We start from the raw sequence: 57,671 nt of genomic DNA, 5'->3' as shown, positions 1-57,671 counted from the left end.
GTGGTTCTGGGAGGAACCGCGGGTGGGGCCGTCCCAGCGTTCGGTCAGCGCGGTCGCGCCGTGAGCGAGCTGGTAGCCGTAGCTGGGGCTGTCGGTGCGGCTCAGCAGGTCCGCGACGACGTCGTCGCGTTCGTGCGCGGACAGGACGCGCAGCAGTGCGGGCAGGGCGATCTCGCCGACGGTGACGTGGCCGTCCGCTGCCCGGACCGAGTCGACCAGGTGGTCCAGCACGGCCGGGGTCTCCTCGACCGGGACGGCGCCCATCTCCAGGGCGAGTGCGTCGCAGGCCTGGCTGCCGCTGCCGTAGGTGTGGCGGGCCGGGTGGAAGAACTCCGTGTGGAAGGCCCGGGCGACGCGGTCCGCGAGCCGGCGGTGGTCGGCGGCGTCGTCGGGCCTGCCGATCGCCTCGGCGATGTCGCCCAGTGCGGCGGCGATGCGCTGGTGGGCGTAGGTCGCGGTGACGGCTTTGGGGGTGGAGTTGTCGAACGCGATCCAGTCGGCCAGTCCGTGGTGCAGCAGCAGGCCGTCGTCCGAGCGGGAGTGCAGGTGGCCGAGGTAGCGCAGCATGTCCGGGTAGTGGGTGCGCAGTGTCGTGGTGTCGCCGTAGGTGCGGTACAGGTGCCAGGGGGCGAGGACCAGGGCGCCGCCCCAGTTGGGATCGTCGCGGAACTTGTCCTCGAACACGGTGTACTCGGGGGCGATGCCCGGCACGAGGCCTTCGGCGGTCTGCGCGTCGGCCATGTCGCGCACCAGCTTGCGGTAGTACGCGGCGACGTCGTAGCCGCCGGCCACGGCGGGGAAGACGAGGTGGGCCTGCTCCAGCCAGCCCAGCTTTTCGCGGTGCGGGCAGTCGGTGAGGACGCTGAACATGTTGCCCTGGACGGCCCGGTCGATGATGCGGTGGATGCCGTTCAGCAGGTCCGACGAGCAGCTGAAGCCACCGGCAGGCGCGTTGGCGGTCCGCATGACCTCGCCCCGTACGGTGTCCGGCGTGGGGTCGCCGGGCAGTCCCTCCACCTGGAGGTAGCGGAATCCGTGGTACACCGTCGCCGGGGTCCAGACCTCACCTTCCGGGTCCCCGCGCAGGGTGTAGCTGTCGTAGCAGGGCGTGCCGGTGAAGCGCTGGTTCACGGTGCCGTCGTCGGCGAGGAGTTCGGCGGGGCGGATCACGACGGACGCGCCGGCGGGTCCGGTGACCGCGAGGCGCGGGCGGCCCGCAATGTTGACGCCGAGGTCGAAGACATGGACGCCGGGCCGCGGTTCGGCGACCGATACCGGCGCGAGGGTGTCGACCGCCTCGACGGGCGGGTGGGTACGGGCGTTCAGCGTCACGCCCTCCAGCGGGGCCTCGACGGCGGCCCGCCACCCCGCGCGGTCGTGTCCGGGGCGGTCCCATCCGTGCCGTTCGAGGCGGGCGTCGTGCTCCTCGCCGCCGAACCAGGCCGACAGGGTCACGGGGCCCCCGGCGGCATGCCAGGACCCGTCGGTGACCAGCGTGGTGGATGTGCCGTCGGCGAGGACGGCGTGGAGTACGGCGATGGCCCGGGGGCGGCCGTGGTCGATGCGGAGTTTGGCGTAGCGCCCCGGGACCTTCGGTGCGTGCGCGATGCCGTTGCCGAGGCTCAGGCCCACGGTGTTGGCGCCCGGGCGCAGTGCGTCGGTGATGTCGTAGGTGGCATAGATCAGACGCGTTCTGTAGTCGGTGTAGCCGGGTTCGAGGAGGGCGCGGCCTGCGCGGACGCCGTTGACGGAGGCCTCGTAGGAGCCGAGGGCGGTGGCGTGGAGACGGGCCGTGACCGGGGCGGACGGCAGGTGGAAGTCCACGGCGAGGAGCGGGAGCCGGGCGGGCCCGCCGGTGTCCGGGGCGGTGATCCACCGGGCGCCGGACCAGTCGGCCGCGGTGGGCAGCCCGGTCTCCCACGTGGCGGCGGAGCTCCAGGGCGAGAGTCCGTCGTCGTACCGGACCCGGACCCGCCACCAGACGCGCCGGCGGGCGCCGGGAGGTTTGCCGTCGTAGCGGACGCAGGTGCTGCGAGGATCCTCCACCGGTCCGCTGTCCCAGAGGTCGCAGGCGCCGGAGGTCAGCAGGCGGGGGTCGGTGGCGGCCTGGATCCGGTAGCCGCGCTGCCGGCCGGCGGGCCGCCATGAAAGATCCGGGTGCTGCTCGTCGATGCCGAGCGGGTCGGCGAGATGGGCCGTACGCAGAGTGTGCGGTGCGGTCGTCACGTCCCGGGCTCCCTGGGTGGGTCGGTGGTCGGATCGGTGGAGCGGATGCGTCCCGCCACCCGGTCGAAGAGGTCGACCGGGCCGGCCTGGCCGCCCTTGAGGACGGCCGACACGCCGTCGAGGCGCGGGGCTTCGAACGTCAGCCGGCACAGGGCGGCGCCGGGGGCGAGCAGGGTGTCGATCTCGGCGGTACGGGTGCCCAGTCGGGCGGCGACCCGTCCGGCCGTGTCACCGCCGGCCACCACGACGCGGCGCACCCCTGCGTCGACGGCGGCCCGTACGGCGTGGACGAGGATGCCGCCGAGTCGGTCCGCGGGGTCCCCGCCCGGAGCGTCGCGGCGGCCGGCCGGCACGGCGTGCACGATGACACCGGGCGCGCGGCCGCCGAGGGCCTGCAGCACCGCCTCGCGGAGCCGGGCCAGGGCGACGGCCGAGGTGTCGCAGCCGTGCTCCGGGTCCACCGGCACCGGCACGTCCGCCCAGCCGTGGTCCGTGGCGTGGCGGATCTGGGCGGCGGTACGCAGGGCCCGGCTGCCCGAGACGACGATCGCACGGGCGGGTTCCGGCGAGCCGTAGGGGTGTGTCCGCCCGCTGCCGGCGAGGATCTGGCCGACCGCGAGGCTGAGGCCGCCCGATCCGAGTGCGAAGACGGGGGGAGGGCCGCCCAGGAGCGCCAGCCGGGCCGCGCGCCGGGCGTGCGCGGGCGTCAGCGCGTCGAGCACGACGAGTCCGGGGTGGCCGGCGGCCGCCGCCTCGTAGGCGAGCCGGGCCTCGGCGAGGGGCAGTTCGTACGCCGTCAGGTCGAGGCCGGCGACGGGGAGTCCGGTCTGCCGTGCGAGGTGCTTGCGCAGGTCGGACTCGCCCATGGGGGTGACGGGGTGACGGGACATGGTGGGCTGGCGGTCGAGACGGTGCACCCGGCCGTCGTCGTCCCGCGCGAAGTGGTGGCCGAAGGCGGTGTAGCGCCCGAAGTCGGGCTGCGCGGCCAGGACGGGCACGGGCGCCCGGCCGAACACCTGGTGGCCGGTCTCGGCGGCACGGCCCAGGCTCCCCGTCAGGGGCGAGGAGTCGGCGGTGGAGCAGATCTTGTACTGGACGAATCCGGCCCCGGTGGCGCGCAGTTCCTCCAGGACGGGCCGGATCACGTCGGCCATCTCTTCGGTGGGCAGCGCGCGGGCGGCGCCCGCCACCCCGATCACATCGAACCCGCCCGTGGCGGCGGCCTTCCGCACCGCGCCCGGGTCGAAGAGCAGGACACCGCGCAGGCCTGCCCGGTGGAACTGGGCGAGTGCGTCGGTGGACCCGGTGACGTCGTCGCCGTAGAAAGCCGCCAGGGGCGGGGTCACGCCGACGGGTGAGGCCGTCATCCGCGGATCCCGCCGAACCGCTCCAGGGCGAGGGCCAGTGTACGGTCCCGGGCGGCCGCCTCGGCCAGTGGTTCGCCCTCCGCCGCCGCCCGCCACGCCGAGCGCATGGCCGCGACGCCGGCGCCGGGTCCCTGCGGGTGGGCGTGGATGCCGCCGCCGGCCAGGACCAGCAGGTCGGACGTGCCGGTGAGTTCCAGGGCGCGGTGTGCCAGGCCGGGCCACTGGCCGGAGGAGAGCACGGGCAGGGCCTCGTAGCCGCCGAGGAACGGGGTGCGCATCGCGTGGACGGAGGCGACCACGTCCTCGTCGGTCTCGTAGAACTTGCTGCCGATGCCGCCGACGTGGAGCTGGTCGACGCCGGAGAGCCGGGCGAGTTTCTGGAAGACCAGAGGGCTGATGCCGATCTGCGGGCTGCGCAGCAGTGCCCCGCTCATGGCGCGGTGCCCGTGGATCGGCAACGTCGCGTGTGCGCGCAGATGGGCGACGCCCGCCAGGCCCACGGTCTGCACGCACACCATCACGCAGGTGCCGCCGGCCTCGCGCACCAGATCGTGGTTGGCTTCGAGGCGTCCGATGTCGTCGGTGATGTTGAAGGCGTACATGGTGCGGCGGCCGGTGAGGTCGGCGGCCCGGTCGAGTTCCTCGTTGACGACCTTGATCCGCTCGCGCAGGGGGGCGTGCGGCGGGTTCCCGTTGAGTTCGTCGTCCTTGACGAAGTCGATCCCGGCCATGGCCAGTTCACGGACGAGGGCGCGCAGCGCATCGAGCCGGAGGCCGACCCCTGGCTTGACGATCGTGCCGATCAGGGTGCCGTCGGGGGCGCCCATGAGGCGCCGGGTGCCGGCCGTGCCGAAGGCCGGGCCGGGGTAGCGTCCGGCGAACGGGGCCGGCAGGTCGAGGTCGGCCAGGCGCACGGCGGCCATCTCGCGGAGTTCGAAGAGGTTGCCCGCGACCGCCGCCAGCAGGTTCGGGACGGACGGGCCGAAGTTGTGGAGCGGGAAGGCGATCCGGACGCGGGCGCGGTGGGGGCGCGGGCCGGCCTCCGGGGGTCTGGCCGCCCCGGGCAGCGGGGTGTTCCCTGAGTCGGGGAGGGGGGTCACCTCGACGACGGTCGCCCCGAACCGGGTGCGCAGTGCGTCGCTCTCGCCCGGGACGCGTACGAAGGTGCCGGTGGACTGCTCGTTCGCCAGTACCTCGGCCGCAGCCCGGGGCGGCAGCCAGCTTTCGACGTCATACACCGCGACGACCTGTTGGTCCGCCATGCCTGCCTCTCTTCTGTACGGGCTCTTCGGGGTCAGCGCGCCGGGTCCAGCAGCACTTTCATCACGTCGGCCCCCCGGTCGAGCTCCTCGAAGGCGTCCTGGGCCGCAGCCAGCGGCGCCGGTTCGGCCGTGATCAGGGGGCGTACGTCGAGCGCGCCGCCGGCCACGGCACCAGCCGCGGCGCGGAAGTCACCGGGGGTGTACAGGGAGGAGCCCTTGACTCGGATCTCCTTGAGCACCAGCGGGTTCAGCCCGGCGCGCACCGTGTCCCCGAACATCGGCAGCACGACGACGGTGCCGCGCGGGCGGCAGAGGGCAAGCGCCTCGTCCATGCAGCCCGGGTGCCCGGAGGCGACGACGACGGCGTCGAAGGCGCCGGCCCGTCCTTCTCCCGCCACCGCTCCGTGGCGGGCGTCCAGGGTGCGGCAGCCGGTGGCGTGGGCGGCCAGGCCGAGTGCCCGGGGCCGCACGTCGGTGACGAGGACGTCCTCGGCGCCGTGCAGGCGGGCGACCGCCGCGGTCAGGTGGCCGATGGTGCCCGCGCCCAGCACCGCGAGGCGGGTCCCGAACCGCACGCCCGCCGTCCCCGCCGTGTGCCAGGCGACCGCGGCGGGCTCGATCAGCGCACCCTGTGCGTACGACAGCGCACCGGGCAGCGGCACGAGTGCGCGTCGCGGCAGCACGACGTACTGGGCGAGCAGCCCGGGGAGGCCCGCGCCGGGCAGCCGCCGGTACGCGCACAGGTGCGACAGCCCTCGCTCGCAGTGTCCGCACCGCCCGCAGGACGCCAGTGGCAGCACAGCGACCTTGGTGCCCTGCGCGATCGTGCCGTCAGCGGCCTCCGCCACCCGGCCCGCGCCTTCGTGGCCCAGAACCACCGGTGGCTCCCGGAACGGATGGCGGCCGCGGAAGGCCGCGGTGTCGCTGCCGCACAGGCCCACCGCCCGCATCTCGACCAGGGCCTCCCCCTCACCGAATGCCGGAACCTCGGACTCCACGATCTCGATCCCGCCGGCCCGCTTCAGCACGGCACTGCGCATCAGCCCTCCGCCCACTCCCTCACCCCTTCCTCTCCGTTGCTGGCATGCCACCTTGAGAGGGGCGAACGTCCGGAACCGTAGAACCCCTGAAAGGCGGCGTCAACACCCTCAACTTCCCCAACATCGGCTCATGTGCAGCACTTTCGCGACTCTTGACGCCCTTCACTGGCGCGCTTAGCGTCTTTTCCCGACGCGCGCACCACTGATTCATCGGACTCAGAGACGGCGTGAAAACGATGACTGGCATACCAGCAACCCTGCTCTTGGAAGAACGGGCCGAGCTGGCCATGAACGCCGTGGTGGGGCTGGCCGACCCCGATCTCGGCGGCATCCCCTTCTTCGGGGCCGACCTGACCGCCGAGCCGGCCGCGCTGCGGCACGGCGACTGGGACTACGGCTCCAGCCATGGCCGGCTCACCGACGCCTGCGTGCTCGCCCGGCAGATGAGCGGCGTCTCTTCGTGGAGCGACGTCGAGGCGGTGTACAGGAAGACACTGCTCGCCCTGATCGGCGACGACGGGCTCACCCGGCGGCGCAGCCATCCGCGCGGCCACTGGGAGCCGAACGCGAACATGATCGACCAGCGCGCCACCCTGCTCGCGCTCACCACCTGGTACCAGGAGAGCGGCGACGAGGAGGCCGCGGTCGCGGCCGACCGGCTGGTGGCGGCACTGCACCGGATCGCGGTCAAGGAACGCGACGTCTGGTATTACCCGGCGTCCGAGTACACCGACCGCGGCTGGCCATCGGCCAACGCGGTACAACTCCATCTGGCCCCGGATCCGGCCTCGTTCTGCGGGCGGCTCATCATGCCGCTGCTGCGCTGGCACAGGCTGACCGGCAACGAGCAGGCCTGGGAACTGTGCGGGTGGTTCGCCCGGCTGATCACCGAGCACAGCGGGGTGTTCCTTGCCGACGGCTCGTTCAACTCGGCACTCGCCTACCGCAGCGGGCACTTCCACACCCGGCTCGGCACCCTGGACGGCCTGGCGCGGTACGCGGTGGACTCGGGCGACCACGCCCTGACCGAGTTCGTGCGTCGCTCCTTCGACTGGGCGCTCGGCCGGTGCACCGCCTTCGGGTGGACACCGGGCGACCTGGCCGGCCAGCGCTACGAGCACGAGACCTGCTCGCTGGTGGACCTGATCGCCATCGCGGGCACCCTGGCCGGCGCGGGCCACCACCACTACTGGGGCGTGCTGGAGCGTTTCCTGCGAGGCCATCTGACCTCCGCTCAGCTCCTGGACGTCTCCTGGGTCCGCTCGGCGCCCGACCGTACGCTGGACGAGCCGGGGTGGGTCACTCACCACCGGGTCGGCGAGCGGCTGCGCGGCGCGTTCGCCGGGTACGGCGCACCCAACGACTACGTCAGCGACAGCGTCCTGGGCCGGGGCCACACCGCGGACGTACAGGCCTGCTGCGTCGGATCCGGCGTCCGCGGCCTGTTCACCGGCTGGTCGCTCGCCGTCACCGGCGACGAGCGGCTGTTCCGCGTCAACCTGCTGCTCAACCGAGGCAGCCGGTTCGTCCATGTGCTCAGCCACCTCCCGCACACCGGGAGGGTGGACCTCGACGTCCGCGAGGACTGCCGCGAACTGCGGCTGCGGGTCCCCGCCTGGGCGGGCTACGCGCAGGTGCGGGTGGTGCGCACCGCTCCCGGCGGGAGCGAGCGCACCCTGCACGGGCACGAACCCGGTCTGTGGGCCTGTGACGGATCGCTCTCCGTGCGCGAGCCCCGCGCGGGCGAGCGTGTCACCGTCACCTTTCCCCTGCCCGAGAACGTCACCGACGAGACCGCCGCCGGACGTGTCTACCGCACGCGCTGGCGCGGCGACGACGTCATCGGCATCACCCCGGAAGGAATCACCCGACCCATGTATCCGAACCGCACCCCCTCGCCGCAGGCCCCGCTGCGCGAGCACACGCTGCACGTTCCCGCGAAGGAGTGGTCCTGGTGAAGACTCCCGACCGCAGGACCTTCCTCGCCACGGCGGGTCTCGCCGCCGCCGGGATGGCGGCCGGCACCTCCGCCGCGCACGCGGACGGGTCCACAGTGCCTGGGGCGCAGCGCCGGGCCGCCCGCATTCTCGCCAAGATCCACGACCCGCGCTTCCCGGAGCGGCGGGTGTCGATCGCCGACCACGGAGCCGTCGGGGACGGCGTGCACGACTGCACGGACGCCATCCGGGACGCCATCGAGACATGTGCGCGGGCCGGCGGCGGCCACGTCGTGGTGCCGCCCGGCGAGTGGCTGACAGGGGCGATCCACCTCCGGGACCGGATCGACCTCCACGTGGAGGAGGGGGCCACCCTGCGGTTCCAGCAGGAGCCGGAGGCGTATCTCCCGGCCGTCTACACGCGGTACGAGGGCGTCGAGTGCTTCAACTACTCGCCGCTGGTGTACGCCTTCGAGTGCCGCACGGTGGCGGTCACCGGGCGGGGCACCCTCGACGGGCAGGCCGACTGGACGCACTGGTGGGACTGGACCAAGGGGGTGGGCGGGGGCCCTTCGCCGCAGAACCCCGACATCAAGCAGTTGCTGGCGATGGGCGACGCGGGCACCCCCGTCACGGAACGCGTCTTCGGCGCGGGGCACTTCCTGCGGCCCAACATGATCCAGTTCTACCGCTGCCAGGACGTGCTCGTCGAAGGCGTCACGGTGAGCAACTCGCCGATGTGGAACATCCACCCGGTGCTGTCCACCAACGTCACTGTGCGCGGTGTCACCGTGGACAGCCCGGTCGGGCCGAACAACGACGGGGTGGACCCCGAGTCCTGCTCTTACGTCCTCATCCAGGACTGCCTCTTCGACACCGGTGACGACTGCATCGCCTTCAAGGCCGGCAAGAACGCCGACGGGCGGCGGGTGGGTGTGCCGATGGAGCACGCCCTGGTCGAGCGCTGCGAGATGCGCGACGGGCACGGCGGCGTCACCCTGGGCAGCGAGAACTCCGGCGGCATCTCCGACATCGTCGCCCGGCACTGCGTGATGGACAGCCCGCGCCTGGACCGGGCGATCCGCCTCAAGTCGAACCCGCTGCGCGGCGGTTACCTGCGCGACGTGCTGTGCCACGACATCACCGTAGGCGAGGTCGGGGACGCGGTCGTGGAAATCGCGCTGGACTACGAACGGGTGGAGACCGGTGATTTCTACCCGGACGTGCGGCGGATCGAGATCCACCGGGTCACCACCACCGCGGGGCCGCGCGCCTGGACCTTCATCGGCAACGACGCCAACCCGATCCACGACGTCCTGCTGAGCGAATGCGCCTTCAACGGCATGACCGGTCCGAACGAGCAGCGCAACATCGAGGGCCTCGTGCTCCGCGACGTCACCATCAACGGCCAGGAGGCGTCGCCTTGACCGGCCGGCAGATGAGAAAGCCGGCAGACCCTCCGGTCGCGGACCCGTGGGCGGAGGCGGACGCGGTGGCGGCCCGGGTGGTGCCGCCACGGTTCCCCGGCCGCGAGTTCCCGGTGACCGCGTACGGCGCTGCCGGCGACGGGAGGACCGACTGCACCCACGCGATCAGGCAGGCCGTCACGGCCTGCCACTCGGCGGGGGGCGGCCGGGTCACCGTCCCGCCCGGGGTCTTCCTCACGGGTCCGGTGAGACTGCGCAGCCAGGTGGAGCTGCACCTGGAGGAGGGCGCCACGCTGCGCTTCGTCCAGGAACCGGCCCGGTACCTGCCGCCCGTGCTCACCCGGTTCCAGGGCGTCGAGTGCTACGGCTACGCCCCGTTCATCCATGCCCATGACGAGCGTGACATCGCGGTCACCGGTTCCGGGGTGCTGGACGGCCAGGCCGACGAGGAGCACTGGTGGCCCTGGGCCGGGCAGGAGGAGTTCGGCTGGCGGCCGGGCATGCCGCACCAGGAGCAGGACTGGCCCGAGCTGTGGCGGCAGGCCGAGGACAACGACCCGGTCGAACAGCGCGTGTACGCCGACGGACGGTACTTCCGCCCCGACTTCATCGAGTTCCGGCGGTGTCACGGCGTGCTGATCGAGGGGGTGACGATCATCCGCTCCCCCATGTGGGAGATCCACCCGGTGCTGTGCACCAACGTCACCGTCCAGGATGTGGTGATCGACAGCATCGGCCCCAACAACGACGGGATCGACCCCGAGTCGTGCCGGGACGTGGTGATCCGGCGCTGCGACATCACGGCCGGCGACGACTGCATCGCCATCAAGTCGGGGCGCGAGGCCGACGGCCGCCGGGTCGCCACGCCGAGCGAGAACATCGTGATCGAGGACTGCGTGCTGCGTCACCGCTACGGAGCGATCACCCTGGGCAGTGACATGACCGGGGGCATCCGCAACGTGTACGTACGGCGTTGCCGCATCGGCGGACCGGGCCTGTACTTCGGCCTGTACATCAAGACCAACTCGGTGCGCGGCGGCTTCGCGGAGAACGTCCACCTGACGGACCTGACGGTCACCCACCTGACCAAGGAGTTCATCACCTGCGACTTCGACCGGGGCGAGGGTGACACGGGTGCCTACCCGCCCCGGGTGGAGAACGTCAGCGTCAGCCGGGCGACGGTCGGCCGGGCCCGCCGGGGCGTGCTCGCCCGGGGTTACGCCCACGCGCCGATCCGGAAACTGCTCCTGCATGATGTGAAGTTCCAGGAACTGGCGGAGGAGGACATCGTCACGCACGTGTCCGGATACGCGAGGGAGAAGGTGACCGGTGGCCGTGACGGACGGTGAGGCACGCCCAGGGCGGTTCGATCACTGCCCTTGGGAGTTCTGGAGCAGGAGCGACGACGAGGAGCGTGCCGCGCAGCTCGCCCACCAGGAGGCGCTCGCGGAGCGCCTGCGCGCGGACGGCGGGACGGCCGAGTTCGGCGACCGGGTGTTCGTGTCTCCATGGGCGGGGATCCACACCGATTCCCTGCGGATGGGCGACCGGTCGTACGTCGGCGCGCACGCGGTCGTCACCGACGAGGTGTCGATGGGCCGCAACTGCACGCTCAACCCGTTCACCACGGCCCGGGGCAGGGTGCTGATGGGGGACGGGGTGCGGGTGGGCGCGCACACCTCGCTGCTGGGGTTCAACCACGGCTTCGCCCCGGGCGCGCCGGTCCACAAGCAGCCCTTGACCTCGAAGGGGATCGTCCTGGGAGACGACGTGTGGATCGGTTCCCACGTGGTGGTCGTGGACGGGGTGACCATCGGCGACCACTGCGTCGTCGGGGCCGGGGCGGTGGTCACCAAGGACCTGCCGGCCTGGTCGGTGGCGGCGGGCAGCCCCGCACGGAGGCTGCGGGACCGGCGGGACACCGCGCCGGGTCCGGTCCCTTCCTCTCTCCGTCCGTCGGCGGGCGCTCTCGACGGACGGCTCGAGGCGTTCGCGCGGCGGGCCCGGGAACAGGCGGCCGAGGTGCTGGGCCGCTGCCGTACGGAGGGTGTGCCGGCCGACCGGCCGGGGGCCACGCCCACAGTGCGCGCCGGCTGCGACGCGGTGGAGATCGCGGACCTGCTGCTGGGCGGCCCGCCGCCCGGTGAGGACCGCGACGCACTGGTGGAGCGGTTGCGGGCGCTGCAGGACCCTGTGACGGGACTGGTGCCGGAGGTCGGTGGCTCCGCCCCGACGCTGGACGACCACGCGGCGATGTATCACATCCTCTGTGTCGGCTACGCGCTCGGCCTGCTCGGCTCGCGCTTCGCGCACCCGGTGCGGGCCGTCACCGAACTGCCGGCCGAGCGGCTGGTGGAGCGCCTGGACGCGCTGCCGTGGCGGACCGAGGCGTGGCGCAGCGGGAACTGGGTCGACGGGGTGGGGACGGCGCTGCACTTCGCCTCCCCCGGCGCGTCGCCGCAGGCGGAGGCGTTGTTCGGCTGGCTGCTGACGCGGGCCGACCCACGGCACGGCCTGTGGGGCGAACCGGATGCCAGGGAGGGCTGGCGACAGCCGGTCAACGGCTTCTACCGGGTCTCGCGCGGGTCGTTCGCGCAGTTCGGGCTGCCGGTTCCGTATCCGGAGCGGGTGGTGGACACGGTGCTGGCGCACAGCCTCGATCCGGCGTGGTTCGGTCCGTACCGGGGTACGGCGTGCGACGTCCTGGACGTGGTCCATCCGCTGTGGCTCTGTGCCCGGAGCACCGGGCACCGGGCCGGTGAGGGCCGGGACTGGGCGCGGGGGCAGTTGGAGCGGGTGCTGACCAGGTGGCAGGACGGCGCCGGGTTCTCCTTCGCCCTGGAGCCCGGGGAGAGCAAGGACCGTGTCCCCGGACTTCAGGGAACCGAGATGTGGCTCGCGGTGACCTGGCTGCTCGCCGACCTGCTCGGGGTCGGCGAGGCGCTCGGCTACCGCCCGCGGGGCGTCCACCGGCCGGAGCCGGCGCCCGTCGGCGCCGGCTGAGGGGACCGGCCGGACCGCATGCGCAGCACCTGGGACAACACCTGGGCCGTCACCCAGGAGGGGTTCCAGGTGTTGCTGCTTCCGCGGTCCTGCCAGTTGGTGGGGAAGAAGCCCTCGGCCTGCTCTCCCGGGTCGTCGAAGCCCCACTCCCCCGGCCGGGTGCAGATGCCCTGGCCGAGGGCGTTCAGGATGAGTTCGCCGAGCTCGCGGTAGACCGGCCGGTCCACGAGGCTGCCCAGCCGGGCGAGTTCGTACGCCGGGAAGAACACGTCGATGTGGTGGTTCTGGACGCTGACACCGGGCCAGCCGGTGGTGGAGAAGCCGTGTCGGAAGGGCGTGTCCCACTGGTAGACCCAGGTGAGGAGCCAGTCGGCGGCCTCCTGGGCGCGGTCGGCCCACCGCTGATCGCCGGTGAGCCGCAGCAGCTCGTAGGTGCACAGGAAGAAGGCCATGCCTCCTTCCTTGTCCTCGCAGGCGGCGTCGAGCGTGGCACGGGCGAAGGGGGTGGTGTAGTCGTCGGCGAAGCGCCGGTGGTACTCCTCCACGAGCGCCCCGGCGTCACGGAGCAGGTGCGGTTCGCCGGTGACGCGGTACGTCTTGAGCATCGCGAGGACACACGGCAGCCCGGCCGTCCCGGCGAAGGAGGTCAGGGGCGTGCCGTCGGTGAGCCAGCCGAAGGGCGGCCTGCCGTCGCCGCAGGCCGCCGCGACGCCCGCGGTGAGCGTCCGCACCCACGTGTCGGGGACGTCGAGGCCGTGCCGGCGGAACAGCCGCACGATGTCGGCGAGATCGCAGAGGTTGTCGCCGAAGGCCCGCGCCGAGACGTACGGGCCCTCCTCCCCGTCGAACCCGGTCCAGAGGCGCTCACCGGTGGCGTAGAAGCTGAAGTGCAGTCCGGGCGCGCCGGGGACCGCGCTGCCGGCCAGATGGAACTCCACGGCCTTGCGGCAGCGTTCGACGCGTCGGGGTTCTTCGTTCTCGATGCCCAGGCGGGCGTCGCACCAGGCGAGCCGGAGGCTCTGGCCCGTCCATCCGTACATGAACCCGGCCCGGTGGCCGGGGCCGGTGAACTTGAGGTAGCCGGCGGCGTCGCCGTCGTCGTACCAGCGCCGGTCGAGGGCCTCGGTCTTGAGGCGGACCGTTGCGTCCGGGGAGAGGGGATTTGCGCCGCGCGGCCGGTACAGGGCCAGACCGCGGTGGACGAGGGTGCGGAAGCCGTGTCCCGGCCGGCTGGCGCGGCCCCAGTCCAGGGCGTGGTGGGCATGGTGCTCCTCGCCCGGGGCCAGGTCGCGGTAGCCGGCCGTGCACGGGGCGGTACGGGCCTTGTGGACGTAGGCCACGTCGGGCTCGCCGTTGAGGAGCAGGGCGCCGCTCACGCCGAGCAGGGTGACCCCCCGGGGCCGGTGGATGGCGCCGAGGGAGCCCGGGCCCGGCCGGGCCGTGAAGAGAGTGGCATACCGGTCCTGGCCGCCGCTCTCCCACTCGGCGTGTGCGCAGGGGACGGGCAGCCGGTGGTCCTCGACGACGAGTCCGCCGGTGTCCGCCGCCAGGCGCGGGACGACGCGGCCGGGGTCGGCCGAGGGATTGCCCCGGTAGAGGACCTGGGGCAGCGTGACCGCTTCCGGCCGCAGGGCGGGCAGCGGCAGGGCGATGCCCAGGACGACGTCCCGGCAGGGGGTGCCACCGTTCCAGCGCCAGGTGGTACGGAGGTGCAGCAGGTCGTCCTCGAAGAGCAGGGAGAGCCGGACCTCCAGCTCGGACGGGTCTGCGAAGGTGCAGTGGATCTCCAGCAGGTCCCCGGCGGACCGCGCCTCGAAGGCTCCGACGCCGGGCCGGGTGGGGGCCCAGGGGCGGCCGGCGGAAACGACGAGGAGGTCATCCAGCGGGATGGCGAGCCGGGCCGGCTCCCCCTCGTCGTCGTGGCCGAGCACCAGTCGCGACGGGCTCTTTCCGTCGCCTTCGGCGAACTCGGCGTACCTGGCTCCGCCACTGATCCTCAACATTAACAACTCCCTTTTCTGTAAGCACTGTTGACCGTTCGAACTGTCAGGTGAACCATTGTGGCATTCGCCTGGCATACCAGTGGCGTTCCTCGCCGGCCCCATCGTCCGGCCCGTCGTCCGGGCCGTCGGCGATTCCCCCTAGAAGGAAGAGGCACACGTATGACCCCGCACCCGCAGCAGAGTGAACAGCAGCCGCCGAACCGGCGGAAGTTCGTCGGCGGAGCAGCCGCCGCGATCGGCGCCGCGACGCTCACCGGAGTCGGCATCGGCGCGTCCACTCCGGCCCAGGCCCGCACCACCACCGCGCGGGTCACCACCTCCGCGTCCGGCGCCTCCTGCACCACCATCCCGAACAAGTACGGTGAGCCGTTCGAGGTCTGCGACGACGAGCTGTTCGTCTTCATGGCCAACTACAAGCCGTTCGAGTACCCCGGCTTCTTCGACACGGTCGTGGGCGACGCGATGCGCGCGGCCTTCCCCGGCCTCAAGATCAAGGCCGTGGCCTGGGACCAGCCGATCCGGTACGAGGACCTGGACAAGGCGGGCATCGTTCCCGATCTCATCCTGGAGGACCCACGCCGGCGCATCGACCGCGATCTGGAACCACGCGGCTGGACCCGCGACCTCACCGACGACCTGCGGGCCACCGGCATCGACCTCGGCTCCCTCAACCCGGGCGCCGTCGCCCAGATCAGGGCCCGTTCGGACGGCGGTCTGTACGGGGTGCCGGTGTTCCTGGACGAATACATCCTGTTCCACAACAAGAAGGTCTTCGACAAGAAGGGTCTGAGGACCCCGGCCAACGGCGTCACCTACGACGAGGCCTTCCGCCTCGCCAAGAAGCTGACCTTCGAGCAGGACCTGGTCGCGTACAAGGGGTACCTCCAGCATCCGGACCAGTACCTGGAGCTCAACCAGCTCGGCCTGTATCCGTTCGTGCCCGGGCAGGGCGGCACGCCCGCGCCCGAGGACGTGAAGGTGGACATCACCTCAGAGGGCTGGCAGCGGCTCGGCAGCAACCTGGAGCGCTTCCTGCTCCACCCGCACAACATCTTCACGACGGTGGACGACTACCTCACCACCGGAAGCGTTGCGATGGCGGTGGACAACCTCCGCAAGCTTCCCGCGTACGCGGGAAGCTCGCTGTACCTGGAGGAGGACGACGCGGACGAGTGGCGCGAGCTGGCCAAGAAGATCGACCTGGGCATCACGTCCGTGCCGGTGCTCGGCAGCGGCGACAACGCCGGCTACCAGCCCAACACCATCGCCGCGTTCCTGCCGCCGCAGTCCTCCAAGAAGGCCCAGGCACTCCAGGTCCTCAAGTGGCTGGTGTCCCAGGAGGGCCAGACCGAGCTGTCCCGGCACGCCCTGAAGCCCGCGCTGCGCTCGGGCGCCGTCGAGGCCGCCTTCGGCACCGCGATCCCCGAGCTGGACAGGATCGACACCTCGGCTGTCTTCTGGAGTGACAACGCCGTCGTGCAGGACTACGAGAACACGGAGTTCTGGGACCTGCCGCTGTACATGGTGTTCCGGCAGCACGTCCTGCGGGACGGGCTGAAGGTCTCCTCGGCGCTGGAGATCACCGAGAAGACCGACATCCCCGCCTACATCAAGTCCCAGGTGGCGGCCGGCTTCGACTGGTGAGTCACCGCCTGCGGAGCCGTATCGCGAGGTACGGCTCCGCGGGCAGTTCGACCGTCACCCGGTCGCCGTCGGCGTCGTCGAGCGCCCGCACCGACATGTTCCAGGTGTCCAGGACCTCCACGCTCCAGGTGCCTCCGGGCAGTGCGAAGGAACGCCTGGGGTAGCGGTGCGGCCCGAGGTACTGCAGGACGTACTCGCCGGGCGCCTCCAAGGTCGAGGCGTCGTACGTCTCGGGAGTGTGGCCGAGGCCCGCCGGGGCCGTGCCGAGCACATCCCCGAGGAAGGCGACCCGCTCCACGGCTGTGCCGCTCAGCCGGCCGCCGCCGTCGCTCCAGGCGTCCTCGCCCCACGCCTCGGCGTGCCCGCCGTAGCCACCGCGGCACACCGCCTCCCAGAGGCGGCAGAGCAGTTCTGTTCCGGGCAGGGCACGCTCCGGATCCTCCGGGTCGTCGCCCTCGGCGCCGCAGTCGTCGACCAGGACCGGCTTGCGCAGATCCCGCACCAGGCCCGACACGGCCCGCGTCTGCGGGTGCGCGACCGAGGCGTGCGTGATCCACGGGGCGCCGAAGTCGGTCCCTGGCGGGCCGTGCACGGTGAGCGGATGGTGTCCGTGGTCGTGCTCCTGCACATCGGTCTGCGCCTCGTGGTCGGAGGGCGCGCACCACCAGACGTTGGGCCGACCCGCCAGCCGGGCGACGGTCCTGGGGATGTCCCGGCCGTCCAGCATCACCTCCGCCTGGAGGCCGAGTGCGCCGAGCGCCACGACCTGGTGATCGAGGACGTCCAGCGGAAGGGCGCGGTCGAGCAGCCGCACCTTGGTGAACGGGGCGTCCTTGAGGGCCCGCAGGGTCGTCTCGTCGGCCTGCGGGACGCTGGTGGCCAAGGGATGGAAGGGGGTTCCGTCCTCGTGCCGGAAGCGGGTTCCGTGTACGCGCACGGGCCCGTGGTCCCTGTGCGGAGCCGCAGAGTGCGTTGTCATGTCGCCTTCCGGATGCGCAGGGCCAGGTCCGGCCGGTGGTCCGTCGGAACGCGGACCGTGCCGCGGTGCGGCCCGCCGGGCAGCGGACTCACCGTCATGTTCCACGTGTCGATCAGGTCCAGGGCCCGGGGGACACCGTCGTCGGGCAGTTCCACGTCGTGATGGCGGTGCAGCCGGTCGCCGAAGTACCGGAACCGCGCGTCGGGCGACTCCTCCCACAGCCGGCGCTGGAACGCGATGCGTGCCGGGATCTCGCCGTGCAGCCGGCCACCCCGGGAGATCCAGGCCCAGCCGTCCGGATCCTGCTCGGGAAAGCACTCGCCGTGTCCGACGTAGGCGCCCGCAGCCATGCCGTGCCAGAACTGGCGCAGCAGCACCCGGCCCGACAGGTTGCCCCAGCGGCGTCCGAGCACCCCCTCGTAGCCGATCTCGTCGATCACCACCGGCTTTCGCACCCGGTCCAGCCACTCGGGGGCCTCCCGGGCGTCCCAGTGCTGGATGGACTGGTGGGTGGTCCAGGCGTGGCGGAAGTCGTAGATCTGCTCGTACTCGTACATCCGGGTACCGTTGTGGATGGACCGCAGGTGCTGGTACGGGTCGCGGCGCTGGACGTACTGGCCGATGCGGGTCCAGTCCTCGACGGTCTTGGCCTTGTTGAAGTCGTACTCGTTGGCGACCGACCACCAGACGTTGCGGTAGGCGGCGAGGCGGGCGACGACGTACCGGACGAGGAACAGGTCCTCCCCGGGGCTCATGTCGTCGACACCCCAGTGCCCCTTGTCGTACGGGTGCAGGATGATGACGTCGGCCTCCACGCCCAGCTCCAACAGGTCGCGCACCCGTGCTTCGAAGTGGGCGAAGAACGCCGGGTCGAAACGGGACCTGTCCAGCTCGCCGGGCCGGGGCCGGCCCGGTCCGAGGCCGGGGAAGACCAGCCGGGGCGGTGCCATGTCGAGCGTCGGCAGCAGACACATGCGGACCTTGTTGAAGGGGGACGCGGCGAGGGTGCGCAGTGTCTCCTCCTCCGCCTTGAGGTCCTCGTCGTGGGTCCAGTGGTAGCAGGTGGTGCCGAACGGCAGGTACCGGGTGCCGTCGGCGAACTGGAAGGTTCTCGGGCCCGCGACCCGGACCGGGCCGTGGTTGCCCGGGCCGGCCGGGGTGCAGGTGAATCCGCCTGCGGTGCCGTCGAGGGCCGGGGTGCCGGAGCGCGTGGTGTACGTCCAGGGGCCTTCCCGGTCCGGCATGAACCGGACGCGGTAGACGCCGTCTCCGTCGTAGAAGCCGTCGACGGGCACCACCCGGTGGCCGTGGCGGAACTCCGCGCCGAACTCGACGTCGCGGAAGGGGTTCCCGTCGGCCGGGCCGTCGAGCGTCAGCTCGAAGGTGCCCCAGCGCTCCACCGTCGTACCGGTGGTCATGAGTGTCCTTCCCTGACCCAGTCCTCGGAGACGGTGACGTGCTTGATCGTCCTGCGGAGGTAGGAGTAGGCGATATGCAGCAGTCCGTCCCGGCGGCTCTGCATGACGCAGGGGTAGGAGTAGCCGAACTCACCGGCCTCCCAGTACTCGTCGTCGGCGCGCTGGAGGTCGCGGCGCACCGGCCAGGTGCGGCCGTCGTCGTCGGAGAGGGCCACCGTGAGCGGGGTGCGCAGCGCCTTCCGGCGACGGCCCTCGCCCTCGCCGACCCAGCGGAACTCGCCACGTTCCAGGCTCGCGTGGTTGTAGACCAGAGCCAGGGCACCGCTGTCGAGCCGGGTGACCTGGACGCCGGAGTTGTTGTTGGGCAGTTCGGTCGGCGCCGCCCTGCTCCAGGTGCGTCCGGAGTCGGTGGACACGGTGGTGTGGATGCGGTCGGCGGCGCGGCTGCGCAGCAGGCCGAGCAGCGAACCGTCGACGCGCCGGACGACGCTCATCTGGACCAGGTGGTCGCTCCCCTCCACGTCGTACTCCTTCCAGGAGGCGCCCTCGTCCTCGCTGATCAGGACGGTGCTGTGCTCCCCCTCGGCGCGGCAGCGGTAGGTGGGCAGCAGCAGGCTTCCGTCACCGGGGTCGAGCGGCGGGTTGCGCACGAAGATGCCCGGTCCCTCGTGGGCGATGTGCGGGGGGTCCCAGGTGCGGCCGCCGTCGTGCGAGGTGCGGGCGACCAGGTGCGCGGTCTTCTGGTCGTGCGGCTCGTTGGACGGGTGGAACAGCCACACGGTGCCGTCCGGCCGCTGGTCGAGCACCGGGTTCTGCTCGGAGCGGTCCGGGTCGGCGGACATGGCCATGGCCCCGGTCCAGCGGTCGCCGCCGAGCGGCAGCCGGGACAGCACCACATTGGTGTCGCGGTCGCCCTCGTCGGGGCCGTTGAACCAGGCGCAGAGCAGGTCGCCGTCGTCGAGTTCGAGGAGGCTCGCGGAGTGGCTGTCGCCCGGGTGCGGGGCGGGCAGCAGCGCCTCCCGCACACCGGGATCGCCCGGCCGGGCACGCAGCACGCCATCGAATCTCGGGTCGCGCGCCGGCCCCCTCCCCTGTTCGCTTTCCGTCATGCCCGGCATCCCTTCAGTTCCAGTTCTCCGGCGAAGTGGCAGGCCGACGTCCTGCCGGGTGCGATCTCCCGCAGCGCAGGCACCTCCGTGCGGCAGCGGTCGCGCGCGTAGAAGCAGCGCGGGTGGAACGGGCAGCCCTGCGGCACGTTCGAGGCGTCGGCAACCTCACCGCGCAGCACCACGCGCTCCCGGCGGCGCGCCCCCGGGTCGGGTTCGGGCACCGCGGACAGCAGGGCCTCGGTGTAGGGGTGCAGGGGCTGCCCGTACAGCTCGTCGGTCGCCCCCGTCTCCACGACCTTGCCCACGTACATCACCGCGATCTCGTCGGCCATGTACTCCACGACGCCCAGGTCGTGGGAGATGAACAGGTACGTCAGGTCGGACTCGTCCTGGAGGTCCTTCAGCAGGTTGAGGATCTGTGCCCGCACCGACACGTCGAGGGCGCTGACGGCCTCGTCCGCCACGACCATGCGCGGGGCGAGGGCGAGGGCACGGGCGATGCCGACGCGCTGGCGCTGGCCCCCGCTGAAGGCGTTGGGGTAGCGCCGCAGGTACTCGGGGCGCAGCCCGACGCGACGCAGGAGCTCGGCGACCCGCTCCTCGGTCTCGGCGGTGCCGATGCCGAGGTTGACACGCAGAGGTTCGCCGATGATCTGGAGCAGCGTCATGCGGGGGTTGAGCGAGGCGAACGGGTCCTGGAAGACCAGCCGGATCTCGCTGCGGTACGGCTTGAGGGCCCGCTCGTCGAGCTTGGCCAGGTCGACCACCGTGCCGTCGGTGCGACGGTAGGAGATCTCGCCCGAGGTGGGTTCGAAAACCCGCATCAGGCAGCGGCCCAGGGTGCTCTTGCCGCAGCCCGACTCCCCCACCAGCGCCACCGTGCGCCCTGCCGGGACGGTCAGGTCCACTCCGTCGACCGCGCGTACCCGGCCGACGGCGCGGCCCAGCAGTCCTCGCCGGATGGGAAAGTGCTTGGTGAGGCCGTGGGTCCGCAGCAGCGGGGCGGTCCCGGTGGCCGTGGCCGGGGCCGTGGCCGTGACTTCGGAAGGCGGTGCCGTCATGGGGTGGTCTCCTCGTGCTCCTCGTGCTCCTCGTACAGCAGGCAGCTCACCGCGCCCGGACGGTCCCGGTCCCGCTGCGGCACCGGGACCGTCACGTCGCAACGGCCGGCCATGAACTCGTCGCAGCGCGGGTGGAAGGAACATCCTGACGGCCTGCGGTAGGAATGGGGCACCATGCCCCGTACCGGCCGGAGCCGTTCACGCGATCCGGACCCGAGCCTGGGCACCGAGCGCAGCAACGCTCTGGTGTACGGATGGCGCGGCGCCCGGAACACGTCCTCGACGCGCCCCTCCTCTACGACGGTGCCCAGGTACATCACGGCGACGCGGTCGGCCATCTGGGCGGCGACCCCGAGGTCGTGGGTGATCAGCATGACCGCCATCGCGGTCTCCTCCTGGAGACCGCGCAGCAGGTCCAGGATCTGGGCCTGGGTGGTGACGTCGAGCGCGGTCGTCGGCTCGTCGGCGATGAGCAGCTGCGGACCGCAGGAGAGCGCCATGGCGATCATGACGCGCTGCAGCATGCCGCCGCTCATCTGGAACGGGTACTCGTCGACGCGCCGTTCGGGTGCGGGGATGCCGACGCGGCCGAGGAGTTCGACGGCGCGGGCACGGGCCTCGGCCTGGGTGACACGCTCGTGGAGCCGGATCGCCTCGCCGATCTGGTTGCCGATCGTGTGCATGGGGCTCATCGAGGACATCGGTTCCTGGAAGACCATGGCGACCCGCTTGCCCCGCACCTCCCGGACGATCCCGGGGGCGGCGCTCACCATGTCGGCCGTGCCCTCGTCGGTGCGCACCCGGATCTGCCCGCCGGTGATCCTTCCGGGCCGGTCCACGAGACGGAGCACGGAGCGCGCCATGACGCTCTTGCCGCAGCCCGACTCCCCGACCACGGCGAGGACTTCACCCCGGGCGATGGCGAGGTCGACGCCACTGACGGCCTGCACGACGCCGTCATCGAGTTCGAACTGCGTGTGCAGGCCCTCGATTTCGAGAATGTTCTGCTGCGGTGACGTCTGCCGACGCTCCCGCGATGCCTCTGTCGTCGGCATCACGCCCCCTTACTGTTTGTACGGGTCCGCGGAGTCCCGCAGCCCGTCACCGACGAAGTTCATGGCGAGCACGGTCACGAAAACCGCGACGCCGGGTATCAGCAGCCACGGCGCCGTCTCCAGCGTTCGCACGTTCTGGGCCTCCTGGAGCAGGACGCCCCAGCTCACGGCGGGCGACTGGAGGCCCAGGCCGAGGAAGCTCATGGCTGTCTCGCCGAGGATCATCGCCGGTACCGCCATGGTGAGCGAGGCGATGACATGGCTGGACATCGACGGGACCATGTGCCGGAAGATGATCCGGATGCGGCCGCATCCGTCCAGCCGCGCAGCCGTCACGAAGTCCTCCTCACGCAGCGAGAGGAACCGTCCGCGCACGACGCGGGCGAGTCCCGTCCAGCCGAGGACGGACAGGATGGTGGTGATGGCGAAGTACCGCATCATGGGCCCCCAGTCGGCCGGCACGGCGGCGGAGAGCGAGAGCCACAGAGGCAGGGTGGGGATCGCCATCAGGAACTCGATGACGCGCTGGATGAGCGTGTCGGGGGCACCTCCGTAGTAGCCGGAGATGCCGCCGAACAGCAGCCCCAGCAGGAAGCTCACCGCGACCCCGATGAGGCCGATGGAGAGCGAGACCCGCGAGCCCTGGATGATCAGGGACAGCAGGTCACGGCCCTGCCGGTCGCTGCCCAGCAGGAAGACCTTGTCCTTGGGATGGACCGCACCGAAGAGATGGCGGTCCCAGGGGATGATCCCCCACATCTCGTAGGAGTCCCCGCGCGGGAGGAACCTCAGGGGGACGCGCAGGTCGGGGTCGAGGGTGTGGATCTGCTCGAAGGTCTCGGGGTCCCGCTCGGTGCGGTAGCCGTTGACATACATCTGCAGGCCGTCGGACCAGCTCAGGTCGACCTTGACCATCTGGGGCGGGGCATAGGTGAGCGTGGAGTCACTGGTGCCCGAGGAGCTGGGCGCGAGGAACTCGGCGAAGACGACGACGACGTACGCGAGGAGTACGACCACGGCGCCCGCCACGGCCAGCTTGTGCTTGCGGAACTTGCGCCACACGAGCCGCCAGGGGGAACTCCTGGCGGCCACGGCATCGAATTCGAGCTCCGGGTCCGCCTCGGCCGGCGGTGCGGCCGACTTGTGGTTCCTGGTCAGCACGGCGGCTCACCCTCCCTCGTAGCGGTGCCGGATTCTGGGGTCCCACCAGGCGAGGGCGAGGTCGCTGATCAGAGTCCCGATGACGGTGAGCGTGGAAAGGATCAGGATGAAGCTGCCCACGAGGTACATGTCCTGGTTCTCCACCCCGCTCAGCAGGAGCGGTCCGGTGGTGGGCAGGCTCATGACGATGGAGATGATGGTCTCGCCGCTGATGAGGCCCGGGAGCAGCCATCCGACGGTGGAGAAGAACGGGCTCATGGACATCCGGACCGGATACTTGAGCAGCAGTTTCCATTCGGGCATCCCGCGGGCGCGCGCCGCGACGACGTACGGTTTGTACAGTTCGTCCAGGAGGTTGGCGCGCGTGATGCGGATCAGGCCGGCGGTACCGGACAGCCCGATGATGACGATGGGGAGCCACAGGTGGGCGCCCAGGTCGATCACCTTGCCGAGGTTCCAGGCGGCGTCCTGGTACTCGGGGGAGAACAGGCCGCCGGGGCTCGTCCCGAAGAATCGCATACCGGCCCACATGAAGACCAGGGCGAGCAGGAACTCGGGCACGGCCATGCCGAAGAAGCCGAAGAAGGTGGCCAGGTAGTCGCCGGCCGAGTACTGGCGCACCGCGGAGAATATTCCGATCGGGAAGGCGATGGCCCAGACGAACAGCAGGGTGGAGACGGAGAGGAAGAAGGAGAGTCCGACGCGGTCCCAGATGAGGTCGGAGACCGGGCGGCTGTTCCAGGCGAACGCCTGCCCGAAGTCCCCGTGGAAGACGATGTTGGAGATCCACTTCCAGTACTGGGCGAGAAAGGACTGGTCCAGGCCGTAGCGGGAGCGCAGGGCGGACAGCTGGGAGGTGCTCATCATCTCGCCGCGGCTCTCCGCCTCGGCCTGGAGAGTCGAGACGTAGTCGCCGGGAGGCAGACTGATGATGAAGAAGGAGGCCAGGGAGACCGCCCACAGGGTGACGATCATCCACATGACACGGCGGGAGAGGAACGAGAGCATGGGTGTCCCCCGTCCGGGTCAGGCCTTGCCGGAGAAGAAGTAGGTCGCGGGATTGCTCGGCCCGGGGGCCTGGTGCGCCACTGCCGCGCTGAACTCCTTGGGCACGTTGAACATGTTGTTGCGGACGATGCCGTACTCCGACGGCGGGGTGGAGATCCCGATGTAGTAGAACTCCTCCTGGGTGATCGCCAGGACCTTCTTGGCCAGGTCCAGCGCCTCGTCGGCGTCGAAGGTGCCCCGCAGCCTGTCGTTGAGTTCGAGCTGCTCGCGTATGCGGGCCGGCGGCCTCTCGCCCGACTTGCCCTCGCTGGTGTACCACTCGGCCCACTTGCCGCCGAAGCGGGAGGAGCCGCGGGGGTTGGTCGGCAGGTAGTAGTGGTTGCCACCGGCGCCGGTGCGCAGGTCGAACGAGCCGCCCTGCCAGGTCGCGGCCTCGGATTCGCCGGCCTCGACGCGCTCCCAGTACAGGGTCTCGGCGAGCCGCTGGATGTTGGCCTTGACGCCGACCTTCGCCCAGTCGCCGCGGATCAGGTCGCAGGCGTCCACCTGGTCCGGCTGGTCGGAGACGACCAGCACGGTGAAGGAGACCGTGTCGCCGTCCTTCGTGAGTCGGATGCCGTCGCCGTTGCGGCGGGTGAAACCGGCCTTGTCGAGGTACTCGGCGGCACGGTCGACGCTGTACTCGGTGTACTGGCTGCCGAGTTGCTTGTCATAGAGCTCGTCGCCCTCCGCGGGCCCGCACTGCCAGGGGATGCCCTGACCGCCGTAGATGGTGTCGATGATCTTCTTCCGGTCGATGGCGTAGGACAGGCCGATCCGGAAGTCCTTGTTGGCGAAGAGCTTGCGCTTCTTGGGGTCGGGGTGGGTCTGGTTGAACCCGATGATCATCGTGTTGGCGAGGGCCGACTTCACTTCGATCAGGCGGTAGGCGCCCTTCTTCCGGTTGCGGGAGATCACCGGCTTGTTGCGGATCGTCCCGAAGTGGGTGAGCTGCATGTCGAGGTCACCGTTGGTGACCTTGAGCACCTCGACCTCGACGTCCTGGATGTTCTCCACGACGACCTTGTCGATGTACGGGAGCTGGCTCCCGTCCGGGTCGACCTTCCAGTAGTACGGGTTGCGCTCGGCGACCAGGCTGCTGCCCTTGCCCACCTCGTTCTTGGACAACCAGGCGTTGAGGGTGGGCAGTTGAGGGTTCGCCCAGCAGTCGGCGCGCAGCGGAAGGTAGTCGGTCCAACTGCTCAGGCCCGCCTTCTTCGCGAGCGCGTCCGCGGTCTTTCCGTACTTGGGGTGGAACTGCTTCATGTAGTGGGCAGGCAGCAGCATGACGATGCCGGAGGTGCCCGCCATCTCCTCCAGGAAACCGGGCTTGGGTTCCTCGTACACGTAACGGACGGTGTGGTCGTCGACCACCTCGAACGTCGCGCTCTTCCCGGACTTCGACATCCACAGGTCGTAGACACCGCCCGGGTGGAGGTCCGGGTCGACGTTGTAGTCGTGGAAGGCGAAGGCGAAGTCGTCCGTGGTCACCGGCCGGCCGTCAGACCACTTCAGACCCTTGCGCAGGGTGAAGACGAACTCCGCACCGCCCCGCTTGACCTCGTACTTCTCGCAGACGTTCGGCAGGAGCTCGGTCTTCGTCATGCCCTGCCAGGTGGGGCCCCAGGCGACGAGCGGCTCGTAACCCATGCTGTAGTGCAGCCACATCACGTCCTCCTGCGTGATCATGGCCGAGTGCCAGGTGCCGCCGTAGGTGCCGGACTTCTCCAGCGGCGTCACCTTCAGTGGGGCGGCCGGAAGCCGGTCGGCGACCTTGGGCAGTTTCCCCGCGTCCGCGAGCTTTTTCAGCGCGGGTGCTTCCTTGCCCTTGGCACCGGTCGCCGCTCCCGAGCCGCTCGGCTCGGTGTCGAAGAACCCGCAGCCGGAGAGCGAGGCGGCCACCAACAGGCCACCGCCCGCCCGCAGGAGCGATCGCCGGTCGAGCACGGCGCGCCGGTCGGGGGATGGCGTGCGGTCAGTCATCAGGTCCACGCTCCTTTGCGTGTACGTGCCGCCTCTTCCAGCTCGCGGACCATGGGGACGACGGTCGCGGCCAGCCGGCCCCGCTCCTCGTCGTCCAGGCGTGCCAGCGGCTCGGCAGCGTGGGCTTCGTCGATGCGGCCGAGGGCCGCCAGGACGAACTTGAAGGTGGCGACGAGGGAGGCGAGCGTCGGCTCGCGGCGGGCCTCGCGCATGAAGTCAAGCAGGTCCTCCAGCATTTCCTGGAGGCTCCGGGCGTGTTGCCAGTTCCCGGCACGGGCGGACTCGTAGAGGTCGACCAGCAGACGGGGGGTGACGTTGGCGAGTGAGGTGGTGGCACCTGCCACCCCCGCGAAGAGCGAGACGTCGGTCAGACTGCTCCCACCGGCGAAACAGCGCACCTCCACTCCCTGCCGCGCGCCGCGGCGCAGCAGTTGCCGCAGCCAGCTCATGTCGCCCGCGCTGTCCTTGATGCCGCAGAGCACGCCCTCTCGGGTGAGTTCGACGACGCAGTCGACGGTCAGGGCGGACCGGGTGAGCTGGGGCATGTGGTACGCGAGGACGGGGACGCCCACGGCCGCGGCCACGGCCCGGTAGTGGTCGCGGAGCTCCTCCTTGCCGTAGCCGGCGAAGTACGGGGCGATGACGGCGACCTCGTCGGCTCCGGCGGCCATGGCGGCGCGTGCGTGACGTACCGTCACAGCGGTGGCCGCGTCGCCCACATGGGCGATGACCGGTACCCGGCCGTCCGCCACCTCGGCGGCGACGGCCACGGCGAGCGCCCGTTCGTGGTGGTCCAGGGCGTGGAACTCGCCCGTGGTTCCGTTGATCCACAGTCCGTGGATCCCGGCCTCGATGAGTCCGGTCAGGTGGCGTTCCAGTGACTTCCGCGCGAGGCACCCATTCTCGTCCATGGGCAGAACGGTGGGAGCGATGATCCCGTGGAGCTCATGTGTCGCCATCGATTCCTCGCGGTATGTCGGTGGAATGCCACGAGTCTCTTGAGTGTGACATCGGTCGTCAACCCTTTCGACAAAGGCAATAGTTCATGCATGTGATGTTCCATCAGCAGTGGTCCACCTGCGGCATACCAGGTGTTCTCACAGACGTCCGGACACCCCTCCGCGCCCCGGAAGACCGGGCGCAGGGTCAGTGGTTGATCTTCACCTGGCTGAACTTGGCGGTCGTGTAGTGGGCGACACCGTTGGCTTCCTTGTTGCCGTCCACGAACATGCCCACATAGACCTGGTCGCCCATGGGGATGCGTTCGTAGCCGATGCGGGTCCACTGGAGCGAGTCGGGCGAGATCTCCGAGGTGAACTCGTCGCCGCGCAGAGTGATGCGCAGCCAGTACGGCTTCGCGTCGAGCACCTCGTCCTCCTCGTAGGGCCACGTACCGACGCTCATCTCGGTGCCGTGGGAATGGATGCGTTTGACGACTCCCTTGTGGCCGCCGTCGCCGAGATGGACACCGATGAGGTTGAACGGCGAGTCCGGTGTGAGGTTCTCCCGGATCATGATGCCGCCGAGCACCTCCTGGTAGACGTCGCTGACCGAGTCGAGGCGGGCGATCAGCTCCACCACCTCGTCGCCGGGGGCGTCGACCTGCTGGTACACGAAGTGACAGGAGTCCGAACGGCCGCGGATCTTGCCCGAGCCGCGCAGCGTGAACGAGCCGCCGGCCAGAACCGATCCGCCCGGGATGGGCACCGAGCCGATGTCGACGGCCGTCCAGTTGCCGAGCGGTCCGACCCGGTCGACGTGGACGGGCACCATGCTGGAGGTGGTGGACGTACCGGTGGAGTCGGTGGCGCGCGCGGTGAGGTGGTGGGTGCCCTCGGGGGCGTTCTTCCAGACCGCCTCGAAGGGGGCCGAGGTCGCCTCGCCGACCTGCTTGTCGTCGGCGAAGAAGGCCACGGAGGCGATGGTCGCACCGTCCTGGGCCTCCGCCTCGGCACGGAAGGTGATGTCGTGGGCCCCGGTGTCCGAGGTGTGGACCGCGTCGATCGCCGGGGCGGTCAGACTCACCACCGGGTTGGCGGCCCCGGTACGGGTCAGGGAGTTCAGGTACAGCTCCAGGTTGCTGTAGCCGGTGGCCGGGTCGAGGGCGCTGCCGTCGGCGGCGTCGTTGCCCTTCAGGCCGTGCTGCTTCTCCCAGGCGTCGGGGATGCCGTCCTTGTCGGAGTCCTTCGGAGCACCGGCGGACGCGAGCGGGGGAACGCCGCCGACCTCCTTCTGGGAATTGATCATGCGACCGGTCCCGTTGCGTACATCGGCGACGAGACGGGCGTCGGTCGCGTCGCGGCGCGGCAGCAGGGCGCCGACGCCGTCGAGCACCGCCTTGTACGCCTCTTTGGCGGTCTGCGACGGGATCGGGTCCAGGACCTCGAAGGGCTCCTCGCGCAACGTGACGCCGCCGAGCGGGAACTTGACGCCCCGGCCGTTGTCGCCGGTGACCTCCGCCTGCCCCTCCACCACATTGCCTTCGACGTGCCAGCTCCCGCCGCGGTCGGGCGAGACGATGACGGGCGCGATCTCGGCCAGGGTGTTGGGACCCGGCTTGTAGTAGTTGCCGACGATGTTGACCCCGTCGGCCCACTCGCCGCCGTAGCAGGAGGTGTAGCCGTGGTTGTAGATGACGTTGTTGCGGTGGTCGGTCCGCATGGGGACGTCCTCGACGAAGCTGAAGCGCGGGTTGCGACCGCCCTGGTGGATCAGCAGGTTGTGGTGGTAGGTGACGTTGTCTCCGCCCCACAGCCCGCCGTAGCCGTGCCGGCCCTTCGGATGGACGGAGACCGCCAGCCCCTCCGCGATGATGCACCACTGGAGTGAGAGGTTCTCGTTGCCGTAGACGGAGCAGCACTCGTCCACCGCCCAGCTGAAGGAGCAGTGGTCGATCATGACGTTGCGGCAGCTCTCCATCCCAAAGGTGTCGATCGCGGTGCCGAGCATGTCCGTTCCGCGGAAGCGCATGTGCCGGATGATGATGTTCTCGACCCCGTTGGCCTTGGTCTCGTTGCCGACCACACAGATGCCGTCGCCCGGGGCCGTCTGGCCCGCGATGGTGAGGTTGGACCCGGTGATGTCGAGTCCGCCCTTGAGCTCGATGTTGCCGGACACGCGGAAGACGACGGTGCGGTCGCTTCCGGACACTGCGTCGCGCAGCGAGCCGGGTCCGGAGTCGGCGAGAGTGGTTACCTCGTAGACCGAGCCGCCGCGGCCGCCGGTGGCGTAGCGACCGCCGCCCGCGGCCCCGGGGAAGGCGAGGACATCGCCTGCCGCCTCGGCCGCCGCGGCGAGCTTCTCCGACGCCTGCGCCGTCGGCACGCGAAGCGCCGCGGTGCCCAGGAGCGCGCCGGCTCCGACCACGAAGGCACGGCGGGCCATCGCATCGCCCTTCTCCTTGCCCGTGGCTGCGGTTCCGTTCAGTGGGGTCATGACGTTGCTCTCCTCGGTGAGTGGAAGGTGGTCCGGCGCACCGGGCACGGGGCCCCGGTGCGCCGCGGGGGCGGGCACGGATCAGGGCTCGTCGGAGCAGTTCACGTCGAGGTCCCAGAGAATGACGTCGAGCGCGTGCGGGCTGATGGCGTGCTCGCCGTGTGTGGCGTCCTCCAGAAGCTCCCAGTGGCCGTTGCCGACCACCTCGATGCGTTGGCGCACGACGGGTTCGTAGCTGCGGTGGCCGACGCCGTTGAAGCAGCAGGCGTCGAACCGGTTGAGGACCTGCATCTGCCGGCGGTGCCGCCCGACGGAGGCCAGCGCGTAGATGTCGGGGAAGTCGCTGATCCCGTAGAAGACCGGGTGCCGGTCGAGCCGCTGCTCCCAGTCACCCGTGGTCGGGCTCGGCTTGGGCGGTGCGGAGCGCAGGAAGAACGGCAGTGACCCGGCCGTCGGGTAGCTGCGGGTGATGCGCGGGTCGAGCGCGGGATAGATCGTGGTGGTCCAGCCGCCGCCGGACAAGCCGATCATCTGGAGGGAGGGGGGCCGGTAGGTCCGGGTGACGTGGTTGACGGCGACCGTGAGAGGTTCCAGGAAGAACCGGAGGGTGGAGAACTCCGCGCTCTCCCAGGTGCCGAAGTCGTTGTGGTTCTCCGGGGTCACGAAGGTGTCCGGGTCCGTGGGACTGCGCAGTTGCTTGGGGTTCCAGTGGTAGAGCGGCATGGCGCACAGCAGTACGCCGTATCCGGCGTCCACCAGGGCTTGTGCGGTGCGCTGCATGGTCTCGGGCGTCTCGCCGTGTCCGTTGTGGTACAGGGCGAAGCGCCCGTGGGCGGCGGGGCGGCGCGGCAGCAGCAGGTAGACGATGGATTTCAGGTCGTACGGCAGGGTGACGGTGAGGCGGTCGACGCGCCGGAGCCCGGTGAAGGCGGGCAGTTCGGGTACGACGACGCCGTGTTCGACCTCGGGCAGCGTGTCGGGCAGCCGGCCGTCGGCGGACTTCCAGACCTCGGCGACTAGTTGGGCGCGGAGCCGTTCCACGTCCGCCTCGGTGTGCACGGTCATCAACTGCTCGACGTCGACCCCGACGACCTGCTGGGGCAGGGCCTTGTAGTCGATGCTGTGGGCGGCGGCCACCTCTTGGTTGACGGGCGCCACCGGGCGGGGGCGCGCGGGGCCGGCCGCCGGCGCGGCGCTCTGCGCCCGGGCGGTGCCGGTTCCGAGGGCTGCGGTGGTCGCGGCGGCGCCCACCGTTCCCAGGAGGGCTCTGCGGCTGACGTTCGTCATGGTGGGCACCTCAGTTTCCCCGGCCGCGGCCGGTCGTGGCGGACGGGTCCCAGCCGTCCAGCAGGGTCGCCGGGTCGCGCCAGGTGAGCGCCTCGGCGTCGGTCAGTTGCCGTGAGCAGGACAGTCGCTGCGAGGTGTCCTTCGGAGCCCCGCGCAGGTCTGTGCTGCCGTATTCCCAGAAGCGCAGTTGCTGACCGGTCGTGCAGTCGAAGCCGGTCAGGCCCCAGCCGACGGGCGCCACATGGGCGTCCATGGCGGTGTCGATGAAGACGGCCTGGCTGGCGGGGAAACGGCTGTCGATACGGCTGAGCAGGACGCTGCCGTCGGCCACGCCCGGCGCGCGGGTGAGCCGGGTGCCGGAGAAGACCACGCCCGGCCCGTCGGGAGCGTTGCGGACCTGGCTGATGTATCCGAGGTCGAGCGCCTTGAGTTCGGAGTCACGAACGAACACACCGCCGGTCCCCCAGACGAAGTCGACGTCTCCCTCGATGTACGAGTCGGTCACGTACGCGCGCCCCTGGAGACGGAGGCTGTCCTGGTGGCTGAGGATGCGCACCCGGTCCAGGATGATGCGGTCGCCGTTGCCCCGGAACGCCTCGGACTGCGAGCCGCCGTCGGGGGTGAGGTTGTGCACGGTGATGTTCCGCAGCCGGAAGTCGTCGGCGTCCACGCCGAACGCGGCACGCCAGCAATTGAACCGGTCCGGTTGCGGCAGTACCCGTCGCGGGCAGTAGCTCTGCTCCGGGGGCACGTCGGCCATGGCTGAGTCGCCGTTCAGCACGCTGTTGTTGGGGTAGGCGACGACGGTGCGACCCGCTCCGGAGCCGTTCACCCGCAGGTGCGGCCGGCTCGGGCCGATGTAGACGATCTCCCGGTAGGTGCCGGAGGCCACCTCGATCGTGGTCTCCTGTTCGTTCCCCTCCGGGACGAAATCGACGGCGCCCTGCACGGTGCAGAAGTCGCCGCCGCCGTCTGCGTCCACGTGCAGTTCCGCGGTGCCGGGGCGGGGCGTGGCGGAGGTGCGGAACCGCCAGGTGCGGGGCGAGGCGACACCCGCGCGCCCTTCGAAGAAGCCCGGGTCCATGGTGACGTAGTACTGCTTCCCCGGTTCCAGGGGGCGGTGCAGCAGGACGGTGGCGGTGCGGCCCTCGACGACGACCGGCTCGTAGGTCCAGCGATGCGGTTCGCCGTAGTCGGAGCGCGCCCCGCCGATGAGACGCTGGTACGTCGCCGGGTCGGCGAGATCGATAGTGTCGACGGCACTGCCGTCGGGGCGGTGCACGGTCAGGCGGCCCGCGGCTCCGACCCGGACGTGCGAGTCGAAGGTGAGACGCAGGGGTGTGTCGGCGCAGACGGCGCGTTCGGTCCCGCTGGGGGCGACCGCGGCGGGCGCTCCTGGGGTGTCGGGCAGGACCCCGGCCACCGCGGGCAGGGGCACGGCCGTCGGGGCGAGCAGGACGGCGAGGACGGAACCGGCGCGGAGCACCGGTCGTACGAGGGCAACGAGCTGACGTAATTTCGTTCGCATGGGAGCGGCTCCTCATCCCGGCATACCTATGGCATGCCAGCGATGGAAGCACATGACCCGCAGGGTGAACACCCCTTGTACAGCGCCGGAACGACGGCCCGCACGACGACTGGGGACCGACGCGGACAAGGCGGACCAGCCGGACCGACCGGGCCTCTTTGCCACGGTCCGGCACCTGCCCGGACGGACGCCTCCCCTGGGAACCGCTGGTCGTGGCGGTGCGAGGCACCCTCCGCCGTCTGGTCCGACCGCATCCCGCGGAGCAGTACTCCCCCGGCGCCCGGCAACCGCGGGAGTCCGCCCCGGTGGGCCCGACGCCCCCGTCGAGGTTTCCGCGGTAGCGATCTCGCCCAACGGGCGGACACTTGGCCTACCAGTGGCATACCATTCGTCCCGGGCGTGCGGGGCGAACGGTACGGTGGCCCGGACCACAGTCACGGAGTGCCAGGAGGACGGCATGACCCCACCGAAGGCGGATTCGACCCCACGCGAACCGGCCACGTCGTCGATTGCCGTCGCGGCAGAGGAGAGCCTGGAGAACCGGGCGCGCAAAGCATTGGTGGACTGGCTGACGAAGGAGCACCCCGCTCCCGGCCAGCCGGTCCCTGTGCGGGAGTTCGCCCGGCGGCTGGGGATGAGCCGCACCCCGGTGCGCAGCGCGGTCGGCCGTCTCTACGAGCGCGGCCTGCTCGCCTACGACCCCGTCGCCGGCTTCACCGTCGCCATTCCCTCGTTGTCCAGCATCTACGAACTGTTCGAGCTGCGGCTGATGCTCGAGTCGCACGCCCTACGCCTCTTCGGGGAGCGCACCGACCGGCAGCCGCCGCGCCGGCTGCGCGAACTCGTGGACGAGGCCGAGGTCCTGGCCCGAGAGTCGGTGGAGGACCACACGCGCTACATCGACTTCCGGGAGAACGACGGCCGGTTCCACCGCGCCATGGTGGAACTGGGGGGAATCCCTCGGCTGTTGGAGCTCCATGACGATCTGCATCTCAGCATCCATGTGACCCGCACCGGCATGGAGGCCCCCATCACCGCGTCCAGGCTGAACAGTGCCGTCTCGGAACACCGCGCCGTGGTCGACGCGCTGGAACGGGGCGACCGGTCGGCGGCCCGGGACCTGTTGGAGGCGCACATCCTGCGGGTGCGTGACCAGACCATCGCCTTCCTAGCCCGTCCCACCATCTAGGGGAGACCATGTCGGGACCTGCGGTACCCACCAGCAACGCGCGCACCGCACACCATCCGCTCCGGCTGGAGCGAGCAGAGCTGACCGGCGGACCGTGGCGCCGGTGGCGCGACGTCAACCGCGCCGTCAGTCTGCCGCTCGCCCGGGAGTGGCTGGAGCGCGCCGGCAATCTGGACAATCTCCGGATCGCCGCGGGGGAGGCTGCCGGTGAGCACCGCGGTCCCGTCTACATGGACTCGGACGTGTACAAGGTCCTCGAAACGGCGGCCTGGGAACTCGCGTCCGTCGACGACCCCGATCTGGCCGGGTTCCTCGCGGACACGACCCGGCTGCTGGCCCGCGCCCAGCGGGACGACGGCTATCTCGACTCCGCCTACGCCGTGCAGCAGCCGGATCAGCGCTACACCCGGCTGGTCGACAGCCATGAGATGTACTGCGCCGGCCATCTGATACAGGCCGCCGTGGCCGCCCACCGCGCCACCGGCGACACCGCGCTGCTCGACGTCGCGCGCCGGTTCGCGGACCACCTCGCCGATGTGTTCCTGGAGGACGAGGGACCCGGACTGGACGGCCATCCCGAGATCGAGACCGCGCTCGTCGAGCTGTACCGGACGACGGGCGAGGAACGCCATCTCGCGCTGGCCTCCGTCTTCGTGGAGCGGCGCGGACGCGGGCTGGTCGGCGCGCACAAGCACGGCGCGAGGCACCGTCAGGACCATCTGCCGGTGCGCGAGGCGCCGACGGTCACCGGTCACGCGGTGCGGGGCCTCTACCTGGAGGCGGGGGTCGTCGACCTCGCTTCGGAGACGGGCGACGCCTCCCTCCTGGATGCCTCGGAGCGCCGCTGGCTGGACATGGTCGCCGCCCGGACGTCCCTGACCGGTGGCCTCGGCTCCCGCCAGGTCGGCGAGGTGTTCGGCGAACGGTACGAACTCCCGCCGGACCTCTCGTACAACGAGACGTGCGCGTCGGCCGCGAGCATCCAGTGGAGCTGGCGGCTGCTGCTGGCCACCGGCCGGGCACGGTACGCCGACCTGATCGAGCGCACCCTCTACAACGCCTTCGCCGCCGCACGCTCGGCCGACGGCCGGACCTACTACAAGGGCAACCCGCTCCAGCGCCGGGTCGACCACGCCGAGGCGGTCGGCGATCCACGCTGCCGCGACGAGTGGTTCTTCTCCGCCTGCTGTCCGCCGGCGGTCACCCGGCTGGTCGCCTCCCTCGAACACTACGCCGCGACGGTCTCCGAGCACGCCGGTGTGCCGACCGTGCATCTGCACCAGTACGCGCCGCTCTCCCTGGCCGCTCCGTTCGCCGGCGGCCGGATCGCGCTGCGGGTCGAGACGGACTACCCCTGGCAGGGCCGTGTCGCGATCACCGTCGCCGAGGCACCCGAAGGACCGTGGGCGCTGGCGCTGCGGGTGCCGCCATGGTCCGCCCCGACCCGGCTGGACACTCCGGACCACACGGACGTCGCGGTCACAGCCGACCGGGACGGGTACGCGCTGGTGGAGCGTGAGTGGCGGACCGGGGACACCGTGGTGCTGCATCTCGACATGACCCCCCGGCTGACCCTCCCGCACCCGCGCGTCGACGCGGTGCGTGGCTGCGCCGCCGTCGAACGCGGACCGCTGGTCTACTGCTTCGAGCAGACGGACCAGCAGGACGGCGTCGAGGTGGACGACCTGGCGATCCTCCCCGGCACGGTCTTCGAGGAGGTCACGCACGGCGATCTGGACGGTCTGGGCCCTGCGGTCACCCTGCGGGCCCCCGCCGTCGCCGTGTCGGGGGCCCATGAGGCGGGGCTCCCCTACCGCACGCTGGGCGGCCCGGCCGCGGCGGACACCGCACGGCCCGTCATCGCCACCGCGGTGCCCTACCACCTGTGGGACAACCGCGGTGACGGCGCGATGCGGGTCTGGACGCCGCTGCACGTCGGAGACACGGGGCCGGCCTCCGCCTGAACCCCGGCCGGTCGGTGGCCGGCGTGCGGGCAGCACCGAAGGGCACCAGGCGTCCCTCCGGTACGCAGCGCTGTCGCGGGGGCGGGCCCCGACCGGACAGCCGGGGCGGACGCCTCTCGGGGGCGGTGAAGCGACCGCGGACCCCACCCAGCTCACCGAGGGAGACATCCATGATGTGTTCCGGTACGCAGACAACTCCTCCGCTTCGGCGCCCTGGCCGCCGCCGCGCTCCCGCTGGCCCACTCCGGCGGCGCGGCAGCCGCCGACCGCGGCGCGAGCGGCCCCTGCGAATACCCGGTGCGCGTAGGGGCCCGGCCCGAGGCGCCTGTCAGCGACGTCACCCTGGAGCACCTGGTTCTCGACGACACCGCGCAGGACATCCTGCTCGAGTCCGTGGACGACCTGACCATGCGGCACGTCATGGTCAACGGCCGCCTCCAGGACGGCGCTCAACCCTGGAGGCCTCCCCGGCCCTGCCCAACAGCTTTCGCTGCACGGGGGGTTGACGCACTTGAGGCACCTTCGTACGTTGATGCGCATGTCCACTCACCCTCGCATGGATATTCACACACCGAGTCCGGGTGAACCGGTCTACGGCGCCGGCGTCTGGCACTTCGCCACGTACGTCGACCGGTACGCCACCGACGGATACGGCGAACCCCGCACCGTCCTGGACGCCATCAAGCTGGCCGGCGCCGTCGGCGACCTGTCCGTGCTGGACCTCAACTGGCCCTTCCCGCCTGGGGACATCAGCACCGCCGAGGTACGCGACGCACTGGCCGAACAGAAGCTGCGGGCCATCGCCGTGACCCCTGAGTTCTACACCGGCAGGTTCGCCCGGGGTGGCTTCACCAACCCGGACCCGGCCGTGCGCCGCCAGGCCATCGACCTGGTCGCCGCCTCCGCCGAGGTGGGGCGCGAACTCGGTGTCGAGTACGTGAAGATCTGGCCGGGGCAGGACGGGTACGACTACCCCTTCCAGGCCGACTACACGGACCTGTGGGCCAAGTCGGTGGGAGCGCTGCGCGAACTCGCCCAGACCTTCCCCGACATGAAGTTCGCCATCGAGTACAAGCCGCGTGAGCCCCGCAACCGGATGGTGTTCTCGTCCGTCGCGCGGACCCTTCTCGCCATCGAGGACATGGGAGTGGACAACGTGGGGGTGCTGCTCGACTTCGGGCACTCCCTGTACGGGGGCGAGACCCCCGCGGAGGCCGCCCGGATGGCGATCGCCCGCTCGAAGCTCTTCGCCATCGACGTCAACGACAACTTCCGTGGCTGGGACGACGACATGGTCGTCGGATCCGTCCACCTTCTCGAGACGTTCGAGTTCTTCTTCGCCCTGCACGACGCCGGGTGGGACGGGGTGTGGCAGCTGGACCAGTTCCCCTTCCGCGAGGACCCCGTCGAGGCCGCGCGCGCCGGTATCCGCACCATGCGCGCCTTCCACCACGCCCTCGGCTACCTCGACCGCGAGGCGTTGGCCGCCGCTCAGGCCTCGCAGGACGCGCTCGGCGCCCAGCGCCTCGCGAAGCGGGCACTGTTCCGTGCCCTCGCCGAGTCGGAGAGCGAGCCCGCGTGACCGCCGCAGCACAGCCCACCGCCCCGCTCGCTGTCGACGCACCCGCGGCCCGCGCGTACCACCGGATCGGCGCGCGCCTGCGCGCCGCCTCGCCCACCGAGGCAGCCACCGAACTCGCCGCACTCTCCGCCTCCGTACGAAGCGATGTCCTGACCACGATCCAGGCGGCGGGGATGGGGCATGTCGGCGGCGACCTCTCCGTCACCGATCTGCTGGTCACCGCGGTGTGGGGGACCCTGCGCATGCACCCGGACGAGCCGGGCCACCCGCGGCGCGACCGCTTCGTGCTCAGCAAGGGACACTGCACCGCGGCCCTGTACTCGACCCTCGCCTCCTGCGGGTTCTTCCCACGGGCTCGGCTGCGCGAGTTCATGGCACCGCTGTCGCCCCTGAACGGCCACCCCGCCCGGCTCAAGGTGCCCGGCGTGGAGACCAACACCGGTCCGCTCGGTCATGGATTGCCCGTCGCCACCGGCATCGCGCTGGGTTCGCTCCTGCGGGGGGAGAGCTGGCGAACCGTCGTCGTCCTCGGAGACGGTGAGATGCAGGAAGGCAGCAACTGGGAGGCGGCCATGACGGCCGCCCACTACGGCCTCGCGAACCTCACCGCCGTGGTGGACCGGAACAGACTCCAGCAGGGGGCCCGCACGGAGGACACCTCGGCCCTGGAACCCCTCGGCGCGAAGTGGGAGAGCTTCGGGTGGGAGGTCCGCGTCATCGACGGTCACGACCACCGGGCGATCAAAGAGGCGTACGCACCGTCGACCACGGGGCGCCCCGTCGCGGTCATCGCGCAGACGGTGAAGGGCAAGGGCGTCTCGTTCATGGAGGACCGGGTCGAGTGGCACCACAAAGTACCCACCGACGAACAGGTACGCATCGGACTTGCGGAGCTGGGCCGGTGAACAGCCTCGCGCGGGAGAAGGTGCTGTACGACTGCCGTGTGGACTTCGCTGCCGAGCTGACCGCCCTGGCGCATGCGGACGAGCGGATCGTGGCGGTGTGCAACGACTCGGTCGGCTCCAGCAACCTCGTACGGTTCCGGGAGGAGTTCCCGACCCGGCTGATCAATGTCGGTATCGCCGAGCAGGACATGGTCGGTGTAGCCGCGGGGCTCGCCAATGCGGGATTCGTCCCGTTCGTGTCCGCAGCCGCGCCGTTCCTCACGGGTCGCGCGCTGGAACAGATCAAGGCGGACATCGCCTACACGCGACGGCATGTCGTCCTGTGCGGCCAGAGCCCGGGCATGGCGTACGGCGAACTGGGACCCACCCACCATTCGATCGAGGACCTGTCGTGGATGCGCGCGGTCTCCGGCCTGGAGATCCTCGTTCCGGCCGACCCGTCCGAGACCCGTGGCGCGATGCGCTACGCCGCCGCGTCGGGCAGGCCCGTGTACATTCGCGTCCCCCGGTTCAAGGTGCCCGCCGTCATGCCGGAGGGCACGGGGTTCGACGCCGGTCGGGCCACGCGCCTCACCGAGGGCGGGGACGTCACTCTGATCGCCGTCGGCACCATGGTCTCGCGTGCGCTGGAGGCCGCCCGCGTCCTCGGCGCGGAGGGCGTGTCGGCCCGCGTTCTCAACATGGCGTCCGTCGAACCGCTCGACGAGGCCGCCGTGGTCGCCGCCGCGCGGGAGACCGGGGCCATCGTCACCGCGGAGGAAGGACTGCTCTCCGGCGGGCTCGGCGCCGCGGTCACGAAAGTGACGGCCGAACATCATCCCGTACCCGTGAGGATGCTGGGTGTTCCGGGCTTCGCGCCGACGGGCAGTGCGGCGTTCCTGCTCGACCACTTCGGCCTCAACGCCGAGGGGATCGCCGGCGCCGCGCGATCGGTCCTGGGACGGACCCGATGAAACCGCATCTGCTCGCTGTCGACCAGGGCACCGGTTCCACCAAGGCCCTGCTCCTCGACGCGGTCGGAGACGTCGTCGCCCGGGCCGTGATCCCGCTGGCCCAATCGCACCCCGGCCCCGGCCTCGTGGAGCAGGACGCCCGGGCGCTCCTGGAGGGTGTGCGGGCCGCCGTCGCAGACTGCCTGTGGGGCGCCGATCCGCGCAGCGTGGCCGGTATCGCGCTCAGCACGCAGCGCGAGTCGGTCGTCCTGTGGGACGCGGCGACGGGAGAGCCCGTGGCCCCGCTGGTCAGCTGGCAGGACCAGCGGGGTGGCGAGCTGGCGGCCCGCCTGGAGCGCGAGGGTCACGGCGACGACATCCGGCGGCGTACCGGCCTGCCCCTCGACCCCATGTTCTCGGCCCTGAAGATGGCTGCGCTACTCGACGAGCACGACCCCGGCCGCACGCGCGGGCTGCGACTGGGCACGGTGGACGCGTTCCTCCTGCAGGCGCTCACTGGAGAGCCGGTCACCGAGATCGGCAACGCCTCCAGGACCCAGCTGCTCGACCTCGCCACCGGCGAATGGGACGACGGGCTGCTCGGGCTGTTCGGCATACCGCGCCGGGCGCTGCCCCGGGTCGTGCCCTCCACCGGGCCGTTCGGAAGGGTACGGCGGCTGGACCCGCTGCCGGACGGCATCCCTGTGCTCGCGGTGATGGGCGACTCGCACGCCGCGCTGTTCGCACACGGTGGATGGCGTCCCGGCATCGTGAAGGCCACCTACGGCACCGGCTCCTCCGTCATGACCGTCACCGAGGAACCACGGGTGGCCGAGAACCTGTGCACCACCATCGCCTGGTCCACCGGCCGGCCCGCCTACGCCCACGAGGCCAACATCCGCTCAACCGGGCGCACCGTCACCTGGCTGGCAGATGTCCTCGGCACCTCCCCCGACGAACTGATCCGGCTCGCGGCCGGCGCCGACGCGGGTGACGTGACGCTGGTCCCGGCCTTCGGCGGAATCGGCGCTCCCTGGTGGGACGCGCGGGCGGTACCCGTGCTGGCCGGGTTCGATCTGGGGACCGGCCGCGCTCAACTGGCGCGCGCGGCGCTGGAGTCAGTTGCCTTCCAGGTCGGGGACGTACTCGCTGCCCTCCCTGCGACACGATACGTGGTGGCCGACGGCGGGCTCAGTCGCAGCGACGCCCTCATGCAGCTCCAGGCCGATGTCTCGGGCGTGACCGTGGCCCGCACCGCGCACCATGAGATGTCCGCCGCGGGAGCGGCCCATCTCGCCGGGCTCGCCCTGGGTCTGTGGACGCTCGACGAACTGTCGGAACGGGCCGACAGCCGCGTGCGGATCAGCCGACCCGCATGGGACCGTGTGCGGCGTGACGCCGCCCGGGCCCGGTGGCGACGCAGGCTCGGCGCTGCCCGCGATCTGGGGTCGATCCGCCCGCCCGGTGAGTGATGACCGAGAGGGCGTGAGGGAGCGCCGTCAGGCGGCCTCCCGGACGGCCTTGACCGTGACCGGCTGGGCATCGGGAAGCAGGAGCTCCTCCCCCGACTGCGTCGTTCCGACCGAGGACGTGGCCGGTGCGGCCGAGTGTCGTCGGGTCGATGCCGGTGGCGTCGAGCCGCGCGATGCCGAAGTCCAGCACGGTGACATGCGCGTCGGGGCCGATCATCACGTTCGCCGGCTTCAGGCCCCGGTGCACGATGCCCGCCCCGTGCATGGCCGCGAGCGCCTCGCAGATCTCGCCGCCCCACCGGGCAGCCTCGGCCGGCGAGGGTCTTCGTACGGTGAGCACCCGGCTCAACGGCTCCATCAGGATCTCCGCAGTCACCGGGCAGAGCACCGGGCGCCCGCCCACGACCGCCTCACCGGCGTCCCGCATCTCCACGATGTGCGGGTTGCGCCGAAGGGGGGCGACCCGTAACTCGCGCCGGAACCGGCTGGCCGGCTCCGAGGTCACGCCCTCGGCCGGACCCGTCACCGTCTTCACCGCGACACGGCACCGGCGGTAGGTGTCCGTGGTCCGCCACACGGTGCCCATGCCTCCGCGCCGAGCGGCTCATCCAGCCCGTTCCGTCCCCCGATCAGAGTCCTCGGCATACCAACCACCTTGGTGTGGTGCCCTCTTGCCTACGTGCCGGGTCATTCTCGTCCGTATGCCCCGCTCCGCCAGCACTTCGGGGCCGTTCCGCACACCGGAGGCTCGCGGCGCCGTGGCCGGCCGACGCGCGTGCCGGCGAGTCACGCGGCAAAGGGTCTGCTCACCGGGGCACTCACCCGGCGATACATTGACCGCGACGGACACATTGGACCTGGAGAGGAGAGACACGATGGCGGCAGGATCGTCGGATCCCGGACCCGACCATGTGCGCTTGCTGGTCAAGGTGGCCCGCATGTACCACGAGCGCGGTGTACGGCAGCCCGAGATCGCCGCGCAGCTCAGCATGTCGCAGCCCCGCGTCTCCCGGCTCCTCAAGGAAGCGGTCGAGCGCGGTGTGGTGCGCACGGTGGTGGTCTCCCCCGACGGCGTCCACGCCGAGCTGGAGGAGGCCCTCGTCGAACGCTTCGCGCTCCGGGACGCCGTCGTGGTCGAGGTGGAGGGCCCGGGCACGGACGTGATCCCGGCCCTCGCCGCCGCGACCGCCACCTACCTCGACGCCACGCTCAAAGGGGGCGAGACCATCGGGGTCTCCTCCTGGAGCGCGACGCTCCTGGAGTCCGTGAAGATCATGCGGGCCAGGACGACGTCCGTCGCCCACGAGGTCGTCCAGCTCCTCGGCGGATCAGGCAGTCCGGAAGTACAGTTGCACGCCACACGCCTGACCAGCCGCCTCGCCGAACTGACAGGCGCTCGACCGGTGTTCGCTCCGTCCGCCGCGCTGGTCGGCAGCCCGCAGCTGCGTGACCTCCTCTCGGAGGAACCGGCGATGGCCGAGACCATGCAGGCGTGGTCCCGGCTCACGCTGGCCCTGCTCGGTGTCGGCACCCTCGACCCGTCGCCTCTGCTGCGCCGCTCCGGCAACGCGATCACCCACGAGGACCAGCGGCACCTCAGCGATCTGGGGGCGGTCGGTGACGTGTGCGCCCGGTACTTCGATGCCGACGGGCATGCCGTCGACGCACGCTTCAACGACCGCCTTATCGGTATCGAGCCCGACCGGCTGCGGGCGGTGGAACGCCGGATCGCGGTCGCCGGAGGCATGGACAAGGCTGCCGCGATCCGCGGTGCGATGCTCGGCAGATGGGCCAACATCCTGATCACCGATGTCGACGTGGCGAGGGCAATCCTCAAGTGACCCGGCGGGTCGCCGCGTTCGAACCCACGGGCTGCCGCCGCGGCTCCCGACCACCGGGGTCGGGAACCGCGGCGCAGCCCGTCGTCGCGCTGCTCCCCCGCGTCAGCGCCCCGCGGGCCGGGCGGTCAGCAGGTACCGTCCGCCGCGGCGGGTGTCGAAGGACACCACGCACTCCTCGGGCCGGTCGGCACCGGCACCGTCGACGTCCACCGGGTGGGGGGTCCGGACGCGCACCGGGTTGCCGAGCAGAGAGCGCACCTCGGCGTGCGTGATCCCGTCCGCCGTCCATTCGAGGTCGACCTCGAATCCGCCCCTGGCCCGCAGTCCGCTGAAGGAGCCGGTGGGCCAGGAATCGGGAAGCGCCGGCAGCAGGGCGATCTCGTCGGCGTGGCTCTGCAGCAGCATCTCCGTCATGCCGGAGATCCCGCCGAAATTGCCGTCGATCTGGAACGGCGGGTGCAGGTCGAAGAGATTGGGGGCGGTGCGCGCGGGGGTGAGCAGGTCCGCCAGGTGCTTGTAGGCCTGCGCCGGTTCCAGGAGCCTGGCCCACATGTTGATCTTCCAGGCGAGGGACCATCCCTGACCGGCCGTTCCGCGCAGTTCCAGGCTCTTCACCGCGGCAGCGGCGAGTTCGGGAGTCGTGCGCGGATTGATCTGGGCGCTCGGGAAGACGCCGTACAGGTGGGACACATGGCGGCTGCGGACCAGCGCGGCCTCCTCCCAGTCCTCCAGCCACTCCTGGATCTGGCCGAGGTATCCGATCCGCGTGGGCGCGAGACGGTCACGGATCTCGCTGACCCGCTCGACGAGTCCGGCGTCACGCCCCAGTTCCCGTGCCGCCTTCCGGTAGGCGTCGAACAGGTCCCGCAGGATCTGCATGTCGATGGTGGGTCCGGCGCAGATGCTGACGCTCTCACCCTCGTCCTGGTGATGGGTGACCTCGGGGGACTGCGAGGGGTTGGTGACGAGCCAGCCGGTCTTCGCATCCACGACGAGCGTGTTGACGAAGAACTCGACCGCCCCCTTCATCACCGGGTAGTTGCGGCTCAGCTCACCCCGGTCACCCGTGAAGCGGTAGTGGTCCCAGAGCATCAGGCTGAGCCATGCGCCACCGGTCGGCCACATGCCGTACTGCGCTGCGTCCACGGGCGCGGTCCCCCGCCAGCCGTCCGTGTTGTGGTGCAGCACCCAGCCGGGTGCGTCGTACATCGCCTTGGCGGTACGGGTTCCCGACTCGGCGAGTTCGTGGACCATCTGCACGGCCGGGTCCCAGCACTCCGCCAGGTTGGCGGGTCCGGCCGGCCAATAGTTCATCTCGAAGTTGATGTTGACGGTGTACTTGGACTCCCAGGCCGGGTTGAGGCTGTCGTTCCACAGGCCCTGGAGGTTGGCGGCCTGGCCCGGCGTCCGGGAGCAGGAGGCCAGCAGGTAGCGCCCGTACTGGTAGTACAGGGCGGCGAACTGCGGGTCCTTGCCGTCCGCGAAGAGGGGGATGCGCTGATCGGTGGGCAGAGCGGTCCGCTCCGAGGGACCCAGGTCGATCGCGACCCGGGAGAACAGCCGCCGGTAGTCGGCCACGTGCCGGGCGCGCAGGTGCTGGTACGGGCGTGCGGCCGCCGGGGCCAGGTGCCGGCGGGCCCTGTCCTTGGGATCGGCTCCGGCATCCAGGTAGTTGCGGTAACTGGTCGCCATCGAGATCAGCAGGGTCACGCTGTCGGCGTCCTCGACGGTCAGCACGCCGTCGGCGGTGGACACGCGCCCGCCCTCGGTCCGCGCGTCGGCGAGCGCACGGAAGTGGACGGACCCGGGCAGGCCGTACCAGTCGCCGCTGACGCCGTCGAGCGCGACGGTGTGCGCGTCCACGCTGGAGCCGGTCGCCCGCTGGGGAGTGGTGAAGCGGGCGGTGAAACCGATGGCGCCCGGTGTGTCGGCGGTCATCCGTACGACGATGACCTGGTCGGGGCTGCTGGCGAAGACCTCCCGAACGTGGCGGACTCCGGCGCGTGTGTAGCCGGTGCGCGTGACCGCGGTCTCCAGGTCCAGCTCGCGTTCGTAGTCGGTCACCTCGCCCGTGCCGGCGAAGGCGAGTTCGAGGTCACCGAGCACCTGGTAGGCGACCTGCTCGGAGGGGCTGCCGATGAAGGAGGTGTCGATGAGCCGCTGCGCCTGGTTCCACTTCTCCTCCACCACCAGGCGGCGGATCTCGTCCAGGTGTGTTCCGGCACCGGGACGGACGTAGTCGTGGGGGCCGCCGGCCCACAGGCTGTCCTCGTTCAGCTGGAGCCGCTCGGTGTCGGTGCCGCCGAAGACCATGGCGCCGATCCGGCCGTTGCCGACCGGCAGTGCCTCCAGCCATTCCGCCGCCGGCGACGTGTACCACAGGCGCATGGGACGGGGACCGTGCGCGGAGCCGTCGGTCACCGGTGCGTTGGCACCGGCCGCTCCGGCCGCCTGTGCGTTTCCGCCGCTCAGGGCCATCGACGCCGCGGATGCTCCGGCAACGGCCAGGAGGTTGCGCCGGGACAACTCGGACATGGGGTGCCTCCAGATGTGTGGTGCGGTGACGTGCCGGTCGCGGGGCGGGGGCGCGGCCGCGTCCCGCCCCGGGAGTGCGGAGGTACGGGCCGTCCGGGCGGGGCTGTCGCCGGTCCCGCGGACGGGCCCGTACCTCTCGGGGTGTCCGGTCAGCGACCGGTCACTGGGTGTCGCCCTCGGGCAGCGGGTACGGGAAGTCGGCGGAGACACCGATCTTGTCGTACTGCATCTTCGAGGCGTCGTAGCCGTCTTCCCAGTTGGCGTTCTTCACGTCGTTGCACTGGTAGCTCTGGTAGCTCTGGTCGGTGGTCTTCCCGACCTCGATGTCCTCGAAGCTGAACCCGCAGCCGCCGGCGTCCATGTGGACACCGCGGGTACCGCTGTCCGGCATGGAGCTGTCCGGGATCACATCACCGATGACCATCTGGCGGACGTGGTTGTCGATCGTGTGCGGTTCGACGTTGCTGACTCCGTAGGTGTAGAAGGCGCCCATGTCACCGCTGTCCAGTCCGGCCTGGTCGATGCGCAGGTACTCGAAGGTGTTGTCGCGGGCGTAGTCGTCCGTGGGATCGACCTCGGGCCGCACTTCGAGGCTCACGCCGTAGCGCGCGCTGTGCTTGATGTGGCTGTGACTGATGGTGTTGTGACCGGTGTTCTGGAGCTCGATGCCGGACGCGTCGCCCGGGACCAGTTCGCCGTAGTGGGTGATGTAGTTGTTGGTCAGCAGGTGTCCGTTGGAAGTGTTGCCCTCGCCCGGGTACGGGCCCTCGACCTTGATGCCGTCGCCGCCGATGTTCTCCAGCAGGCTGTCCCTGACCGTCAGTCCGTCGTTGGCGAAGAGCGCGTAAACCGCGTGGTAACCGGTGTCGGAGATGTGCAGCCGGGACAGGGTGATGTCCTTGCTGTTGGTCACGGTGACGGCGCCGAAGCGGTTGCGGGGAAGCTCGATCTGCCGGTCGTACTCCGGGTACTTGTGCGCTTCGCCGGAGTCGCCGTCGCTGATCCAGCCGTAGCGGTACCAGTCGACGAAGTCGGTGTACTGGAGCGAGAGCCCGTCGAGGGAGAGGTTCCGCACGCGCCGGTCCGGGCTGGGTCCGGCCAGGTTGAACAGGGTCTTCACGGTGGGCCGCAGAACGGTGACGTCGTTGATGTCACCACGCGGCTTGTAGTACACCTGGCCCTTCTTGAAGTCCATGTAGTACTCGCCCGCCTGGTCCAGGAAGTCCAGCGAGTTCTGCAGGAAGTACCGGGAGCCCCCGCGGGAGTTCATCAGGGCATAGCGGGTCCAGTACTTCAGGGTCATCTGGTTCTTCGCCGGGTTCCAGTCCCGGATCGGGACGGTGTCGGTGAACCAGCTCCAGCTGCCGCCCGACCAGACGACGGCCGAGGCCTGGTCGAGATTCCAGCTCGCGTCCCAGTCGCCGGGGCTGGAGTACAGCCATTGGCGCACGGCCTCCTTCTCCGGCTCGGCGAGCACGGAGGTCATGTAGGGGGCCCACTCGTCGTCGGACTTGCGGTTGGGGTAGCGGGCCGTGGTGGCGCGCTTGCCGTCCTCGAAGAGCGTGTAGAAGGGCTTGTCCGTGCCGACGTCCGCACGGTAGATGCCGTCTTTGTACTCCTGCCAGCCGGTGACCGGGGCCGCGCCCATCACACGGGCCTTGCCCGCGCCGTCGTAGGAGCGGTAGACGACCCGGTGCCCGTCGGCACCCGAGTCCCGGTCGTCGAAGTCGATCGTGGTGGAGACCGGGTAGTCGCCCGCGCGGAGATTGACGTTGATGTCGCACCGCATGCGCCCGGGGCGGTTGAGGCCCTTGTCGCGGATGTGGTCGCGGGCGCCTTCGATGGTCTTGAAGGGGCTGTCCTCGGTGCCCTTGGCCCGGTCGCTTCCGTCGGGCGCGACGAAGATGTCGGTTGCCGTGCAACCGGTCGCCTGCGCCTGCGCGTCGGGGATGTTCAGTGTCGCTCCGGTGACCAGCAGGGCGCCGGCGGCCAGCAGCAGGGGAAGTCTTGACCTGTTTCGTACGAGGGTGGTGAGGGGCATGAGGTCTCCTTGCCACGTGCGTTGTGTGGCTGTGTCGTTCGGCCGTGGACGTGCGGCCGCCGGGCGGGGCACGGGCCGTGCCGCACCGGGGCGTGCTCCTGCACACGATGACGACGTCCGAGCACGTCATCGCGGCTTCACGTTCGGTCTGTCATCGCCCGCCGGTCACCAGGGAGCAGGAAGGCTCCGCCCGGGCCGTACGTGCGCGGGAGGGCGCAGGAAGGGTTCGGCCGGGTGAGCGCGGGCACGGGGTGCCGTCGCGCGGGCCGTCATGACCGGGGGCGGTTGTCCCCGGGGGACCTGGTGTCCCTGGCCGGGCCGGGGAGGCTGTTCAGGTTCGGACGGGAGACACGGCGCCGGTTCTTCCGGACCCCACCCCTCCGGTCCTTCGTTCACGCAGCGTTTCCTCCTTGGGGGGCTTCGCGGAGCACGATCTGGTGGGTCACTGGCTGAGCACGATAAGTAAGATGTTCGCGCCCGGTCGCCGTCAATACGCCGGAGCGAACAATAAGTTGATGTGTGCGGGACGTCATTCCCGTGGCCCTCCGAGTCATAAATTCACCCAACCATGGAGTGGCAGAGCCGTGACTTTTTCAGATCCGCAGGTGTTTCCCCAGCTCAGCGAGGAGGACCGGGCCGCGCTGTCCGACTACTCGCGTCAGCTGCCCGGGGCCGTACGTTTGCGCAGCAGCATGGTCCTGGCCCTGGCCGAAGGGCTGACCAACGCCGAGGTGGCCCAGCGGTTCCAGGTCAGTCGCGCCACGGTGGCCAAGTGGCGGGACCGCTACGTCCGCCGGGGCGTGGCCGGACTGCGGGACGCTCCCCGCTCGGGCCGGCCGCGCAGCGTCACCAGACGGGAGGCGGAGGCGCGCATCGCGGAGGTGCTCGCGCAGTCCGGCGACGGCACTCCGGTGCCGTCCACCCGCACACTGTCGGACGCCCTGGGCCTGTCGCAGTCCACCGTGGCGCGCATCCGGCGCGAGCAGGCCGCCGAGCTGCCCGAGGGGGCGCGGCCGCCGAGCGGCGGGCGCCGCCGCGGGGGCGGCCGAGGCACGGCGGCCGCGGTCCCGTCCCCGGCCCGCCTCCCGCACCGGCCGCCCTCGGAGCACGTGTACGCGCTGCTGCGTGACTGGATCGTCAGCGGTGAACTCGCGCCGGGTCAGCGCCTCGTGGAGGCGGACATCGCCCGCCGGGTGGGCACGGGTCAGGCACCGCCGCGCGAGGCGATCAAGCGACTGGCGCACGAGGGCCTGGTGACCTCCCAGCCGCACCGCGGCACGCGCGTGGCGCGGATCCCCGAGCAGCAGGCCCAGGACGTGCGGGACATCCGGGTCATGTTCGAGGAGTACGTGGCCCGTCGCACGGCCGGCCGCCTGGACGCCGAGCACACACGGCTCCTGACGGACGATGTGGCACGGCTGCGCCTCGCCGTGGACAAGGGCGACATCGCGGCCTTCCGCGGCGCAGACATGTCATTCCACCGGCATGTCTGCGCGGCCGCCGGCAACGACGCGCTGCTGCGGCTGTGGCGCGTGATCGAGTCGAGCCTCTGGGATCTCCACGTACTGGGCGACCCCCGCTACGACGGCAACTGGGGCGCGCTGGCCGAGCACCACTCGGAGCTGCTGGAGGTCCTGCGCTCCGGGGACCCGGAGACCGCCGGGCCGATGTTCGCCGCCCACGCCGCGGGCGAGGTGGACGGCTACCTCGCCGGTCCCACAGGCCCGGCCACCTCGGGCTGACGGCCGGGCTGCCCACGCGATGCTCCGGCCCGTCGGTCCGTACGGCGCTGAGCAGAACACGGAAGGCGTGGGCAGGACGTCCCGGGCGCAGCCGAACCGGCGGACGGACGGCGGGCCGGCCGGGACGGTCCGTGTACGAACGGCCCACGCGTGCGGGCTCGCCCCTTGGTGCGGGCGACGGACCCACTGGGCCGGATCCGGGCGCATCGGGCACGACATGTGCTCCGACATGCCCTTTTGTCGTCCACGAACCGTGCAGCGCAGGCGAGTTCGGCGTAACCGCAGAGCTTCCAGGTCGTCACTTGTATGATACGTTACGAGTGTTGAAGGGGTGGCACGGGGCCTCCCCCTCGACGGTGCGACGCCCTGGCTTGCGCCAAGAGGAAACACCCCCGAACCATCAGCAAACGGCGCGGTCGTCGAGCGCGAGCCGCGTGCCCCGGCACCATCCCCCGCGGCCCGCGCCCGGCCTTCCCGGACCACGGGTCACCGGTCCAGGGACGCACCACCCACCTCGGAGGCCTCCCGCGCCTCCGTCCAGGGGCTGCTAACGAGCACTCAGAGGGGGAGCAGATGAAGATCACCGGATACCGGTCCCTGCGGACCGTGCACAACTGGGGCCGCCCCGTCGGGGACGCGAACGGCTTCGTCGCAAGCGGGGTCACCGAAGTCCCGGTCGTCCTGGTCGAGACCGACGACGGTCTCACCGGCGTGGGCCTGGGGGCCCACACCGAGGCCCATCGGATCTTCCCCGCCATCGAGGGTCAGGACCCCCGGGCCGTCACCGCCCTCTACGACCGGATGCTGGCCCACACGTTCAAGGCCGGACACGGTGGGTCCGTGTTCGGCTCCATCGGCGCCTTCGACATGGCGCTGTGGGACCTCAAGGCGAAGATGGCGGGCGAGCCACTCTGGCGCACACTCGGCGCCGCCGACCGCTTCGTTCCCGGTTACGCCTCCGGCCTGGACATCGCCCTGGACGACGAGCAACTCGTCGCGCTGTACACCGACTGGGCCGAACGCGGCTTCACCGGAGGCAAGATCAAGGGCGGACTCGACACCGACCGCGACATCACGCGGCTGAACGCGGTGGCGGACGCCCTACGAGCCACCACCCGCTCCCCCGCCCTGATGCTCGACGTCAACGAGACCTGGGGCAGACACCAGGCCGTACGGCTGCTGGCCCGCATCGAGAAGCACGTCGATCTCACCTGGATCGAGGAACCGGTCCGCCGGTGGGATGTGGCAGGCAACCGGGCCGTGGGGCGAGCCGCACGCGCCGCCGTCGCCACCGGGGAGAACCTGACCGGGCTGGAGCAGTTCCGGCCCTTGCTGGCCGGGGACGCCGTGCAGGTGGTGCAGACCGGCAGCGTCTGGGGCATTACCCACTTCCTCCGGGTCGCCACTCTCGCCCACGGCCAGGACCTGCCCGTCAGCCCGGTCGGATACGAGACCAACCCGCTCGCCCACGCCGCCGCCGCGACCCCCAACCACCTGGTCACCGAAGTGCAGGACACCTCGGCCCCGGTGGGCCTCACCGTGGACCAGGAGATCGCCGACGGCGGCATCGTCCTCGGTGACTCCGTGGGGCTCGGCATCACCGTCGACGAGGCCGCGATCGCGCGTCTCGAGGAGACGGCCGGCTGGGCCCAGCCGGCCGGACCCCACGTCCGGCCGCGCGATGCCGGCCTGCGCCTCGTGGCCGAGTCCGGACACGACGGCCGGTCCGCCGACGGCGCCGCCGCCGCCGGGCGCACCCGGAAGGGGATGGCCCCGTGACACGACCACGTGCCGTCCTCGCGATGAACCCACCCGGTCTGCCCGGCTCCCTCTTCGACGAGGACGCCTTCGCCCGCCTTCGCCGGGCCGCCGACATCGACACCGGCCTCGTTCTCACCGAGCTGGAATCCGCCCGCTCACAGGAGATTCTGGCCGGGGCCGACATCCTCGTCGCGGGCTGGAACGCACCCGTCGTCCGCGCCGCCCACCTCCCGTACGTTTCCCGGCTGCGGGCCGTGGTCTACGCGGGCGGTGTCGCCGCGACCTGCCTGGAGGACCCCGAGTCCTTCGCCGCCCGTGGGGTGGTCGCCGCCAATGCCCGGGCCGCCAACTCCATCCCGGTCGCCGAGTACACACTCGCCATGATCCTTCTGGCCGGCAAGCGGGCGCTGCCCACCGCGCGGGCGTACCGGCGGTCCAGGAGCGTTCCGGACCATCCGGCCACGCACTCCGTGCCCGGCAACTACCGGCAGACGGTGGGCATTGTCGGCGCCTCCACCGTGGGCCGCGCGGTCCTCGCCCTGCTCCGCTCCTTCGATGTCGAGGTGCTCCTGTACGACCCCACCCTCACCGCGGAGGAGGCCGGCGGCCTCGGCGCACGGCAGGTGGCGCTCGACGAACTCATGGGAAGCAGTCACGTGGTGTCACTGCACCAGCCGCTGACGCCACGAACGCGGGGGCAGATCGACGCGGGCCTGCTCGCCCTCATGCGCGACGGGGCGACGCTGGTGAACACCGCCCGTGGAGCCGTCGTCGACCAGGACGCCCTGACCGCGGAGCTGCGCAGCGGCCGGATCGACGCCGTGCTGGACGTCACCGACCCGGAACCGCTCCCCGCGGACAGCGGCCTGTGGTCGCTGGACAACGTCGTGCTCACCCCGCACCTGGCCGGCTCCATGGGCGGTGAGCTGCACCGCATCGGAGACGCCGTGGTCGACGAGGTGGAGCGCTTCGCGTCGGGCCGTCCGTTCGCCCACCCGGAGGACCTCGCGGCCTCCGCGCGTACCAGGGTCCGGTGAGGCGCATGCGTACGCGAACCGCCGCCCGCACCCCGACTCTGACAGAACTCGGCTTCGGCGCGGCCCAGTTGGGCAACCTCGGGCGTGTCACGAGCGACGAGGACGCGGCGGGCGCCGTCGACGCGGCCTGGCGAAGCGGCGTCCGCTACTTCGACACGGCCCCGCACTACGGGCTCGGGCTGTCCGAGCGCCGCCTCGGCGTGGCTCTCTCGGGGCGCCCCCGGTCCCAGTACACCGTGTCCACCAAAGTGGGCCGGCTGCTGGTGCCGAGTCCGCAGACGGCGCACCTCGGGGACGACGGCGGATTCGTGGTGCCCGCGGCGTCCCGCCGCAGCTGGGACTTCAGCCGGGACGGAATCCTGCGGTCCCTTGAGGGCAGTCTGGAACGTCTCGGCCTGGACCACGTCGACATCGTCTATCTCCACGACCCCGACGACCACTGGCAGGAGGCGTCCACGACGGGCATCGACACCCTCGTCGAACTGCGCGACCAGGGGGTGGTCAGGGCCGTGGGCGCCGGAATGAACCGGACCGGCATGCTCACCGAGTTCGTCCGCCGCTGCGACGTGGACATCGTCATGGTGGCCGGCCGCCACACCCTGCTCGACCACTCCGCCGCGGACGAACTGCTCCCGCTCGCCCTGGAGAAGGGTGTCGGCGTCGTCGCCGCCGCGGTGTACAACTCCGGGCTGCTCGCGGCCCCCCGCCCGCCGATGCACGCCACCTACGACTACCGGCCGGCCTCCCGTGAACTGCTCGGCCGGGCCGCAGCGATAGCGGACGTCTGCGAGCGGCACGGCAGCAGCCTCCCGGAGGCCGCCATCGCCCACCCCCTGCGGCACCCGGCGGTCACCTCGGTGGTTCTCGGCGCACGGAACGCCCACCAGTCCCGCACCAACGCCGACCGGCTGACCGCCACCGTCCCCGACGCGCTCTGGGACGAACTGGCCGCGCTGTCCCTGCTTCCCGCGGAGGGACGGACATGAACGTCACCGACTCCGCGCGGTCGGATGCCGCACGGCCGTGCAACCACTACGGAAGGAACGCCATGGAACACCGCACGACCGAGCCGGACACGGCCGCACTCGCCGGCTGGCTGCACAGCTGGATCACGGAGGAGGGCGCGGTCAACGGCTTCCACAACCACAGCGTGTGGGGCACGAACCCCTTCACCTTCCTCGACTTCACCAGCGGGCACACCACGTTCGCCGGCCCTGCCGTCGGCGCCTTCGCACAGGCCCTGGCCCAGCAGCCCGACGAGCGGGGCGTCGCACTGCTGCGGCGACTGGTGCGCTACCAGGCCACAGAGTTCCAGGACGACGGCCAGTACCGGCACATCGGCTTCCAGGTCGGTGAGTCGGCGACCACCGGACTCATCCACAACGCCGTCGGGAGCCTCGGCGTGATGCTCGCGCTGAAGCACGCACGTCATCTGCTGCCCGACGACGAGGTGGACGCCGCGCTCGCGGCCGTACGCCGCAATCTCGACGCGTGCGAGATGTACGGGGGCGGCCGGGCCGGTGAGGACGGTACCTGCAACCAGGAGTACGCCCGGGTGTGGGTCAAGCAGCTCTACACGGAGCTGGCCGACGACAAGACCTACGCGGAGCAGATACCCGAGGATCTGGCCACCCTGGTCCGCCTTTTCCACCACAGCGGCGTACCCGACGCGGACAGCTCCGGCACTTTCCGCACCGTGCGGGACCGCACCGAGGGCGGCATCCTGGAGCCGGCCGAGTACTACGGCCTCATGATCGTTCCCCTCGTGCTCGGCTACCGCGCACAGGGCGATCCGGAGCTGCTGGCCGAGGCGAGGCGGCTGTGCCGGCACGTGGCCCGCTCGGCGTGGACCGACGAAACCGGCGCCGTCCGCTACCACCGCTACTGGTACGTCCAGGGCGACCGTGCCCTGAAGACGGACACGCCCATGCTGATCGCGGGCATGGGCCTGACGCTCTACGGCATCCACGAGGTGCTGGCCGAGGGCCCCGACGCCGAGCTGGAGGCGTTCACCGAGGCGTGCCTGGCCACCTACGCGGGCTACCAGACGCCCGCCGGCTACTTCGCCTCCGCCAGCGGCTGGCACAACGAGGCCGACATCGCACCCAGCACCGCCTGGCACGCCCACGACCTGATGTTCCTGATGGCGCGGCTGGGACCGGGCGACGGCTTCTGGGACAAGGTGCTCGCCCCCAGGGACCGGCAGTCGGTTCTGATCAGCGACCGCGCCTTCTGGGCCGAGTCCGGCGTCCACTGGTGCGTGCGCTCGCCGCTGACGGCAGGGGACCTGCACATCTACGGCCGCAAGGACAAGGACACCTTCACCCGGGAGTTCTTCGCCTGGACCGACCGCGAGCCGCTGCCCGAGGACCTGCGGTATCCGGACACGCTCGAGTTCTTCGTGGCCAACGACGGCATCTACCGCGTCGACGCCGACGAGGCACCCACCGACATCACCGCCGTCGGTCCGCTGCCCTACCGGGGACGGCTGTGACACCGGAGCACGCCCCGCAGTCCAGAGAACGTTGATCACCAGCTTTCCCTACCGAGGAAAAGAGAGTCGACAATGATGTCTGCCAACCGAGGGGTCAAGGCACGCGGAGCCGCCCTTGCCGCCGTGGTTCCGCTGCTGCTCCTCGCGGCCTGCTCTTCGGGCTCCGGCACGTCCGGCAGCAAGGACGGCGAGATCCGGATGATGGTCAACCTGACCGACAACCTCGACCGGGCCTACTGGGAGAAGCTGGTCAAGCCGTTCGAGGACAAGACCGGTCTGAAGGTGAAGATCGAGGGCCCGACCGGCAAGTCCGTCGCCGAGTCCTTCCCCCAGCAACTGGCCGCGGGGACCGCACCCGATGTCATCCAGTCCATCTTCCCGGACGACGACACGGCTCCGGAACTGGTCGACCTCAGCGGTGAGGCCTGGGCCAAGGGAACCCCGATGTTCGACGCGTACGCCATCGGCGACACGCACTTCGCCGTCGGCGTCGGCACCCAGACCCAGTCGCTCGTCTACTACAACAAGACCGCGTTCAAGAAGGCCGGCATCGCCGGGACTCCGACCACGTGGAAGGAGATGACCGCGGATCTGGGCAAGCTCAAGAAGGCCGGCTACACGCCGATGCAGACCGCGGGCGACTACCAGACCGGCCTCCAGCTCCAGCAGATCTACCACCCGACGCTCAACGAGCTCCACCCGAAGTGGCAGAGCGCCGTCACGGACAAGAAACTCACCGTGGGCGAGGCATACAAGCCAGCCTTCCAGATGTACGCGGACTGGATCGACGCCGGTTACATAGCCAAGAGCGACGCCGGGCTCAACCCCTCGCAGGCGGACGGCAACTTCATCGCCGGCAAGGCCGGTCTCTACACCAACGGCAGCTGGTTCGCCGCCACGCTGGCCAAGGCCGGGAAGCTGCCCTTCGAGGTGGGCGTGTTCTCCCCGCCGGCCGCCGACGGCAAGAGCTATCCCGGCCCGCAGGGCGCCACCATGGCCAACCCGTACATGGTGCACAAGGGCGCGTCGGACGAGGCCGGCGCGAAGCAGCTGGTGGAGTTCCTCGTGACCGACCCGGCGGCCATCAAGGCTCAGCTCGGCTCCGACGGAGTGTTCCGGCAGGATTCCGGCGTCGAGCAGACCGGCACCGAAGCCCTGATCCAGGACATTCTCGACCATGCTCCCGCGCTCGTCGCCGTGGGCGAGGGCCAGGGCAACGTCCGGCTGCCAGTGACGGGCTTCAACCCCAAGTTCACCGAGGTCGCTCAGAGCCTCTACACGGGGGCGAGCCCGGCCGACGCCGCCAAGGCCATCGACCAGTGGACCGACGAGAACCGCTGACCATGGCACGCACACTCCCCTCGAAGCCGCGGCGATGGCGCAACGCGGGCGCCAGTATCAGCATGGTCGTCCCCGCGGTGCTGATCTACGCCGCACTCCTGGTCGTACCGGTGATCTACGCGTTCTACTACAGCTTCACCGAGTACAACGGATTCCCCACTCGCGTCCCTGAGTTCATCGGGCTGGAAAATTACCGCACCATCTTCGGCTCCGACGACATGACGGGCACCATGGTGATCACCGCCGTGGTGGCCGTGGTGGGCGCGGTCGTCGTCAACGTCGCGGCGCTCGGACTCGCGCTGCTGCTGAAGCGCACCAACCGGTTCAACACCTTCGGCCGGGTGGTCATGTTCTACCCGCATGTCCTGAGCGCGCTGGTCGTCGGCTTCCTGTGGCAGGCGATCCTCGGGCCCCAGGGCGTGGTCAACACCATGCTGGAGAAGGTCGGAACCGACAGCCTGCCCTTCCTCAGCGACCCCGACTGGGCCCTGTGGTCGATGATCCTCGTCATCGTCTGGTCCCTGTTCGGTGTGCAGTTGATCCTGTACCTGGCGGGGCTCCAGGCCGTTCCGGAGGATCTGCTGGAGGCGGCGAAGCTCGACGGAGCCGGCCGGTGGCAGACCTTCCGTGCCGTCACGTGGCCGTCGCTGGCCTCCACGGTGACGGTCGCCGTCATCACCTCGGGCATCTCGCTGCTGAAGACGTACGACGTCGTCGTGTCGCTGACCGGGGGCGGTCCCGCGGGGTCGACCAAGACCCTCGCCTACTCGATCCTCGCGGCCTCGTTCCCCCAGCGGAAGATCGGCCTGGCGTCGGCCCAGGCCGTGCTGCTGATCCTCGCGGCCGCGGCCTTGTCCCTCACGGTCCTCTTCCTGCGCAGGCGCGCCGAGAACGACGCGGAGTCCATCGGATGAAGAAGACACTCACCACGGCCGCCGCCCTGCGCGTCGTGTTCGTCACCCTGGCGTCCGTCGGCATGCTCGTGCCGATGTACCTCCTGGTGGTCAACGCCTTCAAGAGCCAGCGGGAGATCCTCAGCAACCCGTTCACCCTGGACCTCGGCACCGCGACGTTCAAGCACCTCGCGGACGCGTGGAACAACCCCGACTTCAGCATTCTCAAGGGGTACGGCACCACGCTCGCGCTGGTGCTCTGCGTGAACGCGCTGGCCATGGTGGTGTGCGCGCCCGCGGCCTACGTACTGGCCCGCACCCCGAAGGTGATCTCACGGCTGCTGCTGTTCTTCTTCATCGCGGGGATGTTCATCCCGACCCAGGTGATCCTGGTGCCGGTCATCTTCGTACTCCGCGCCGTGGGACTCATGGGAACGATGCCCGGCCTCATCCTCTTCATGACAGCCACCACCATCCCGTTCACGCTGTTCGTCTTCTTCGGCTACATCCGTGTGCTGCCGAGGTCGCTGGACGAGGCCGCGGCCATCGACGGGGCCGGCAAGTACTACACGCTGTGGCGGATCATCGTGCCTCTGATGCGGCCGATCATCGCCACCGTGTTCATCCTGAACTCGCTGAGCGTGTGGAACGACTTCGCCAGTCCGCAGATGATCCTCGGCCCCGGTAGTGACGTCTACACCGTCACCACCGGTGTGTACGCCGCCGTCGGCCAGTACTCGACGGACTACACCAAGGTGTTCCCGACCCTGCTGCTCGCCGTGATCCCCATTCTGGTGATCTTCGTCGTGATGCAGCGTCACGTCATGAGCGGCCTCGCGGCAGGAGCCGTGAAGGGCTGATCCCCGATGGCGGGGCCGGCCGGACACCCCCGGCCGGCCCGCCCGTCCCATTCCACTCCCCAGATCCGACCGGCCCGGCGCTTCCGCCTGGCCGGTAGAGGCCGTTGGCGGGCCGGGCGGCCCGCCTCACGAAGGAGTCTGTGCCATGCCCGCACCCCGCACCCCGCGCCGTGTCGCGTCCGTGATCCGCCTGCGTCCGGAACAGGAAGAGAAGTACCGGGTGTTGCACCGATCGGTCCCGCAGCCGGTCCTGGACACCCTGTCCCGCGCCCACATCACCTCGTACTCGATCTTCCTGCGCGACCACACGCTGTTCGCCTACTACGAGTACACCGGCGACGACTACGACGCCGACATGGCCGCCGTCGCCGCCGACCCGGAGACCCAGCGGTGGTGGACCCTCACCGATCCCTGCCAGCAGCCGCTCGGCTCGGCGGAGCCCGGTGAGCGCTGGGTGGACGCGGAGGAGGTCTTCCATCTGGACTGACCCGTCGTCCGCCGGCCCCGCCCGGCTGCCCTTCACCGCCGCGTCCTCGTGCGACGGCTCTCCGGCGCCCGGTTCCGTCGCGACGCTTGTGCGGGGTCAACGTGGCGTCATACTCTGCACATGTCATACATGTTTTGTTTGCCTGCGGGGCCGACCCGGGCGGCACAGGGGCTGCCGGACGCCCCCCTCGGCCTCCGCTCACGGACGCCGGGGCGCCTCGAAGCGGATCGGGTATCGCGGCCGGGACGGAATCACGGAATCCAACGAAAGGCTCCTCCATGTCGAGAACTGGGAGACGACCGGCACGGACCGTACTGGCCTCCGTCGCTCTGGCGCTGGTGACGACCGCCGGCGTGCCGGCGGCCGGCACCGCATCGGCCACCCCGTCCGGCCCGACGGCCTCCTCCGCGGCCCTCACGGTCTACGTGTCGGCCTCCGACGGCGACGACGCGAACAGCGGGAGTCTCGATGCCCCGTTGCGGACGATCACGGCGGCGCGGGACGCACTGGCCGGCCGCACCTCCCCCGGGGCGCGGGGCACGGTGTACATCCGGGGCGGGACGTATGTACTGGACGACACCATCCGCCTCAGCGGCAAGGAGAACTCATGGGTGACGTACGCC

General features: G+C 70.8%; 42 protein-coding genes (2 of these 42 cut by a window edge). 22 read left to right on the top strand and 20 right to left on the bottom strand.

Annotated elements, in window-relative coordinates:
• The 4 genes in view from ACLQ2N_RS22260 to ACLQ2N_RS22245 are tightly spaced (at most 32 nt apart) and all read right to left on the bottom strand, a layout consistent with a single transcriptional unit that may run on beyond the window.
• Window positions 1-2,226: the 5' portion of a family 78 glycoside hydrolase catalytic domain gene (locus ACLQ2N_RS22260; RefSeq protein WP_425815674.1), read on the bottom strand. Its footprint begins 327 nt before the window's first position; 2,226 of the gene's 2,553 nt are visible here — the first part of the coding sequence; it begins with the start codon at window positions 2,224-2,226; its stop codon lies off the left edge, out of view.
• The gene (locus ACLQ2N_RS22255; protein WP_425815672.1) at window positions 2,223-3,593 is read right to left on the bottom strand and encodes a four-carbon acid sugar kinase family protein; all 1,371 of its coding nucleotides are present in this window, start codon (window positions 3,591-3,593) and stop codon (window positions 2,223-2,225) included. Before ACLQ2N_RS22255 ends, ACLQ2N_RS22260 begins: the two co-directional genes overlap by 4 nt.
• Window positions 3,590-4,855, bottom strand: coding sequence for a RuBisCO large subunit C-terminal-like domain-containing protein (locus tag ACLQ2N_RS22250; RefSeq protein ID WP_425815670.1), 1,266 nt, complete (start codon window positions 4,853-4,855; stop codon window positions 3,590-3,592). The genes ACLQ2N_RS22255 and ACLQ2N_RS22250 overlap by 4 nt, the downstream gene beginning before the upstream one ends.
• A gap of 32 nt (window positions 4,856-4,887) precedes the next feature.
• On the bottom strand, window positions 4,888-5,895 hold the full coding sequence (locus ACLQ2N_RS22245) for a zinc-dependent alcohol dehydrogenase (RefSeq protein ID WP_425815668.1): 1,008 nt from the start codon (window positions 5,893-5,895) through the stop codon (window positions 4,888-4,890).
• 236 nt (window positions 5,896-6,131) lie between these two features.
• Between ACLQ2N_RS22245 and ACLQ2N_RS22240 the strand changes: the two genes are divergently transcribed.
• The 4 genes from ACLQ2N_RS22240 to ACLQ2N_RS22225 are packed head-to-tail and all read left to right on the top strand — an operon-like array spanning window position 6,132 to window position 12,262.
• Window positions 6,132-7,853 carry a hypothetical protein gene (locus ACLQ2N_RS22240; protein ID WP_425815666.1) on the top strand — a complete coding sequence of 574 codons (1,722 nt, stop codon included), beginning with the start codon at window positions 6,132-6,134 and terminating at the stop codon, window positions 7,851-7,853.
• The gene (locus tag ACLQ2N_RS22235) at window positions 7,850-9,259 is read left to right on the top strand and encodes a glycoside hydrolase family 28 protein (protein ID WP_425815664.1); all 1,410 of its coding nucleotides are present in this window, start codon (window positions 7,850-7,852) and stop codon (window positions 9,257-9,259) included. The genes ACLQ2N_RS22240 and ACLQ2N_RS22235 overlap by 4 nt, the downstream gene beginning before the upstream one ends.
• Window positions 9,260-9,270: 11 nt before the next feature.
• Window positions 9,271-10,608 (top strand): glycoside hydrolase family 28 protein, encoded by a 1,338-nt coding sequence (locus ACLQ2N_RS22230; protein ID WP_425815662.1) that lies wholly within the window; start codon window positions 9,271-9,273, stop codon window positions 10,606-10,608.
• Window positions 10,595-12,262 (top strand): DapH/DapD/GlmU-related protein, encoded by a 1,668-nt coding sequence (locus ACLQ2N_RS22225; protein ID WP_425815660.1) that lies wholly within the window; start codon window positions 10,595-10,597, stop codon window positions 12,260-12,262. The genes ACLQ2N_RS22230 and ACLQ2N_RS22225 overlap by 14 nt, the downstream gene beginning before the upstream one ends.
• On the opposite strand, the gene ACLQ2N_RS22220 is transcribed toward ACLQ2N_RS22225, so the two are convergent.
• The gene (locus tag ACLQ2N_RS22220; RefSeq protein ID WP_425815658.1) at window positions 12,208-14,265 is read right to left on the bottom strand and encodes a hypothetical protein; all 2,058 of its coding nucleotides are present in this window, start codon (window positions 14,263-14,265) and stop codon (window positions 12,208-12,210) included. The two genes, ACLQ2N_RS22225 and ACLQ2N_RS22220, sit on opposite strands and share 55 nt — an antisense overlap.
• A gap of 159 nt (window positions 14,266-14,424) precedes the next feature.
• On the opposite strand from ACLQ2N_RS22220, the gene ACLQ2N_RS22215 reads away from it, so the two are divergent.
• Window positions 14,425-15,909: an ABC transporter substrate-binding protein gene (locus ACLQ2N_RS22215; protein ID WP_425815656.1), complete on the top strand. Its 1,485-nt coding sequence runs from the start codon at window positions 14,425-14,427 to the stop codon at window positions 15,907-15,909.
• Between the two features lies 1 nt (window position 15,910).
• On the opposite strand, the gene ACLQ2N_RS22210 is transcribed toward ACLQ2N_RS22215, so the two are convergent.
• From ACLQ2N_RS22210 to ACLQ2N_RS22155, 12 genes are all read right to left on the bottom strand, one after another.
• Window positions 15,911-16,846 (bottom strand): DUF5605 domain-containing protein, encoded by a 936-nt coding sequence (locus ACLQ2N_RS22210; RefSeq protein WP_425815654.1) that lies wholly within the window; start codon window positions 16,844-16,846, stop codon window positions 15,911-15,913.
• A gap of 38 nt (window positions 16,847-16,884) precedes the next feature.
• Window positions 16,885-18,306: a DUF5060 domain-containing protein gene (locus tag ACLQ2N_RS22205; protein WP_425815652.1), complete on the bottom strand. Its 1,422-nt coding sequence runs from the start codon at window positions 18,304-18,306 to the stop codon at window positions 16,885-16,887.
• Complete coding sequence (locus tag ACLQ2N_RS22200) at window positions 18,303-19,361, bottom strand: sialidase family protein (protein ID WP_425815650.1); 1,059 nt, start codon at window positions 19,359-19,361, stop codon at window positions 18,303-18,305. The genes ACLQ2N_RS22205 and ACLQ2N_RS22200 overlap by 4 nt, the downstream gene beginning before the upstream one ends.
• Window positions 19,362-19,411: 50 nt before the next feature.
• Window positions 19,412-20,476 (bottom strand): ABC transporter ATP-binding protein, encoded by a 1,065-nt coding sequence (locus ACLQ2N_RS22195; protein ID WP_425815648.1) that lies wholly within the window; start codon window positions 20,474-20,476, stop codon window positions 19,412-19,414.
• Entirely contained in the window at window positions 20,473-21,531 is a 1,059-nt protein-coding gene (locus tag ACLQ2N_RS22190) for an ABC transporter ATP-binding protein (RefSeq protein WP_425815646.1), read from the bottom strand. The genes ACLQ2N_RS22195 and ACLQ2N_RS22190 overlap by 4 nt, the downstream gene beginning before the upstream one ends.
• A 9-nt stretch (window positions 21,532-21,540) precedes the next feature.
• Window positions 21,541-22,692, bottom strand: a complete 1,152-nt coding sequence (locus tag ACLQ2N_RS22185; protein WP_425815644.1) for an ABC transporter permease — start codon at window positions 22,690-22,692, stop codon at window positions 21,541-21,543.
• Window positions 22,693-22,698: 6 nt separating this feature from the next.
• Entirely contained in the window at window positions 22,699-23,700 is a 1,002-nt protein-coding gene (locus ACLQ2N_RS22180; protein ID WP_425815642.1) for an ABC transporter permease, read from the bottom strand.
• A gap of 18 nt (window positions 23,701-23,718) precedes the next feature.
• Complete coding sequence (locus tag ACLQ2N_RS22175) at window positions 23,719-25,722, bottom strand: ABC transporter substrate-binding protein (RefSeq protein WP_425815640.1); 2,004 nt, start codon at window positions 25,720-25,722, stop codon at window positions 23,719-23,721.
• The gene (locus ACLQ2N_RS22170; RefSeq protein ID WP_425815638.1) at window positions 25,722-26,681 is read right to left on the bottom strand and encodes a dihydrodipicolinate synthase family protein; all 960 of its coding nucleotides are present in this window, start codon (window positions 26,679-26,681) and stop codon (window positions 25,722-25,724) included. Before ACLQ2N_RS22170 ends, ACLQ2N_RS22175 begins: the two co-directional genes overlap by 1 nt.
• A gap of 187 nt (window positions 26,682-26,868) precedes the next feature.
• Window positions 26,869-29,157 carry an Ig-like domain-containing protein gene (locus tag ACLQ2N_RS22165; protein ID WP_425815636.1) on the bottom strand — a complete coding sequence of 763 codons (2,289 nt, stop codon included), beginning with the start codon at window positions 29,155-29,157 and terminating at the stop codon, window positions 26,869-26,871.
• Between the two features lie 81 nt (window positions 29,158-29,238).
• A complete protein-coding gene (locus tag ACLQ2N_RS22160; protein ID WP_425815634.1) occupies window positions 29,239-30,444 on the bottom strand; it encodes a hypothetical protein in 1,206 nt (401 codons plus the stop codon).
• 10 nt (window positions 30,445-30,454) lie between these two features.
• On the bottom strand, window positions 30,455-31,972 hold the full coding sequence (locus ACLQ2N_RS22155; RefSeq protein WP_425815632.1) for a pectinesterase family protein: 1,518 nt from the start codon (window positions 31,970-31,972) through the stop codon (window positions 30,455-30,457).
• Window positions 31,973-32,429: 457 nt separating this feature from the next.
• Between ACLQ2N_RS22155 and ACLQ2N_RS22150 the strand changes: the two genes are divergently transcribed.
• The 6 genes from ACLQ2N_RS22150 to ACLQ2N_RS22125 all read left to right on the top strand — a co-directional run bounded on the left by ACLQ2N_RS22150 (window position 32,430) and on the right by ACLQ2N_RS22125 (window position 40,016).
• A complete protein-coding gene (locus ACLQ2N_RS22150) occupies window positions 32,430-33,161 on the top strand; it encodes a GntR family transcriptional regulator (protein ID WP_425815630.1) in 732 nt (243 codons plus the stop codon).
• Window positions 33,162-33,169: 8 nt separating this feature from the next.
• Window positions 33,170-35,125, top strand: a complete 1,956-nt coding sequence (locus ACLQ2N_RS22145; RefSeq protein WP_425815628.1) for a glycoside hydrolase family 127 protein — start codon at window positions 33,170-33,172, stop codon at window positions 35,123-35,125.
• 538 nt (window positions 35,126-35,663) lie between these two features.
• Window positions 35,664-36,707 (top strand): TIM barrel protein, encoded by a 1,044-nt coding sequence (locus ACLQ2N_RS22140; RefSeq protein WP_425815626.1) that lies wholly within the window; start codon window positions 35,664-35,666, stop codon window positions 36,705-36,707.
• Window positions 36,704-37,612, top strand: coding sequence for a transketolase (locus ACLQ2N_RS22135; RefSeq protein ID WP_425815624.1), 909 nt, complete (start codon window positions 36,704-36,706; stop codon window positions 37,610-37,612). Before ACLQ2N_RS22140 ends, ACLQ2N_RS22135 begins: the two co-directional genes overlap by 4 nt.
• Window positions 37,609-38,565, top strand: a complete 957-nt coding sequence (locus ACLQ2N_RS22130) for a transketolase family protein (protein ID WP_425815622.1) — start codon at window positions 37,609-37,611, stop codon at window positions 38,563-38,565. The genes ACLQ2N_RS22135 and ACLQ2N_RS22130 overlap by 4 nt, the downstream gene beginning before the upstream one ends.
• Window positions 38,562-40,016: an FGGY family carbohydrate kinase gene (locus tag ACLQ2N_RS22125; RefSeq protein ID WP_425815620.1), complete on the top strand. Its 1,455-nt coding sequence runs from the start codon at window positions 38,562-38,564 to the stop codon at window positions 40,014-40,016. Before ACLQ2N_RS22130 ends, ACLQ2N_RS22125 begins: the two co-directional genes overlap by 4 nt.
• Here ACLQ2N_RS22125 and ACLQ2N_RS22120 read toward each other — a convergent pair.
• Window positions 39,907-40,602, bottom strand: coding sequence for a protein kinase domain-containing protein (locus tag ACLQ2N_RS22120; RefSeq protein WP_425815618.1), 696 nt, complete (start codon window positions 40,600-40,602; stop codon window positions 39,907-39,909). The two genes, ACLQ2N_RS22125 and ACLQ2N_RS22120, sit on opposite strands and share 110 nt — an antisense overlap.
• Before the next feature lie 289 nt (window positions 40,603-40,891).
• Between ACLQ2N_RS22120 and ACLQ2N_RS22115 the strand changes: the two genes are divergently transcribed.
• Entirely contained in the window at window positions 40,892-41,857 is a 966-nt protein-coding gene (locus ACLQ2N_RS22115) for a sugar-binding transcriptional regulator (RefSeq protein WP_425815616.1), read from the top strand.
• A gap of 102 nt (window positions 41,858-41,959) precedes the next feature.
• Here ACLQ2N_RS22115 and ACLQ2N_RS22110 read toward each other — a convergent pair whose 3' ends face one another.
• Both ACLQ2N_RS22110 and ACLQ2N_RS22105 read right to left on the bottom strand, forming a co-directional pair.
• Window positions 41,960-44,392, bottom strand: a complete 2,433-nt coding sequence (locus tag ACLQ2N_RS22110) for a glycoside hydrolase family 95 protein (RefSeq protein WP_425815614.1) — start codon at window positions 44,390-44,392, stop codon at window positions 41,960-41,962.
• 160 nt (window positions 44,393-44,552) lie between these two features.
• Window positions 44,553-46,433, bottom strand: coding sequence for a right-handed parallel beta-helix repeat-containing protein (locus tag ACLQ2N_RS22105; RefSeq protein WP_425815612.1), 1,881 nt, complete (start codon window positions 46,431-46,433; stop codon window positions 44,553-44,555).
• A 584-nt stretch (window positions 46,434-47,017) separates the two neighbouring features.
• Between ACLQ2N_RS22105 and ACLQ2N_RS22100 the strand changes: the two genes are divergently transcribed.
• The 10 genes from ACLQ2N_RS22100 to ACLQ2N_RS22055 form a co-directional block, all read left to right on the top strand.
• Entirely contained in the window at window positions 47,018-48,175 is a 1,158-nt protein-coding gene (locus ACLQ2N_RS22100) for a GntR family transcriptional regulator (RefSeq protein ID WP_425815610.1), read from the top strand.
• A 573-nt stretch (window positions 48,176-48,748) separates the two neighbouring features.
• Window positions 48,749-49,954, top strand: a complete 1,206-nt coding sequence (locus tag ACLQ2N_RS22095; RefSeq protein WP_425815608.1) for a mandelate racemase/muconate lactonizing enzyme family protein — start codon at window positions 48,749-48,751, stop codon at window positions 49,952-49,954.
• On the top strand, window positions 49,951-50,973 hold the full coding sequence (locus ACLQ2N_RS22090; protein WP_425815606.1) for a hydroxyacid dehydrogenase: 1,023 nt from the start codon (window positions 49,951-49,953) through the stop codon (window positions 50,971-50,973). The genes ACLQ2N_RS22095 and ACLQ2N_RS22090 overlap by 4 nt, the downstream gene beginning before the upstream one ends.
• Before the next feature lie 5 nt (window positions 50,974-50,978).
• Window positions 50,979-51,959, top strand: coding sequence for an aldo/keto reductase (locus ACLQ2N_RS22085; RefSeq protein ID WP_425815604.1), 981 nt, complete (start codon window positions 50,979-50,981; stop codon window positions 51,957-51,959).
• Window positions 51,960-52,021: 62 nt separating this feature from the next.
• Window positions 52,022-53,467 (top strand): hypothetical protein, encoded by a 1,446-nt coding sequence (locus tag ACLQ2N_RS22080; protein ID WP_425815602.1) that lies wholly within the window; start codon window positions 52,022-52,024, stop codon window positions 53,465-53,467.
• A gap of 75 nt (window positions 53,468-53,542) precedes the next feature.
• Window positions 53,543-54,808, top strand: coding sequence for an ABC transporter substrate-binding protein (locus tag ACLQ2N_RS22075; RefSeq protein WP_425815600.1), 1,266 nt, complete (start codon window positions 53,543-53,545; stop codon window positions 54,806-54,808).
• 2 nt (window positions 54,809-54,810) lie between these two features.
• On the top strand, window positions 54,811-55,722 hold the full coding sequence (locus ACLQ2N_RS22070) for a carbohydrate ABC transporter permease (RefSeq protein ID WP_425815598.1): 912 nt from the start codon (window positions 54,811-54,813) through the stop codon (window positions 55,720-55,722).
• Window positions 55,719-56,561: a carbohydrate ABC transporter permease gene (locus tag ACLQ2N_RS22065; RefSeq protein WP_425815596.1), complete on the top strand. Its 843-nt coding sequence runs from the start codon at window positions 55,719-55,721 to the stop codon at window positions 56,559-56,561. The genes ACLQ2N_RS22070 and ACLQ2N_RS22065 overlap by 4 nt, the downstream gene beginning before the upstream one ends.
• Window positions 56,562-56,706: 145 nt before the next feature.
• The gene (locus tag ACLQ2N_RS22060; protein ID WP_425815594.1) at window positions 56,707-57,048 is read left to right on the top strand and encodes an L-rhamnose mutarotase; all 342 of its coding nucleotides are present in this window, start codon (window positions 56,707-56,709) and stop codon (window positions 57,046-57,048) included.
• Between the two features lie 278 nt (window positions 57,049-57,326).
• On the top strand, window positions 57,327-57,671 hold the beginning of the coding sequence (locus ACLQ2N_RS22055; RefSeq protein WP_425815592.1) for a right-handed parallel beta-helix repeat-containing protein. Its footprint extends 2,355 nt past the window's final position; 345 of the gene's 2,700 nt are visible here — the first part of the coding sequence; its start codon is at window positions 57,327-57,329; the stop codon falls past the right edge of the window.

Origin of the sequence: Streptomyces sp. DT224 (assembly GCF_049844595.1) — a bacterium.
Taxonomy (GTDB): domain Bacteria; phylum Actinomycetota; class Actinomycetes; order Streptomycetales; family Streptomycetaceae; genus Streptomyces.
The sequence above is the reverse complement of the archived record's forward strand: the minus strand, read 5'-3'. Positions and strand labels throughout refer to the sequence as shown.

Coding starts and splice junctions, on each gene's coding strand:
- ACLQ2N_RS22140 (WP_425815626.1), top strand. CDS start 35,664: ATGTCCACTCACCCTCGCATGGATATTCACACACCGAGTCCGGGTGAA.
- ACLQ2N_RS22095 (WP_425815608.1), top strand. CDS start 48,749: ATGAAGATCACCGGATACCGGTCCCTGCGGACCGTGCACAACTGGGGC.
- ACLQ2N_RS22160 (WP_425815634.1), bottom strand. CDS start 30,444: ATGACGAACGTCAGCCGCAGAGCCCTCCTGGGAACGGTGGGCGCCGCC.
- ACLQ2N_RS22250 (WP_425815670.1), bottom strand. CDS start 4,855: ATGGCGGACCAACAGGTCGTCGCGGTGTATGACGTCGAAAGCTGGCTG.
- ACLQ2N_RS22150 (WP_425815630.1), top strand. CDS start 32,430: ATGACCCCACCGAAGGCGGATTCGACCCCACGCGAACCGGCCACGTCG.
- ACLQ2N_RS22190 (WP_425815646.1), bottom strand. CDS start 21,531: ATGCCGACGACAGAGGCATCGCGGGAGCGTCGGCAGACGTCACCGCAG.
- ACLQ2N_RS22165 (WP_425815636.1), bottom strand. CDS start 29,157: ATGACCCCACTGAACGGAACCGCAGCCACGGGCAAGGAGAAGGGCGAT.
- ACLQ2N_RS22180 (WP_425815642.1), bottom strand. CDS start 23,700: ATGCTCTCGTTCCTCTCCCGCCGTGTCATGTGGATGATCGTCACCCTG.
- ACLQ2N_RS22240 (WP_425815666.1), top strand. CDS start 6,132: ATGACTGGCATACCAGCAACCCTGCTCTTGGAAGAACGGGCCGAGCTG.
- ACLQ2N_RS22205 (WP_425815652.1), bottom strand. CDS start 18,306: ATGACCACCGGTACGACGGTGGAGCGCTGGGGCACCTTCGAGCTGACG.
- ACLQ2N_RS22125 (WP_425815620.1), top strand. CDS start 38,562: ATGAAACCGCATCTGCTCGCTGTCGACCAGGGCACCGGTTCCACCAAG.
- ACLQ2N_RS22245 (WP_425815668.1), bottom strand. CDS start 5,895: ATGCGCAGTGCCGTGCTGAAGCGGGCCGGCGGGATCGAGATCGTGGAG.
- ACLQ2N_RS22120 (WP_425815618.1), bottom strand. CDS start 40,602: ATGGGCACCGTGTGGCGGACCACGGACACCTACCGCCGGTGCCGTGTC.
- ACLQ2N_RS22115 (WP_425815616.1), top strand. CDS start 40,892: ATGGCGGCAGGATCGTCGGATCCCGGACCCGACCATGTGCGCTTGCTG.
- ACLQ2N_RS22215 (WP_425815656.1), top strand. CDS start 14,425: ATGACCCCGCACCCGCAGCAGAGTGAACAGCAGCCGCCGAACCGGCGG.
- ACLQ2N_RS22230 (WP_425815662.1), top strand. CDS start 9,271: ATGAGAAAGCCGGCAGACCCTCCGGTCGCGGACCCGTGGGCGGAGGCG.
- ACLQ2N_RS22105 (WP_425815612.1), bottom strand. CDS start 46,433: ATGCCCCTCACCACCCTCGTACGAAACAGGTCAAGACTTCCCCTGCTG.
- ACLQ2N_RS22075 (WP_425815600.1), top strand. CDS start 53,543: ATGTCTGCCAACCGAGGGGTCAAGGCACGCGGAGCCGCCCTTGCCGCC.
- ACLQ2N_RS22255 (WP_425815672.1), bottom strand. CDS start 3,593: ATGACGGCCTCACCCGTCGGCGTGACCCCGCCCCTGGCGGCTTTCTAC.
- ACLQ2N_RS22110 (WP_425815614.1), bottom strand. CDS start 44,392: ATGTCCGAGTTGTCCCGGCGCAACCTCCTGGCCGTTGCCGGAGCATCC.
- ACLQ2N_RS22070 (WP_425815598.1), top strand. CDS start 54,811: ATGGCACGCACACTCCCCTCGAAGCCGCGGCGATGGCGCAACGCGGGC.
- ACLQ2N_RS22195 (WP_425815648.1), bottom strand. CDS start 20,476: ATGACGGCACCGCCTTCCGAAGTCACGGCCACGGCCCCGGCCACGGCC.
- ACLQ2N_RS22175 (WP_425815640.1), bottom strand. CDS start 25,722: ATGACTGACCGCACGCCATCCCCCGACCGGCGCGCCGTGCTCGACCGG.
- ACLQ2N_RS22085 (WP_425815604.1), top strand. CDS start 50,979: ATGCGTACGCGAACCGCCGCCCGCACCCCGACTCTGACAGAACTCGGC.
- ACLQ2N_RS22080 (WP_425815602.1), top strand. CDS start 52,022: ATGGAACACCGCACGACCGAGCCGGACACGGCCGCACTCGCCGGCTGG.
- ACLQ2N_RS22220 (WP_425815658.1), bottom strand. CDS start 14,265: ATGTTGAGGATCAGTGGCGGAGCCAGGTACGCCGAGTTCGCCGAAGGC.
- ACLQ2N_RS22170 (WP_425815638.1), bottom strand. CDS start 26,681: ATGGCGACACATGAGCTCCACGGGATCATCGCTCCCACCGTTCTGCCC.
- ACLQ2N_RS22060 (WP_425815594.1), top strand. CDS start 56,707: ATGCCCGCACCCCGCACCCCGCGCCGTGTCGCGTCCGTGATCCGCCTG.
- ACLQ2N_RS22065 (WP_425815596.1), top strand. CDS start 55,719: ATGAAGAAGACACTCACCACGGCCGCCGCCCTGCGCGTCGTGTTCGTC.
- ACLQ2N_RS22155 (WP_425815632.1), bottom strand. CDS start 31,972: ATGCGAACGAAATTACGTCAGCTCGTTGCCCTCGTACGACCGGTGCTC.
- ACLQ2N_RS22145 (WP_425815628.1), top strand. CDS start 33,170: ATGTCGGGACCTGCGGTACCCACCAGCAACGCGCGCACCGCACACCAT.